Raw genomic sequence first — 56,775 nt, forward strand, 5'->3', positions numbered from 1 at the left:
CGGTGGGCAGTCGGGGGGGGGGGGGGGGGGGGGCCCCGCGCGCGGCAACCCGCCCCGGGGGGGCGGGCGGGGGGCCCGCCGGGCCCCCGCGCGCCCCGCCGCCCCGGTCGACCGGGCCCGCCATGGCAGGCATCCTGTCGTGCAGCCTGCCGTGGACGAAGCGGAAGGTGCGTCCGCCGGGCCGCGGCCGCTGGACGGCGACCGGCGTCAGTACTCGTGGTGGGGGTCGTGGCTGAACACGCTCGCGGCGGCCCGCCGATCGTGTTCCGCGGTGACGGCGGAGCTGAGGACCCCCCTTGCGGGGCAGCGCCCTTCCCCGCCTGAGGCTCATGCCGCACACCGGCCCGCCCTCGGCCTCCGCCCACGCCGGGGGCGTACGGGCTGCGTCCCGAGTGCGACGACCGCGACGGACAGGAGGGCGACTGGCGGCGCCCCCACGGCGCCGGACTCCACGCCACGGCCAAGGCGGTCGACCCCGGCAGGCTTGTGCCGGTCCCCTCCGGCACAAAACTTCCAGTTGCTGGAAACTTCTAGTAGAAGTATATTCGCTCGCATGCAAGAGTCGCGGCGGGAGCGGAAGAAGCGGGAGACCCGGCAGCGCATTGTGTCGGCGGCCATGGCCCTGTTCGAGGAGCAGGGCTATGAGCAGACCACCGTGACGCAGATCGCCGCGGCGGCGGACGTCGATCCCAAGACGTTCTTCAACTACTTCCGCACCAAGGACGAAGTGCTCTTCGTCGACATGGAGCGGGACTTCGACGTGCTGGTCGGAGCCATCGCGGACCGCCGCCCCGAGGAGGGCCCCGGCGAGGTGCTGGCCAGGGCGGTCGAGCGCTACGCCGCCCACCGCCGGCCCAAGATCCCCGCCAAGGAGGCCGCGGAGCTGTCCGGCGTGACCCGGCTGGCCCTGACCACGCCCGCGCTCCAGGCCAAGGGGCTCTACCTGATGCTCGACCTTCAGCAGCGCGTCGCGGGCGAGCTGCTGAAGGCGTTCCCCGCCCTCGACCCGATCACCGCGGCCGCGATGATCGGGGCCCTGATGGGCGCGATCCAGCAGGCGGGCCTGGCCAGCGTCCAGCTCGGCCGGTCCCAGGAGGAGTTGTGGGAGGCCGGCCGGCACGGCGTCGAGATCGCCATGCGCGGCCTGCGCTCGGTGCCGCCGCCCACCCCGAACCCTTGAGAGACAGGAGCGACGATCATGGGGGAAAGCATCCGGCGGCTGGCCCGCGACATGCGGCGCGCCGTACGGGAAGGCCCGGAGGCGATCACGTGGCGGCGGCGGGCCCGCCTGGCCGAGCTGGTGGCCCATGCCCGCGCCCGATCGCCTCTCTACCGCGAGCTCTACCACGACCTGCCGGACGGGATCGACGACCCGCAGCTGCTCCCGGTCACCGACAAGAAGACGCTGATGGCCCGCTTCGACGACTGGGCCACCGACCGCGAGGTGACCCGTGAGCGGGTCGAGGCGTTCGTGGCCGATCCCGGTCTCGTGGGCCACCGGTTCCTCGGCCGTTACCTGGTCACCACGACCACCGGCACCAGCGGGCAGCGCGGCCTGTTCGTGCAGGACGACCGGTGCCTGGCCGTGCACACCGCCACCGGGTTGCGCACCGGCGCCGGACTGTCGGCCCGCGACGTCCTGCGCACCCTCGCCCGCGCCGGCCGCACCGCCATCGTCACGGCGCCCCGGGGCCACTTCGCCACCCTCGCCGGGCCGGCACGGGCGGCCCTGGAACGGCCGTGGCTCGGCCGGTTGATGCGGGTCATCCCGACCGACCAGTCGACGGAGGAGATGGTCGACGAGCTCAACCGGTTCGATCCGGCCAGCGTCGCCGGTTTCGTCGGGCTGCTCACGCTGCTGGCAGGTGAGCAGGAGGCCGGCCGGTTGCGCATCCGCCCGGCGCTCGTCATCCCCGGCGGCGAGACGCTGAGCCCGCAGACCCGGGAACGCCTGGCGGCCGCGTTCGGGGCGAAGGTCCGCGCCGCCTACGCCTGTGGCGAGTGCGGCTTCCTCACCGCCGGCTGCCGGGAGGGCTGGTACCACGTCAACAGCGACTGGGTCGTCCTGGAGCCGGTCGACGCCGACCATCGGCCGGTGCCGCCCGGGCGGCTCTCGCACACCGTCCTGATCAGCAACCTCGCCAACCGGGTCCAGCCGATCCTGCGCTACGACCTCGGCGACAGCGTCCTGATGCGTCCCGGCCCCTGCCCGTGCGGCAACCCGCTCCCGGCCGTCCAGGTGCAGGGGCGCGCGGCCGACCTGCTCACCTTTCCCACCGAGCGCGGCGAGCGCGTCGGCATCTCGCCCATGTCCTTCAGCACCGCGCTGGCCGTTCCCGGCATGGAACAGTTCCAGCTCGTCCAGACCGCGCCCACCGTCCTGCGGGTACGCCTGCGGGCCGCCGGCGGCGCCGACCCGGACCGCGTCTGGCAGGCCGCCCGCGACCGGATCGTCCACCTGCTCACCGAGCACAAGGCCGGTCACGTGACGGTCGAGCGCGCGCAGGAGCCGCCGGAGCAGTCGGCCGGCGGGAAGTACCGCAAGATCATCCCGCTGCCGCAGCCCTGACGAGCTCCGGCCTCTCCGCCCAACCGGACGGACAGCTGTCGGCGACCGGCCGCCGGACCTCGACAGCGGACGGGCGGGTCAGATCCAGCCCTTGCGGGCCGCGTACAGGGCGAGCTGGAAGCGGGTGACGGTCCCCGCGCGCTGGTTGAGCTGCTCCAGATTGCGAGACAGGGTGCGGCGGCTGATGCCCAGCAGCTGTGCGATGGTGTCGTCGGTGACGCCGGTTCCAAGCAGCTCCAGGATCCGTATCTGGAGCGGCCGCAATGCGGCCGGAACGCGGGCGCTCAGGTGCATCGGGAACGCCGAGCGCCATGAGGTCTCGAAGAGCCCGGCCAGCGCGGACAGCAGGCTGGAGGGGCGTACCACCAGCAGCGAGTCGTTGACCTCCGCCTCGACGAACGACATCGAGACGATCGCCAGCCGCCGGTCGAACACGGTGAGCTTGACCGGGACGGTCGGCAGCACGCGGGCCTGCTCGCCCGCCGCGATGCAGGGCCGGATGTTGGCGGCGTAGTAGAGGCCGTTCTCCACGGCGGACCTGGCATAGACGACCCTGTACTCCACGCCGCGCTCCAGGTTGCGCACCTCGGTGGGGTTGGCCCCCACGCGGACGTGGTACGGCGGCGAGTCGAAGCGCAGCACCTGCGACTCCACGGCGCCTTCGATGTGGTGGATCCGCTCGACGATGCCAGGCCCGGTCACCACCTCGACGAGGTCGTCGGTGGCCTGCGGGCGCACCGAACGCCGGTAGTCCCGGTAGGCGTTGACCGCCGAGGTGTGGGCCTGCCACAGCTCGGCCGACCTGGCGTGGGACAGGTGGTCCAGCGCGATGGTGGGCTCCACCGGCGTGGCCTCCAGCCGTCCAGGTCCGCCGGCGGCGGCCAGGCCCAGGTCGACAAGGCGGCCGAGGGCGCACTCGGCCTCGCCGGGCTTCCAGCCGAGATGGTCGGCCAGGTCCGCGGCGCTGGTACGGCCGGTGTGCAGCATGGCCAGGTAGACCTCGGCCTCCGGCTGCGCCAACCCTAGACGGCGCAGGTGCGTCGGCAGGTCGTCGTCGCTCATGAGGGTCCCTTCACGTCCGGTTGACGTGGCCGGACAAATCCTGTCATGCGGGGGTTCGATGACGCAGGACCCACTTATTCCCGGCGGCGGCCGGCCCCCGGGGGACGAGCGCGCCCATTCCGGCCACTGGCGACAGGTCGCCACCATCCGGCTCCGAACGGGAGTACACCGGACACGACCCGCCCCCCACTACTCACCGGAGCCGTCATGCATCCTCGTGCCCGCCTGCCCGTCCTGGCCGCCCTGGCGGCGGTCGCGCTCCACGTCCTCCCGGCGCCGCCCGCGTACGCGGCCGATCCGGAACCACCCGCCCGCGTTCGCGCCATGCCGGATGCCATCACCGGCCAGTACATCGTGGTCCTCAAGAACACGGCCCCCTCCGTACGAGAGGAGGCCGGTCAGGTCGCCCGGGACCACGGTGCCGGGATCCGGCGCGTCTACCACACGGTTCTCCAGGGCTACGCCGCCGAGATGTCTGCCGACCAGGCCGCCCGCACCGCCCGCGACCCGCGCGTGGCCTACGTCGAGCAGGACGCCGAGCACCACGGCTCCGACACCCAGACCGACCCCCCATCATGGGGCCTGGACCGCGTCGACCAGCGCAACCTCCCCCTCGACCACGGCTACACCTACACCACTCTGGCGAGCGGCGTCACCGTCTACGTCCTCGACAGCGGCCTGCGTACCACCCACACCCAGTTCCAGGGCCGCGCGAGCATCGGTGTGGACGAGGTCGGCGACGGCCGTGCCGGGCAGGACTGCCTCGGCCACGGCACCCACGTCGCCGGGACGGTCGGCGGCAAGGACTACGGCGTGGCCAAAGGCGTCCGGCTCGTCGCCGTACGTGTACTTGACTGCGACGACTCGGCCGCCACCTCGTCCATCATCGCCGCGGCGGACTGGATCACCGGGCACGCCGTCAGGCCCGCCGTGGTCAACATGAGCATCAACGGCCCGGTGAGCCGGAGCGAAGACACCGCGATCAACAGATCCATCGCCGCAGGCGTCACCTGGGTCGTCTCGTCCGGCAACAAGAACGCCGACGCCTGCGGCAACTCCCCTGGTGACATCGCCGCCGCGATCGTGGTGAACAACTCCGACTCCACCGACACCCGCCGCTCCGACTCCAACTACGGCTCCTGCACCGACCTGTTCGCCCCCGGCACCGGCATAACGTCGGCCTGGAAGAGCGGCGACACAGCCACCAACACGATCACCGGGACCTCGATGGCGGCCCCGCACGTCACCGGCGCCGCGGCCCTGTGGCTCTCGGCCCATTCCACCGCCTCTCCCGCCGATGTGCAGGCCGCGCTCGTCGCCGCCGCCACCTCCGGCAAGATCCGGAAGCCGGGCCGCAACACCCCCAACCTCCTCCTCCACACCCTCGCCCAGCCCTGACCCCCAACCCCACAAGGAGGTCCTACGATGCACCCCCGCATCGGCGTCCTGGCCCGCGTGCCGGCTCTGGCGCTCCTGGCCGCGCTCACGCTCACCGCCCCACCGTCAGCGGACGCCGCCATGAGCTCCGCCTCGGCCACCACTGCGACCGTCCCGCAGTTCGACCATGTGGTCGTCGTCATGTTCGAGAACAAGAACTACTCGACCATCAAGGGCGGCTCCTCCGCCCCCTACCTCAACTCCCTGGCCTCGCAGGGAACGTTGTTCACCAGCTCGTTCGGGATCACCCATCCCAGCCAGCCGAACTACATCGCCCTGTTCTCCGGTTCCCAGCAGGGCGTCACCAACGACGACTGCCCCAAGTCGCTGAGCGGCGGCAACCTCGGGCAGCAGCTGCTGAACGCCGGCCGTACGTTCAAGGCCTACTCCGAGGGCCTGCCCAGCGCCGGATACATCGGCTGCAGCAGCGGCAAGTACCGGCGCAAGCACGCCCCCTGGGCGGACTTCCCCACGGTGAGCGGCTCGGCGTACCACGTGGCGTACTCCGCCTTCCCCACCGACTACAGCAAGCTGCCGACGGTCTCGTTCGTCATCCCCGACATGTGCAACGACATGCATGACTGCTCGGTCGGCACCGGCGACTCCTGGACCAAGGACAAGCTCGACGGGTACGCGCAGTGGGCCAAGACACACAACAGCCTGCTCATCGCCACCTTCGACGAGGACAACTTCACCTCCGTCAACCAGATCTACACCGTCTTCGCCGGCGCCCACGTCAAGGCCGGCTACCAGTCCGGCACCCAGATCAACCACTACAACGTGCTGCGCACCATCGAGGACATGTACGGCCTGCCCGCGCTCGGCAACGCGGCCGGCAAGTCCCCGATCACCGACGCCTGGACCACCTCCACCCCCGGGACCACGGTCTTCTCCGACGACTTCGAGTCAGACAAGGGCTGGCAGGTCGACGCGTCCGGAACGGACACGGCGACCGCGGGACAGTTCGAGCGCGGCGTGCCACAGCAGACCACGTCCACCTACAGCGACCAGGTCAAGCAGCTGACCGCGGCCTCCGGCTCCCACGCCCTGACCACGGGCGCGGCAGCCGGCGCCGCCTACGGCGACAACGACCTGGACGGCGGCACCACCACCGTTGCCTCCCCGCAGATCACCCTGCCCACCACCGGCCCGCTGACCCTGCGCCTGTCCTACAACCTGGCCCACGGTGACAATTCCGGTGCCGACGACCACCTGCGGATCGGCATCGCGGGCGGTCCCACCCTGGTCGACCGGACCGGCGCCGCCAGCGAGGCGGCGGGGGCATGGCAGGGCGCCACCGCCGACCTGTCCGCATACGCCGGCACCACGGTCCGGCTGTCGCTGGAGGCCGCCGACGCCGGCACCGCCAGCCTCTTCGAAGCCGAGATCGACGACCTGTCCATCACTCAGGGCTAGTCCGAGCAGGCCCCCGCCGCCCGCCCGGCGGGGGCCTTTCCCCACCGCCACCGAGGAGGCGAACCAGGCCGTGTACCTGTCCACCATCGACCGGCCACCCCGGGGCCGCGCGGGCCGGGGCCTGCGCGGCACCATCGGCGCGGTCGGCACCAACGTCCTTGCGCTCGGAACCGTGAGCCTGCTCACCGACGTCTCCACCGAGATGGTCACCGCCGTCCTCCCGCTCTACTTCGTACTCACCCTGCACCTCAGCCCCGCCGCCTATGGCCTGATGGACGGCCTCCACACCGGCGCAACCGCCCTGCTGCGACTGGCCGGCGGCTACATCGCCGACCGTCTACGCAAGCGCAAGGCCGTCGCCGCCGCCGGATACGGCATCTCCGCGCTGGCCAAGCTGGGCCTGCTGGCCGCAGGCGCCTCGATGCCCGCGCTCGGCGCCGTCATCGTCGCCGACCGGGCGGGAAAGGGACTGCGAACCGCGCCGCGCGACGCGCTCATCAGCCTGTCGGTTCCCGAGCCGCTGCTCGGCCGGGCCTTCGGCATCCACCGGGCGATGGACAGCATGGGCGCGTTCGCGGGGCCGCTGGCCGCGCTCGGCGTCCTGGCGGCCGTCGGGGCGGCCACCCCGGCCGCGTTCGACGCGTTGTTCCTGACCAGCTTCTACGTCGCCGTCGCCGGATTGCTGGTACTGGCCGCCTTCGCCCGCGACCGCCGTGACAGGCGGCCCGCAGCCTTCCCCGTTACCCTCCGCGCCGCCGGCGGCCTGCTGCGGGCCGCCGGGGTCCGCAGGCTGCTCTACGCCGCCGGCCTGCTGGGACTGGCCACCATCGGCGACGGCTTCGTCTACCTGCTCCTGATGGGACGCCAGTCCATGCCGACCGGCTGGTTCCCGCTCCTGGCGGTGGGCACCAACCTCGTCTACCTGCTCCTGGCCGCGCCCTTCGGCGCCCTGGCCGACCGGTACGGCCGCCGCACGGTCCTGCTGACCGGGTACACCGCGCTCCTGGCCGTCTATCTGCTGCTGTGCAGCGCCCTGCCGGCCACCCTCGTGACCGTGGCCGCGCTCTGCTGTTACGGCGCCTTCTACGCCGCGACCGACGGCGTGCTGATGGCGCTGGCCGGTCCGCTCCTGCCCGCGGACCTGCGTACCACCGGCCTGGCCTGCGTACAGACCGTGCAGGCCCTGGCCTACCTCGCCTCCTCCCTGGCCTTCGGGCTCGCCTGGACGAGCTGGGGAAGCACCGCGGCGATCGGGGCCGCGGCGGTCGCCGTCGCCGTGGCCGCCGCCGTCACGGCGGCTCTCCTGGCGGGGCGCGCGCGAGCGGGGGCGGCGGCGTGACCGGCCGGGGTCTGCGCCTGGTGTCCGGACTCGCCGGACTCGTCCTTCTGGCGGCCATGTCCATCGTGATCGCGAGAGTCGCCGGGTCGTCCGCGGGGGCGGCGACGGCCGGCGAACTCTCGCTGGTTCCGGGGCCACGGCTGGTGGCGCGCAGCACAGCCGACGACAGCGCCGGGCGGCTGGTGTCCGTCACGGCGGACGACCCCGGCGGTGCGCGCGTGGTCTCGCCGGTGTCGTGCACAAGGGTGTACGCGTCCGGCGGCACCGGGCTGTGCCTGCGCCTCGACCCCGGGCTGACGACGTACCAGCTCGCGGTCCTGGACCCACGGCTCCGGACGGTCAGGGAGATCCCCCTGGTCGGCGTGCCCAACCGGGCCAGGGTCTCGCCCAGCGGCCGGCTGGTGACCTGGACGGTCTTCGTCACCGGCGACTCCTACAACGGCGGCCGTTTCTCCACCCGCGTCGGCATCCTCGACACCCGTACCCAGGAGCTGATCCCCACCCTGGAGGACTGGCCGGTCACCGTGGACGGAAGGCCGTACCGGGCCAGGGACCTCAACTTCTGGGGCGTCACCTTCACCTCCGACGACCGCCGCTTCTACGCGACCATGTCCACCGCCGGACACCGCTACCTGGTGCTCGGCGACCTCGACAGCCACCGCCTGCGGGCCCTGATGGACAACGTCGAGTGCCCCTCGCTCTCCCCCGACGGCACCCGGATCGCCTTCAAGTCCGCGCTCGGCGGCGATCCCGCCCGTGGCTGGCGCCTGTCGGTACTGGACCTGGCCACCGGCCGGATCACCCCGCTCGCCGAATCGCGCAGTGTTGACGACCAAGCCGCCTGGATCGACGAGCGGACCGTCGCCTACGCCGTCTCCAGGGGGCGGGAGCATGCCGACGTCTGGAGGGTTCCCGCCGACGGCACCGGCAGCCCGGGGATTCTCATCCCCGACGCGACCTCTCCCGCCGCCCTCGGCGGCGTCATCGGCCCGGAGGCCCAGTGATCAGCGCGTTCGACCTCTTCAGCACCGGCATCGGCCCCTCCAGCTCGCACGCCCTTGGACCGATGCGCGCCGCCCGCCTCTTCGCCACCGGCCTGGCCGACTCGGGAACGCCGGGCCGAGTCTCCTCCGTGCGGATCGACCCGTTCGGGTCGCCGGCCGCCACCGGGCTCCTCCGCGAGGGCGCCTGAGACCGGCCGGCCCGGCGGCCGGCGTCGCGCCGCCGATCGCGACGTCGCCCTCCCCGGAGCATCAGAAGTCGTCGGAGGCTCGGCGGTGAGTGCCTGCGCCGCGGACGCCGCAAGGTCGAGACGCGTGCGCGGCTTCCGTCGGTCCACTGAGTGGACCGAAGATTGCCCGTCGCCGTTCGTCACCAACAATATGGACCCGTAAAGGGGAGATTACTGTCTGTGACAGACCGAAGGTCGAGCAATCGGACGGCAGGCGCTCCAGCCTTAAGGCCCGGCGTCCGACCGTCGTCGACGCGACACCCAGATCCGGCGGCGGCGATCAGGCCGTTCACGAAGGGAAGACCACGATGAGCATCCGATCGGCGAGTGTCTTGTCACGAGCCCTGATCGCAGCGGTGGTGGCGGGCGCTGTGACGATGGCGCCGGGCCTGACCGGCACGAGCCGTGCCCTGGCCGCGGCCGACCCGACGTGCGGGAGCTGGATCTCCAGTCTCGTCTTCCCCGGTCTGTCGGCCCGAGCCTGCATCTGGGGGACCGGTGCCGCCTGGAAGCAGGCCCAGACGGAGGTCTTCAACGGCACGGGTTTCTCGGTGGAGGTCGAGAACCTCACCGCCCGCCTGGAGTCTCTTCCCGCGGACGCCCGCTGCGTCAACATCAGCCTCCAGAACGGGCAGACGGCGTTCTGCGGCACCCGCAGCGTGCCTGACAACAACCCCTTCCAGTTCGACCGTGCCCTGGGATCCGCCCAGGTCACAGATCTGGTCAGGCGGGAGCAGTTCTCCTTCGAGTCCCCCTTCGTGGGCTGAGCGGGCCCACGATCGGCCGGACGGTCCTGCTGCAGGCGGGTCCACGCCGGGAGGCGTCGTGGACTCGGTGTTCTTCGGTTCCATCACGTGGGCCAGGTTCTGCCACGGCCTCCACGTCGATCTCGATCGTGGCTCGGGCGTGGTGATCGCGGAGCGCTGCAGGAGGCGCGCATCGCCGATGGGGGAGTCGCCTCCTGGTCGTAGCGCGGCCAGGTGGCCGCCACCGTCAAGATGCTCCCAGGACGCTTCAGTGCGGCGAACACGACCAGCTCATCCACGTCCCCGCGCGCAGGCCGAATTCCGAGCCGCCCACGTCAGCGCACGGCATCGACCGTGGATGCGGTCGCGCCCAGGGGAAGCACAGCCTAACCACGGTGATCGAGCACGCCGCGCCATCGGTGGCATGCCGGGACCGTCTCGGTGGTGGTCTCGACGGCGCCCCGCATGCCGTGGTGACACCGGCGATGCGAGTGGTGTGGACGGCCCCCAGGACGGCGGTGCCGATGCCGGCTCCGGCGGAGGCCAAGCCGGTGATCGTTCCGGCGACCATGCCGGCTCGCCGCTTGTCGGTGACGTTCATGGCGACGGCCATGACCGGTGCGCCGGCGATCCCCCAGACAAGCAGAGGGATTGTCAGGAGCCAAGGGGTGACGGTCGGGGTGAACGCCAGTGCCAGCGCGGTGGCGCCCACCGCCTTGCACGCGTAACCGCCCGCGATGACGTAGCCGGGGGGGGAACCGGCTCAGGAGCTTTCCTCCGAGCATGCCCGCCGCCATCTGGGCGAGGAAGACGGGTGTCAGCAGCAGGCCGCTCTGTGTGGGGTTCAGGTGCAACGACCACTGAAAGTACTGCACGAAGTAGACCGTGCCGCCGATGGTCAGAACGCGGGAGACGAAGACCGCCAGGGCGGCGCCGGCGAAGGCGGGCTTGCGGAACAGGGCGACGTCCAGCGTGGGCGCACCGCCCCGGCTCTGGAGAAGAAGGAAGGCCACGAACAGGACGACCGCGATCGCGAGCTGCGTCAGCGTCGCCGCCGATCCCCAGCCCTGGTCCTCTCCACGTAGCAGGGCCAGGTTGATCAGGGCGAGTGAGGTGATCAGCAGTGCGGTGCCCGTCCAGTCGATCCGGCCCTGCCGGGCGGAGGCCGAGCTGTCGGGGGGAAGGGTGCGCAGGCAGAGCACGAAGGCGACCGCACCGATCGGGACGTTGATCAGGAAGATCGCGCGCCAGCCGAGCGTGTCGACGAGTGTGCCGCCCAGCAGGGGGGGCGATCAGGCCGGCCGCGGTCGCCGCGCTTCCCCAGGTGGAGATGGCCAGGTTGCGCCTCGTGTTCGGGGACACGCCCGGCGCCTTCATCGGGGCCTACTTCGGGGTGCTGACCCTGCCGAACGTCTCCGGCCTCGACGGCGAGCTCATCATGCACGTCGGCGTCGGCCGTACCGTCGGCGTCTACGGCGCGCGTCACCTCGACGGAGCGCGGGCGTTGTTCCTGTTCCGGAGCGCGTACGAGCTGGACTGCCATCACCACGACGTGCACCGTCAGAAGAAGCTGCTGCGCGGGGCGTTCGACGGCATGCACCCGGCCGTGGACCGCTGGCTGGACGAGCTGGACCGCAGCGCGGCGTTCTACTTCGACTCGATCAGCCAGCTCCGCATGGACTCCTGGTCGCGGGGGAGGGTGACGCTCGTGGGCGACGCGGGTTACAGCCCCGGCCCGGCCGTCGGCGGCAGTACCAGCTTGGCCGTGGTCGGCGCGTACGTCCTGGCGGGGGAGCTGGCGCGGGCGGGCGGCGACCACGAGCGCGCCTTCCCCGCCTACGAGCGGGCGATGGCCGAGCACGTGCGCGGCAGCCGCGAGGCCGCGCTCAGCGCGGCGAAGACTCTGATCCCCACCTCACGACTCGGGGTGGCGGGACTGGCGCAGGGAGCTCGGCTGATCTCCGGCCTGCCGTCCGGGATCGGCCGCGCCCTCCTCCGCCTCGCCACGAAGAGCGCGCGCCTCCACAACTCCATGACCGTCGAGGACTACCCGTGCCCTCCATCACGGGCCCCGCTCGGGTAACCGCTGTTCGTCGGCGAACCGGGGAATTCGCCCAGCGGGAGGGCGTACGAAAGCGCATATGACGCGGTTACCGTGACGAGCGGACCAGCCGCGTCGCGTCCGAGGCCGGAGTCCGTGGAGCCGCTACGTCCCAGTCGACGAACACCACCACGCGTGACCCCGGCGACATGGAATGAGCAGCATGACGACCTCTCCCGGGCCACGCTCGTCGGCCGAGATTCGCGCCCACCTCAAAGACCATCTCAACCAGGCGCTTCGCCGGCCCGGCATGTTCGGCGGCGAGACAGCCCTGCGCCTCCTGTTCGATCACCTGGCCTACGCCGAGCACCAGGAGACGGAGTGGGCGCGGGCATTGCAGTCCCTGAAAGCGCGGGGCGCCTTCAACGGCCTCGGTGTGACCGGAGCGCTCGCCACCGTCCTGCCTGCCCTGACCTCGGCCTCAAGGCTCTCTAGGGGCACAGCGCAGAGGTCAGCAGGGTCATGGCCGCCTGATGAGGGTCGCCGGAGAACGGGGTGATCGACAATGTGACCTGTCGCGAACCGTCGGCTGAGTTGAACGCCACCGTGAGATAGCCCGGGGCACCGCCGCCGTGGCCGAACGCAGTGCCGCACGGCAGAGGCGCCAGCTCCAGCCCCAGCCCATACCCGCCGGTCGTGCCGGGATCCTTCATCTCCTTCAGCAGACCGGAGCGGAGCAGCTTGCCCTGGAACAGGCCGCGGTAGAACCGGTTGATGTCCCCGGTGGTGGAGATGATCTCGCCCGCCGCACCGGCCATCGTGGGATCGAACCGTGTGACGTCAACGGGGACGACCTTGCCGCCCCTGGTGACCGGCACATATGCGTGGGCGTGCGGGCCGTACACCTCCGGTGAGGCTCCCGGCACGCGGGTGTGCCGCAGGCCGAGCGGCCGCAGGATCCGCTCCCTGATCTCTGTCGCGTACGGCCTGCCGGTGACCCTCTCGATCAGCATGCCGAGCACGATGTAGTTGGTGTTGGAGTACCTGTACTCAGACCCGGGTGGGAAGTCACGCGGGAGTTTCTCGGCTCTTTCCACCAGCTCTCGTGCCGACCAGGTGCGGTAGCGCTCCTTGGGGATGCCCGCCTCGTCCATCATGCCTGTCGAGTACTCGGGAAGGCCGCTGGTGTTCTGGAGGAGGTGCCTGATCGTGATGTCGGCGCCCCTGTCCACGAGCGCCGGCAGCCACTGCTCCACACTGTCGGACAGGTGCAGCCTTCCCTCTCCCGCCAGTTGAAGCACCGCGGTCGCCGTGAACGACTTGGTCACGCTCCCGGCCCGGAAGCGCCCGTCCACCGGGGCCGGCCGGGCATTGTTCATCTTCGCCTTGCCGCTGGCGGCTCGCCAGGTCTTGTCCCCGTCGCGAACCTCGGCGATCGCGGCGACCGCACCGCCTGCGACGACCTTGTCCAGCATCGCCTGCAAACTCGGCCGACCGCTCGGGCTCGCGTCTGCCGCCGCGGTGGCGGTCACGGCAGGCGTCGCCGGCAACGACACGGCCAAGCACGCCACGACGGCCGCGCTGATGCGTCTTCCCCTCACGTTGCTCCTCCGATTCACGGAGTCCGGCTCTCGGCCTCCGCCGTATCAAGATCTGACACGAGAGGGCGGTACGGCGTCGGAGTCCTCCCCTACGGAAACCCTGATTCCACACCGACGATCTCCGACTTGGGAAGGACGCCTGTACTGGCCTTCAGGCCAACCTCGGCCATTGACGAGTAGGCGGCCCCCAGTTCTCCGGCGTGCGTCCATGACTGCTCGGTCGCAGATGGCTGGCCCCCAGGCGCTCTCGATCATCGTGAAGCCGCGCGGGCCGGACCGTCAGCTTCGAAGGAGCTCAGAGGACACGCCGCGGGTCGGCCGGCGCGATGACCGGACGGCCCTTCGCCTGGAGCCGGGCGATTACGCCAGTCATGATCACCTGCCGTGCGTCCGAGCTCAGAAGCGTGTCGCGCGACCTAGAAGGCTTGCCAGAGCGCCAGGCCGCTGAACGGCCGACACTGGCGGGCCTCCATCAATGACGAGTGCAGGCACGCCTCGGATCCCCTCTGGGCGGCGCGGCGTTCATCGGCTCGAACTTCACCGGTGAACGCGTCGCCGCTCAAGAGTTCACCCACCTGGACGAGATCAAGTCCGGCCTCGACGCCGAGCGCTTGGAGAACGTAGCCATCCCGCCCGCATCCCGCTTCTGCGTCGGCCCAGCAGGATCGCTCTCATCGACAACGGCTGTCCACCGGTTCCTCGGCCTCACTCGAAGGCGATGAACGCCAGGGCAGGCTGGTCGCCGTGCACGCTGGTGAGGCGTAGCTGACTCCGGTCAGGCGTTCGGACAGTTGCCACAGGTGAGCGGCCGTATCGGTGTCGCGGATGGCGCGTTCGCGGGTGCGGCGTATGGGCTCGCCGCGCAGTTGCAGCGGCCCGTCGGGAACGATGTAGCTGCCGCCGGACAGGCCCGGTACCGTCGCCGCGTACAGCGAGGTCTTCGCCCCTTCCGGCGTCGGGCGGAAGGCTGCGCGCACCAGCAGGCGCGCGAGAGTCGCGTACAGTCGTCCTCTGCCGCTGTTGGCGCCGCCGGTGAGCACGTTGGTGCGGGTGAGCCCGGGGGCGACGGCCATGCTGCGCAGCCGCAGCCCGGCAGCGTCGGCCCGGCGCTGCAACTCCATGGCGAAGTAGAGGTTGGCCCGCTTGGACTGCACGTAGGCGAACGCCGTGCGATATCTGCGCTCGGCGTTGAGGTTGTGCAGGTCGAAGCGGGCGAAGCGCTGGCCTTCACTGCTGACGGTGATCACCCGCGGGTCGGGCGCGGCGAGCAGGTGCGGCAGCAGCAGGCCGGTCAGGGCGAAGGTGCCCAGGTGGTTGATGCCGAACTGCGACTCGAACCCGTCGGCGGTCCGGGCGTACGGCACCATCGCCACCCCGGCGTTGTTCACCAGCAGATCGAGCCGCCCACGGTCCCACCCGGCGGCGAACTCGCGGACGGAGGCCAGGCTGCCCAGGTCCACCCGGCGCAGTTCCAGGCGGGCGCCAGGCGCCTCGCCTTGCATGCGGGTCAGCGCCCGCCGGCCCCGTTCGGGGTCGCGGCAGGCCAGGACGACCTGCGCGCCACGGCGGGCCAGTTCGCGGGCGGTGATGTAGCCGATGCCGCTGTTGGCTCCGGTCACCACCACGACACGGCCGGTCTGGTCGGGGATGTCGTGGAAGGTCCAGGCGGGAGGGTTGTGCATGATGTGCCACCTCGGAGGAGTGGGGACCAACACATCGCAACTTTGAGTTGCGATAGATTGATCCTGTCATTCGCCCCGAAATATCGCAACTTGGAGTTGCAATGCGGTCTGGTCAACCCCCTGCCCGGCCGGTCGGCCGCGGCGCCAAAGTGCGCGCCGCCGTCCACGCCGCCACCCTCGCCGAGCTCCTCGACAAGGGCTACGCCGCGCTGACCGTCGAGAACGTCGCCCAGCGCGCCGGGGTGCACAAGACAACGGTGTATCGCCGGTGGAAAGATCGCGAGAGTCTGCTCATCGACGCCCTGGCCGAACACATGGCGACGGACATCCCCGTGCCCGACACCGGCGCGATCGAGAGCGACCTGCGGGCGCTGGCGCGCTCGATCGTCCAGGTGTTCACCAGCCCGGCCGGGCAGGCCATCCTGGCCGCCATGTTCACGGGGGCGGCCCACCTTCCGGAGATCGCCGCGGCCCGCCGGCAGGTGTTCGACGACCGGCTCGCCAGAGCTGAGCCGATGCTGAGGCGCGCCATCGAGCGCGGCCAGCTTCCCGGGGACACCGATCCCGCCGAGGTGCTCAAGACCCTGGCCGCGCCGATCTACCTGCGCCTGCTCATCACCGCCGAACCCGTCGACGAGAGGATCGCCGACCAGGCGGTGCGCGTCACGCTCGCTGCCGTGCGCGCGGGCGCCCTACGGCCGGGGCGCGACGATGCGCCGGTCGGCGAGTGAGGACACTGGTCTGGTGCGGCCCGTCGCCCCTCGGCGCGCCGGTCGCGGCTCGTAGCCGCGTGGGACCTCGGGCGCGGGCTTGTCCAGCCCTTCGGGCGAGCCGGTCTCTTCGGCGATCAGGGCTGGATCGGTGCGATGCGCGTGAGTCGGCGCCTAACGCTCGCCCGGAGTGACAACCCCGGATTCGTACGCCAGCACGACCGCCTGGACCCGGTCGCGCAGCCCGAGCTTCGTCAGAATGCGCCCCACGTGGGTCTTGATCGTGGTCTCCGACAGGAACAACTCGACCCCGATCTCGGCGTTGGACGCGCCTGCGGCCAGGCTGAGGAAGACTTCACGCTCACGCTCCGTGAGCACCTTGAGCACGGCGTCCGGGTCGGTGTCGGACTTCGCGACGAGCCGCCCGATGAGCCGGCGGGTCGTGGCGGGCGCGATGATCGAGTCACCCCGGTGCACGTGCCGGATCGCAGCGATGATCTCCTCGCCCGGCGCGTCCTTCAGCATGAACCCGCTCGCACCGGCGCGCAGCGCGGCCAGGGCGTGCTCGTCGAGATCGAACGTGGTCAACACCAGCACCTTCGGCGGGCCGTCCAGCCGCTGGATCTCCCTGGTGGCGATGACACCGTCCATTCGGGGCATACGGATGTCCATCACCACCACGTCGACGTGCCGCGACTCCAGCGCCGACAGGGCCGCCAGGCCGTCGGCGGCCTCGGCGACCACCTCCATGTCGGGCTGGGACCTGACGACCATGGTCAGGCCGTTGCGCAGCAGCTCCTGATCGTCGACGATCATGATCCGGATGATGGGAGACTCCTCGGCTCATAAGGCAGGGTGGCCGACAGTTCGAAGCCGGCGCCGGGGCGTCTGCCGGCCTCCAGGGTGCCTCCCACCATGCTGAGACGTTCGCGCATCCCGGTCAGCCCGACGCCGGCCTCTCCGGCGGCCGGCCCGGCGTCGTCGTTCGTGATGGTGATGTGCAGTCTGTCCGCGCGCCAGGCCAGCGTCATGTCGGCGGCGGCCGTCGCCCCCGCGTGTTTGATCACGTTGGTCAGCCCCTCCTGGATGACACGATAGGCGGTCAGGTCGACGGCGGGGCGCAGCGGCCGGGCGTCCCCGACCTCCTGTACGGCGAGCCGGACGCCTGTGTCGCGTACCTGGTCGAGCAGGTCGGAGAGCTCGCCGAGGCCCGGTTGCGGAGTGGTGCCGCCGTCGGCGCGCAGCACGCCCAGGAGCCCGCGCATGTCGCGCAGGGCCTCGCGCCCGACCCCGGCGATGGTGGCGAACACATCCGCCCCGGGCGAGCCGGGGGCGGACAGCCTGCCACCTTCCGCCTGGCTGACCATGACGGCGAGCGAGTGGGACACCACGTCGTGCATCTCGCGGCTGATGCGGTCGCGCTCCGCCCGCGCCGCCTCTTGCCGCTCCCGCGCTCGGTCGGCCTCTGCGCGCTCGGCCTTCGCTCTGAGCTCGGACAGGAACAACGTCCGGATCCGGCTGAGGCGGCCCAGCGACCACAGGCATGCCGCCGCGGCGACCAGGCCGACCGACAGCCCGATCCGCCACGCGACCAGCTCGTAGGAGCCCGACGAGCCGCCCCATGAGGCCGGATTCCACAGACGCGCCAGGACCAGGGCCACACCCGTCAGGGCGACACCCAGACAGGCCAGGCTGGGCAGCAGGTCGAGCCGGCCGCAGGCCGTGTAGAGCAGCAGCCCGAAGACCAGCGCGCTCGGCAGCAGCACCGCCGGATAGTAGGCGCCGCCCGGGTCATGCAGGGGCGGTAGTGCCACCAGCAGCAGCATCGCCGCGGCGGCCAGGCCGTACGCCACCAGCGGGCGCAGCCGACGCGGAACGACGCACCCGTGCAGCACCAGCAGGCCGAGACCCGCGAGCAGGCGGAGCGGCGCAGGACTGTCCGAGGCCCGGAGCAGGCTCAACGAGACCAGGCCGAGCGGCAGGAAGAGCAGGACCGCGAGCAGGGCATCGGTGCTCACCTGATGCCGGTCGAGAAACGAGTCCACCGCGGCATCGGAAGACGATGGGGACTCTCGCACGCCCACCATTATGGTCGCCGTGCGTGAACGGGGTGCCGGCGGCGGGAGAGGTACGACAGCGCGGCCACCGCCAGAGCCGTACCCCACAGCGGCCACAACATCTCCGGCAGCCAGGCCCCCAGTTCGGTGTTCGCCCCCGCAGGGCCGACCTGCTCGCCGGTGAGCTTCTTGCGGACGTACATCAGTCCGGCGGAGGTGACGGGGAGGGAGACGGCCAGAGCCGAGCAGACCGGGAGCCTCGCCGGAATCGCCCGCCCGCGCAGGAACGGCACCCAGCGCGGCCAGATCTCGCCCCACGGCCGGACCAGGCCGAAGGTCAGGCCCGCACCGATGAGACCGAGCGTGCTGAGACCGGCGCCGATCGGGGTGATCTCGGCGATGTGGGCCAGGAACCGGTCGCTGATCCCGACAGGCACGCCCAGCAGCCAGCCGAAGCGGGTGACGGCGTAGACGACCGGGACGGCGACCGCGACGGCGGTCGCGTACTGCCCGACCCGTAGCGCGCGGGCGGCGCTGCCGGGCCGTCCGGTCCCTGCGATCAGTGTGCGCGTCCCCAGGAGCATCAGGCTGACGCCGGCCGCCATCAGGACGAGCAGGTTGACGCTCGGCCACGTGAGCATGGTCGCGATCATCGAGAACTCGGCCTGGCCGGCGAGCGCGGCAACCAGCATCACCGGCAGATATCCAGCGGTCATCATGATGCGCACGTCAGGCAGGAGCACCGCCAGGCCGGCGCCGAGCGCGACGGCCACGACGGCGGGGGCCCGGTTGAGCGGACCTCTCCGGGCGAGCACCGCGACGACGCCGGCCACCAGCGCCGACACCGCGAGCACGGCCCCGCCGGCTGCCGCCGGAAGAGGGTCGAGCAGGGTGCTGCCCGCGCCCGTACGGCCGGCGTCGAAGGGATATGCGGGCCCTCCGAGAGCCCAGAGAAGGCTGAAGGGCAGATAGCTCACCGACCAGACGGCGACGATCAGGGTCGGCACGATCGCGGGACGGTTTCGTGGGGGAGAGGTGTTCACCCGGCCCAATCTGCCGCCGCGGGGGTGCCCCGCACATCGTCGCCGGGTCTCGGCCGGCTCCTCCGGAGGTCGCGACGGCGTCGTCCCGGAGGATGACGCTCGACCGTCCGGTCGGCGCGTGCGGGGCGCCCCAAGCCGCCGTGCTGTGGGTGGCGGGCTTCTCGAAGGGGCGTTCACGAGCGCGCCTGAAGGGCCTTGGAAGATCGATGCCCATCGCACGCGTGATCGTTCCCCGGACATCCGGCCAGGAGCGGATGACTGATGTCAAGGAACGGGAATCCGAAGCCGCCGACGGGGCCGCGTGACGCAGGTCGGAGGGCCCGGTCCGCTCACCTGCCCCTTGCCGCGACCATTCATACAGCAACCGGCCCGGCGGGCATCCTGGCGGGCCGTGCGTCCCGCATGAGGCATCGATGCACGTGGAACCACCGGCCGGAGCGGGCCACGAGCTTGCACGGACGCCGACCGCGACCTCGCCTACGTCGTGGCGGCCCGGACACCGAGGACGACGAGCACCACCGCCGTCACCTTGCCGACCGCCCGCTTGAAGCGGGCCTTGTGCAGAATGTGCGCGCCTCGGCGGACAAGGGCCGTCCAGGTCAGCAGCCACACCGCTATCAGCAGGGCATGGGCGGTGGCCAGGGTGAGGACCTGCCCGTTGAGGGAAGGGCCGGGCACGATGAACTGCGGGACCAGGGTCAGGTAGATGGAGGCCGCCTTGGGGTTGAGTACGTTCGCGAGCAGGGCCTGGGTGTAGACGGAGCCGGTACGTTCCGGCCGGTCCGTCAGCTTGGGAGGCGGGGGCAGGGTGGTGGAGCGCCAGGTCCACAGGCCGAGGCCGATGAGGTAGGCCGCGCCGAGGAGTTTGACGACGGTGAAGGCCTGGCTGGAGTGCATGACCAGGGCCGACAGTCCGGCGATGGCCAGGGTCGCGTGGGCGTACAGGCCGCTGACCGTACCGAGGATGATCGGCAGGGCCTGCCGGTGACCGCCGGCCGTGACGTGCTGGATGAGCAGGGTCAGGCTGGCGCCCGGAGTGGCGATGACGGGCAGGATCGCCAGTAGGAACCCAAGGACCGCGTACGGGTGAGTCATGCCTGGAGCACGACGCGGAAGTGGGTGGTGAGGCGGTGGTCGTCGTCCAGGATGTGGAAGGCGAGGCCGGGCGGTTGGTCGCGGTCGGCGGGCTGGTCGCCCTCCCACGGCAGGCGCAGGGTCCAGGTGACGGCCGGTGCGACGATCAGGGGACGACCGGCGAAGGTGGAGGCGGCCGCGGTGTGAGCGTGGCCGGTGAGCACGGCGACGACCTGCGGATGGGCGTCGAGCAGCGCGGCCAGGTCGCCGGATGCCTCCAGCCGTCCGGAGTCGGGCAACGGGTGGTGGAGCACGACGGGCGGCTGATGGAAGGCGATCAGCGCGGGCGTGTCCGGGGCGAGCCCGTCGAGGGTGGCCTGCATCCAGGCCAGGGTTTCGGCGTCGAGGCGGCCCTCGTCGCGCCCGGGAATGGTGGAGTCGCACATCAGGATGGCGGTGCCGGCGACGTGGTGCACCCGGTTGACGGGGCCGGGCGCGGGTGACCGTCGCAGCAGCGCCTTGCGGTAGGCCGGGCGGACGTCGTGGTTGCCGGGGCAGGTGAGCACCGGGAAGGGGGCGGCCAGGATCTGGGCGGCCTGCTCGTACTCGGACTCCTTGCCGTGGTCGGCGATGTCACCGGTGACCAGCAGGGCGTCGACCGGGCGGGGTAGCGCCCTCAGGTGGTCCATGACCTGGGTGGCGCGCCGGGTCGCCCTGTCGGTGCCGTCGAGGTGCAGGTCGCTGATCTGGGCCAAGAGCAACGTCATCGTGCGGTCCTCCCAAAAGCTGTCTAATGGTTAAATGGGATTTAACGTTAGGGACCCTAGGGGACGGAAGAGGACGTGAGCAACCGGGAGGTTCGAGTGGAGCGCTGGCCGGCACTGGAACTGGCGAGCACGATCCGCCACGACGGCAACGGCGGTGTCGCCGACGACCTGGCGACGGCGCAGAGCGCGACCGGCTGGATCCGGCAGCAGGCCGGGTTGCTGGCCGGCCGCGTCGACGTCGCAGAGCTCACGGTGGGGGAGGAGCTCAGGAGCGAGATCGTCGGGCTCCGCCGGGCCGTGCGGGCGCTGTTCGCGCAGGCGGTCAGCCCGGCGCCCCCGAGCCGGGCCGACGCCCACCGGCTGATGCCGGTCGAGCAGGCGCTGGCGCATCTCAACGCGGCTGCCGCCCGTGAGGCGATCGTCCCGCAACTCGACTGGCCCACGAGCGGAACACCCCGTACGGCGGTGTTGTCGACCGAGCGCGATGCGGGCGTCCAGTTGATCGCGGCCCTGGCGCGGGCCACCATCGATTTCCTGAGCGGTCCGCGGCGGGAGCAGTTGCGGGCCTGCAACGCGCCGCGCTGCGTACGCTACTTCGTCAAGAGCCACGGGCGGCAGGAGTGGTGCAAGCCGTCATGCGGTAACCGCGCGCGGGCCGCACGCCACTACCAGCGCCACAGCGTCACGACCGCCCGAGAGCTGCCCGGGTCCTGACCACCTCGGATCTCCTTGCGAGACCGCCCGGAGGCGCACCAGCCGGCGATCGAGCGGGCGTTCACCGAGCACCGCAGCCTGCTGCACGCTGGCGATCGACCGGCTGCGCAGCGCGCGTGTGCGGCGGGAGTCCAATGTGGGGTCGTGGCCGCCCGAGCCGATTCTGACCGATGCGGATGCCGCCCAGAACGCCCTGCTCAAGGAGTCGGTGTCGACGGCGATGCTGCTGGTGCTGGAGACGCTCTCCCCCGTGGAACGCGCGGTGTTCGTGCTGAGCGAGGCCTTCGGGTACGGCCACCACGAGATGGCGCACTTCATCGGGCGCGAGCGATCGAGGCGATCCATGTGGTCAGCAATCCGGAGAAGCTGACCGGCGTCGCGCTTGCGCCCGTTGGGGGTGCTGCTGGCCGCCGGGACGCTGGGGCTGCTGGCCGGAATCGCCGTGCCGATCCTACGGCTTCCCGTGCGGTAGCCGCGCCTCTCAAAGGCCCAGGCGGGCGGCGATGCCGTCGAGGACGCAGTCGAGGCCGAATTCGAACTGCCATTGGGCGTCATCCTTGCGGGCGGCTGTGTGCAGGTACCGCTGAAAAGTGGGATAACGGCCGGTTCGCATGTGCCACATCATCAACGGGGCGAGGGTGTCGCGCAGTTCGTCCCCGTCGGACAGGTTCTGCTCGGCGATCAGGGTGCTGACGGCACTCTCGTAGTTCATGGAGCCGTGCACATAGGCGTCCACGGTACGGAAGGCGCTCATCATCGCGTCAGCGTCGAGCCCCAGGCCGTCGAGGGCCGCCAGGGCCTTTTCGGCCACGGCCATCCGACGAGGTGTGAGGGAGAGCTTGGCCTGCGGGGGCAACTGGGCCAGCCATCGGTGGTCGAGCATCAGCCGGCGCGTGCGCACGGCAAGCGTTCGCAGGTTCTCGCGCCAGCCGAGGCCGTCGGGCAGGCTCAGGTCGCCGTAGACGTGGTCGACCATCAGCTCCAGCAAGTCGTCCTTGCCGGACACGTGGCGGTAGGGCGCCATGGGGGCGACGCTCAGCTCGGCCGCGAGGCGGCGCATGGTGACCGCCTCCAGGCCCTCGGCGTCGGCGATCGCGACGGCGGCCGTGGCGATGCGCTGCGGCGACAGCACCTGGCGGGGCGTGGGGGCGGGCCGCTCCAGCCGTTCCCACAACGACACGTTCTCATCCGTGGCCACAGTCAGGGCCTCCCTTCCAGGCGTGACCGATACAACGTATCAGTAGTAGACAATGTACACAGTGGTGCGTACATTGTCTCTCACAAATACGTTGTACACATTGGGGAACGACATGCTCAACATCGCCGTCCTTCTCGGCAGTACCCGTGACGGCCGCTTCGGCCCCGCCGTGGCCGGCTGGATCATGGACCATCTGGCCCGGCGGGCGGACATGAACGCCGACCTGATCGACCTGATCGAGACCCCGCTGCCGACCGTCTATCCCGTACTCGGGCAGCCGCCCGCCACGCAGGAGGCCAAGGACCTGCTGGCGGCCGTGTCACCGCGGATGGCGGCGGCCGACGCCTTCGTCATCGTGACGCCCGAGTACAACCACAGCTTCCCGGCGGCGCTGAAGAACGCCATCGACTGGCACAACACCGAGTGGCACGCCAAGCCCGTCGCGTTCGTCTCCTACGGCGCCTTCTCCGCCGGGCTGCGCGCCGTGGAGCAACTGCGGCTCGTCCTGGCCGAACTGCACGCCGTAACCATCCGCGACAGCGTCGGCCTGCAGCATCCCTGGGCGCAGTTCGACGGCGACGGCAAGGCCGTCGACCCGGCCGCCGACGCCGCGGCCAAGGTCATGCTGGACCGGCTCGCCTGGTGGGCGCACTCGCTGCGCGATGCCAGGACCGCCCGCCCCTACGCCGCCTGAACCCCGCCCAGCTCCCGGGCCTCCCCAACAGACGGCGGATGCCGTACGGCTGGCCGTCACCGACGGCCTGCACGTCATGCTCCTCGGAACCGTCATTCTCGGTGCGACCGTCTTCGCCGTTGCCTGTCTGGTCCGCGAAACCCCGCTGCGTTCCGGCGTTCCCGACGCTCCACCCCCGCCGGGGGCGACGGAGCCGTCGGGCCGATCCGCCAGGCAGCGCCCGACGCGGCTGACGCAGGGCGCTACGGGGTCGGAAGCCGCCTGAGCAGGGGCGGCCAGAGCCGGGACCCCACGTTATGTGGACGTTGCACCGACGCCGCCGGGGTGGCGGTCGAGCAGGTCGGCGAAGGCCGCCGCCGCGTTGTCGGCGCGCGCCGGGTCCGCGGCGACCATGCGGTCGAGCGCCAGGCCGTCGAGTGTGGCGAGGATGAGGTCGGCGAGCGGCTCCGCCTCGCCCGCCGCGACACCCAGGGCGAGGAGGCCGCCCCGCAACGGCTCGCGCCACGGCCCGCGCAGTTGTTCGACGGCCGCACTCCAGCGTTCGGGCTCCTTGGCGGCGAGGACGGAAAGGTCGAGATAGAGCCGGGTGGTCTGCGTGCCGCTCGGGTGCGCGAGGCTGGACCACAGATGCCTGACGAGGTCGGCGACGCTGCGCACCGCCTCGCCAGGAGGTTCGGCCGCCGCGGCAAGCCGCTGCTGCGCGAGCGCGAGGGCCGCGCCGACGAGCCGTTCCTTGCTGCCGAAGTGGTAGATCAGCATGCGGTCGCTGGTGTTCAGGGCGGTGGCCAGCGGACGCAGCGACAACCCGACGAGACCGTGTTCGAGCACGTAGTCCAGCACCTGCTCGGCCAGCTCGGCACGACGATCCATGCCTCGACCGTAGCAGTCTCACCCACGGATGTAGCGCATGCTACATTCGTGTGCATGTAGCGCCTGCTACAGGCAAAGGGGTGGCGATGATGGTGAACAGGGTGGCGCCCGTACTCGCACCACTGGTGTGGGGAGCGGTCGCGGGGGTGAGTACGCCGCGCGGCCCGCTGACCCCGGCAGCGGCGCTGACCAGCATCGGGCTCAGCCTGGTCGTGGGCGGGGTCGCCGGATACCTCGCCAGGTCGCGATGGGCGATGATCGCGGCGCCGGCGGTGTTCGCCATGGTCTTCGAGATCGTCCGGATCGGTGCGGAGGGGCCGAGCGTCGACGCGCCGCAGGGTGGGCTGTTCGGAGTGCTCGCGTTCCTCGCCGGGCGGGGCGTGCACGGGCTGCTCGCGTTGCTTCCGATGCTCGTCGGCGCCGCCTGCGGAGCCGGCCTTGCCCGATCAGGACAAGGGGCCGGCCTTGCCCGATCAGAACAAGGGGCCGGCCTTGCCCGATCAAGATCGGGCACAGGGCGCGTCCGGCGTCGGCTCGGCCGGACGCTGATCGGCGTGCTCGCGATGATCGTCGCCGCGCTGGCGATCGGCGTCACGCTGCCCGCGAGCACCGCTCCGATCACCGGTGAGCGTGCCGTCGCCGAGCTGACGGCCATCCCGAGCGGCTCCCACCGGCTCGGGCTGATGATCCGCGGCCGGGACACGGCCAAGCCGGTCCTGTTGTTCCTCCCCGGCGCGCCCGGCGCGGCCGAACGCGGAGCGGTGCGCAGGCACCTGTCCGCGCTGGAGGACCACGTCGTCGTCGCCACCCTCGACCGACGCGGCGGCGGCAGTTCCTACCCGACGCTCGAACCCACCGCCACGCTGACCCCGGCGAGCGAGACAGGCGACATCCTCGCCGCCGCGAACTACCTCAAAACCCGATTCGGCAAGGACCGGATCTACCTCCTGGCACACTCCGGGGGCACCCTGCCCGCGGTGCTCGCCGTGCAACGGCGGCCCGAGCTGTTCCACGCCTACGTCGGCGTCGGTCAGGCAGTGAACACCGGCGCCGCCGACCGCGTCCAGTACGCCGACACCCTCGCCTGGGCGCGCGGCCACCGCGACCGCGACCTCGCCGCCGCACTGGAAGCCGTCGGGCCCCCGCCCTATGCCGGCATGTACGGCTACGAGCCGATGCTGCTCGCCGAGAGCAAGGTCTACGCGACCGGGAACGGACAGGGCGGCCTCGACGAGAGCCTGGCGGCGCCCGAATACTCCTTGCTGGACAAAGTGCACCTCGTCACCGGCTTCCTCGACGCCTACGATCGCTACTACCCACGGGCCCGCGACCTCGACCTGCGGACGCGCGTCCCGCGGCTCGCCGTCCCCGCCTACTTCATCGACGGCGCCGACGAGGTCCCGGTACGCAGCCGGCTGCTGGACGACTGGTACGCCACACTCGTGGCGCCCCGCAAGGAACGCCTCGTCCTGCCCGGCGCGGGGCACCGGTCGCTGTTCGAGCAGCCGGACAGGTTCACCGACGTCCTCGTTGGGCGCGTCCTGGCCACAAGCGTCGGAACCTGAGCACCGCGGCCACGTCCGAGACGGCTGGCTGGTGGGGTCGTCGCACTGCTCCAGGTGGTCGCCGAGAACCACGCCGAACGGCCTTCTTCGGTGAGTTGCAGGACGAAGTGGGCCCGCAGGATCGAGATGGCGCGGGCGGCAGCGCAGCCGGGTCAGGATTTCCAGGTCTTCAAGGTCACAACGGCGCGTCCCCAGTCCCTTCGGACCCCATACTGCCGGCGGGCCACGCGGGAGTGATCACGACGATGTCGCCCGACGGACCGCCAGGGCATCAGCATGCCTGATCCTTCGCGCCGGGCGCGCGGCCGAGCAGTCGCAGGATGTCGTCGGACAGGAGCTCGTCCGGGCCCTTGAGAGCGTCGGCGAGTTTCGTGTCGGTACAGAAGATCATCTCTGCGGCGATGTTGTCCTGCACGATCCGGGCGACGTTGTCCAGGGCGACGGGGATCGGCTTGGTGGGGATCTCGGCCGCGGATATGTCGATCAGGTGGGTGTCGGCCTGTGCCGGGTCCATGAACTTCTTGATGATGATGGAGTTCTGGTTCAGGGAGGATGTGGTCCAGATCGTGAAGACGACGACGTACAGGCCCTTCCAGGCGTCGTCGCCGAGTTGTCCGCGCCAGCGGGTCATGATGTCCGCGACGCCTTCGATCTGCACTTTGGACGCCCAGTACATGGTGGTGCGGATGTTCGGGTACACGCTGCCCGCGTAGTCCTCGAAGGACTTCATGGTGAAGGAGCGGCTTCGTGTGGTGTCCGCGATGAAGTCGCGCGATCCGTCGAGAATGCTTGCGCACGACTGCTGAAGGCCGTCCGGAAGTCTCGCCTCGCCGAGTCGCCGCCGGGCCGTGTCGATCGTGGCGGAGGCGTCCTGGAGCGGCTGGATCCAGCCGTCTCCCGGCCCCTTGGACGCGACCATGTCCAGGTCGTGCGGATCGATCCGAGGGCTCTGGAACGCCGGGACGTGTTTGGGCAGGTATGGGGCGATGATCGTGAAGATGCCCAGCGGGAGGTGGGCGATCGACTTGGCCAGTTCGAAGATCTCGTCGACCGGGTGTAGCGACTCCAGTGGCTGCCCGTTCGAGACGAGGCTGTACAGACCACCCCGATGGTCGTTCTGGACGACGATGACCGGGCTCAGGCGGTTGACGAGGTCGGCTTTCAGGGCGGCGTAGTTCCGCCGCGTGTCGGCGTTGACCGCGCGGATCGCGTCGCGTGCCGGCCGTTGTCCGATCGCATCCGGCGAAGCCGTGCCGGGTGCGGCGGGGAGGAGGTTGCCGCCGAGCAGCGTTGTGGCACCGGCCGCGGTGGCGGTGCCGAGGAATGTTCTGCGTGTGACCACTGTCTGACCTGCCTCCCGAAACCCGCCGTACCTCACGCGGCAAGACCGGCGAGGGCGACCCTCGTGCGTGCGACCCCCGCTCGGCCAAGCCGCCACGCGCCACAGCGACGGCGGAATCGTCCGCCGACGCCAGGCCCTCCGTCACGTCATTCCCACTCCGGCCCGAGCCGTCCTGAGCCGGAGAGTTGACTTAATGTTTGTGTATGGTAACGGTAAGTAGCGGGTCTGTGGGTTTCCGGCCCGGGACAAGTGAGGTCCGGCAACCGTGGCCATCGCGTCGTAGGCAGGAGAGGGAATGTCAATCCTCGAGGGCGTTCCGCCGGTCGTGTCCACCTCACACGGGCCTCGGTTCGCCGGGATGGCGATCGGCGGCCTTGTGCTGCTCGTCGCCATGCTCGTCGCCATGCTCGTCGCCATGTTCGTCCCGGCCGCGACCGGCGCACGTGCCGCGATCGGGTTCACCAAGTGCACCGGTTCCCAGACGGTGACCTACACCCCCGGCCTCACCGACCAGCCCCGGGAGGTCACGGTCAGCGGGAAGGCCCCCTTGATCGAGTGCGTCTCCAGCAGTGACCCCACCATTTTCCAGGCCACGTCGACCTTCTCGGCCACAGGGTCGTTCTCCTGCACCTCCGGCACGAGGACCGGGAGCCGGCGGATCACCTGGAACAACGGCAACACCAGCACGCTGTCCTCCACTTCCACCGTCTCACTCAACGGCGCCGAAAGCCTCGTTCTGATCAAGGGTGTGGTGGTCGACGGCGAGTTCACGGGAGCGCGGTGGACCGGCACGTTCACCATGTTCAGCACGAAGCCTCAGGCCTGTCTCACCGCGCAAGGGCTTGCCGCCGTCTCCGGCCCGCTCACCCTGAGCATCGGCTCACTGTGAACCTGGCCGACTTCGACCGCCGGCGTGTCAGCAGGGCTGGAGGGCGGGCAGGCGGCCCTGGAAGAAGGCGGCCGGGGTGACGCCCATCAACGTACGGAACTCGGCCGTCATGTGGGACTGGTCGTAGTAGCCGGTGGCCGTGGCCAGGTCGGCCCAATGGCCGTCGGCGCGACCGAGGGCGAGGGCTTTGCGGACGCGTTCGATGCGTTCGTAGCGTTTGGGCGAAAGGCCGACGGCGTCGGCGAACAGGCCGCGCAGGTGACGCTCGCTGACGGCGAGGTGACGGGCGAGCGCGGGCAGCGGTTCGCGTCGTGCGCCCGGACGACCGCGCAGCGCCCGGACGGCGGCCTGGACCAGTTCGCGCCTTGCCCCGTCCGTCGAGATCCTGGCCGGCAGCGCCGCCTCCAGATGCCGGAGCACCAGGCCGTGGTCGCCACCCGCGTTCCTCAGGGCGGCGTTCAGCGGATCGCAGGAGGCGCCCCACAGGTCCCCGAGGCGGACCACCCGGTCCACGACCTCGCTCACCGGGACGCCGAGCAACGGCCCGGTGGCGCCGGGACGCAGCCGCAACCGCAGGCAGAACGGCAGGTCCTTGCCGACGTGGTACGAGGCACGGGTACGCGGGCCGGCGGCCGGTGCCGAACACGACGGGCCAGGGCAGGCAGGGGGTCGTCGATCCGCGGGACGTCGCGGAGGTGGCGGTGCGGGCACTGACGTCCGACGAGCACGTGCGGTCCGTCCTCACGCTGACCGGGCCCGAACTGCTCAGCGTCCCGGACATGGCCGAGATGCTGGGGGAGACGCTCGGGCGGCCCGTCGAGACGGTGGACGTGCCGCTGGAGGTCTACCGCACGCAGCTGGTCGCCGCCGGGATGGATGCCGAGTTCGCCGACGTCGCGGTCGACGGCTCCCGGCTGGTGGCGCGGGACGGCAACGCCCGGCTCACCCCTGACGTCGAGCGGGTGCTGGGACGTCCCCCTCGCACGTTCCGCACCTGGGCGGCCGATCATCTCCGGTGACGCCGGCCGCCGGGTCAGGGCGAGTGTGCCGTCACTTGTTCCAGGCCACCAGGAACTCCGCCAGCGAGATGCGCCCGTCCACGTCCCCGTCGTGCTCGTCCGAGGAGTGGAAGATCGAGTCGACTTCGGCCGCGGTGACCTCCTCGCCGCGCGCGTTCATGGCGAGCGCGAACTCCTCGCGGGTGATGTATCCGTCCCGGTCGCGGTCGAACTCCTTGAACGTGGCGGCCGGGTCGTCAAGGTCTGGCATCGGTGACCTCTCCTTCGATGTACTGACAAAGCAACATCGAAGCACAAGCTCGAACCCGGGCGAGGGACGACGGGCCGAAAACCCGTGCCGGTGTGCCCGGGTGCACCGGCGGCGCCGTCGCTCGGCGGTGTCACCTTCACCGCCCGCGGCCTCTGGCACACCGCCGGCACCGCCCAGCAAGGCCAGATCACCGGCCGCGGGACGTCGCCCGTCCCGCGGCCCTGACAGGGTCAGCCGACTGCGTAGGCGCGGGTCACCGTCTGGGTGACGCCGTCGCCGGCGGTGTCCTTGACCGTCGCGCGCAGGGAGACGAACCCCGACGAGCCGGGGTTGGCGACGGACGCCGTCCAGCCGGAGGCGGCGGCCCGGGTCGTGACGGGCTGCCACGTGGCGCCGTCGTCGGTGGAGGACTCCAGCTTGACCGTGCGCACCGCGGCGCCGCGGGCGCCGGGGTTGCGTTCGATCCAGATCGACAGCTGGGTTCGCGACCCGGGTCTGGCCCGGTTCGCGGTGTCGAGGCCCCTGGGCGCGTACCTGACCGCCATCAGCGGCAGGGGCGTGGCCTGCGCCGTACGGGCCGAGCGGAACGTCCAGACGGCGTCGACACCTGTGGACAGGGCGTTCACGGACATGTCCCTGTGCGAGGACACGGCGAGGGTATAGGTGCCGGCGTCCTGCGGCAGCGTCGCGGACAGCGCGCACTGCCCGCTGTCGCCCGGCGCGCACCCGGCGATGTCCCTCGTGGCGATCTGCCTGCCGTCGCGCGAGAGGGTCAGGGTGCCGGTGGCGGTGGCGTCCATGCCGGTCAGCCCCGCGACGCCGTCGCTGTAGAGCCGGCCCGCGAAGAACTGGAGCGTGTCTCCGCTACGGCTGCCGCCGGGCGTGGCGAACGACGGGCCCGCGACCGCCGCGTTCCAGACCTCGGAGAAGGCGCGCTCGCGCACCGGGCTCGTGCCGATCTGACGGGAACCGCCCGTCTGGAACTCCGAGGGCCAGGCAAGCCCGGGGCTCCGGTAGTGCGTCATGGCGGAGGGCAGCGGGATGTCCTTGGTGGGCAGGGTGAGTGCCCCGATGCCGGCGGGGTCCAGCGGTCCCGTCCACATGGTGCCCGTGCCGGCCGCGCCGGAGGCGCGAAACGTCTCGGACGCCTTGACCAGGTCCCTGGTCCGCACGGAATAGGTAGGGTCGTCCGGGATGCCGCCTGTGCGGCGGTCGACGAGGTCGTACCGGTAGGGGCTGGGCGCGGCGTCCTTCTTGTGCCAGACGCTCCAGGACTGGTAGATGAGCCCGGGTTGCCGGACGGGAATGACGTAGTAGCTCTCGTTGGGGTCCTGGCCGGAGGAGTACCAGCCGTACTGCCATGGACCGTTGGCGAGGTAGAGGCCGAACTTCTGGTCGGCCGCGGCGGTGGGGTCGTCCACGGCGAACCGGACCTGCTCGCCCTTGCGCGCGTCGATGGTGATGCGCACGTCGTCGTCATCGACCGTGAGCGGCCGGTGGCCGGTCGTCAGGACGACGGGGTCGAAGTCGTAGATCTCGGTGTAGAGGTTCCAGGCGCCCTTGGGGAGCCGTGCCTTCGCCATCCCGTCGCGGAAGCGGAGGGTCCGCTGGGCACCGCTCGCCTGGTCGTAGACCATTCCGTACGCCACGCCGGCCGGAGCGCCCGACCTGGCGACAGTGGTGACGGTGACGTCGTGGGACTCCGGTTCCACGTACGCGCCCGCCGGCGTACGGAGGATCGTGTCGCCGGAGGTGGCGGTGAGCACGCCCGGGTAGTCGCCGGCGGGCTTGCCGGTGACGTCGACAGTGAGGGTGAGGGACGCCTGCCCGCCCGCCGGGACCTCCAGCTTGTCCTGCGGCAGCTTCAGCACGTCGGTGTCGGTCGTGAGGTTCAGGGTGACGGGGGCGTCCCCGTCGTTGGTGTAGGTGATCGTCCGGGCCGCCTGGTCGCCACCGGTGTGCTGCCACGGGAAGCCGGCCCAGACGGTGGCGGGAGAGGCGATCACCGGCTGCGCCAGCGCGCGGGGCACGTCCACCCGCCCGGCGCCCTGCTCGTAGAGGCCGGTCCCGCTGGTGGGCTTGGCGCTGTCGACCAGCGCGGCCTTGAGCTGCTGCCCGGTCCAGCCGGGGTGTCGCTGGGCGAGGATCGCCGCCGCGCCGCTCACGTGCGGCGCCGCCATGGAGGTCCCGCTGTGCGCCACATGGGGCCCGTCGGCGGTGCCCTCGGCCGCGGCGGCGACGATGTCCACGCCAGGGGCGGTGATCTCGGGCTTGATCGCGTGATCGCCCGCTCTGGGGCCCCTGCTGGAGAAGTCGGCCACCTGGTCCGACCGGTCGACGGCGCCTACGGAGAGCGCGGCGTCCGCGGTGGACGGGCTGGTCACGGACCCTTCCCCGCCCTCGTTGCCGGCCGCCACCACGAAGAGCGTGCCCGTCCGTTCCGACAGGGTGTTCACCGCCTGCTCGACGGGATTGTCGCCGGGTTCGTCCGCCGTGCCGAGGCTCATGTTGACGACCTTGGCGCGGACCTCGGTGGCGGCCCACTCCATGCCTGCCAGCAACGCCGAGTCGGCGATGCCGTCGACGCCGCCCACCTTCCCCACGGCGATGCGGGCCCCCGGCGCGACGCCTCGGTACTTCGTTCCCGCCCCGGCGACGATCGAGGAGACGTGCGTGCCATGGCCGACGTGGTCGGTCATGTCCGGCTCGTCGGAGAAGTTGCGCTCCTGGGTGACGACACCCTTGAGATCGGGATGACCGGCGTCGTAGCCGCTGTCGAGCACGGCCACCGTGACGCCCTGGCCGGTGAACCCCTGCTTCCACGCCTCGGTCGCGCCGATCTGCGCGGTGCTGCGGTCCAGCGTGAAGGACCGGCGCCCGTCGAGCCAGATCTTGCCCTTCCCCGCGGCCCGCGTACGAACCCCGCTCACCAGGTCCCGCCACGTCCGCGCGGCGGTGCTCTTCGGCACCCGCACCGCCGCCACGCCGAGCTCGTCAAGCTTGCGGGTCAGGCGGGTCCCGCTCAGCGTCGGGGCCGGCTTGTCCCCCAGGGTCTGACTGATCAGCGGGATCTCGTCCGTGTCGGCGTCGCCGTACCGCCACGCGAGAAGCTGGGTCACATCGAAGAGCCGATCGTCGAGCAGTCCCTCGCTGACGAGCGGTAACGCGTCCGAGGGGATCACGTAGAGGTGTCCGCCGCGAAATTGCGTCGAGTAGCGGACCTGCCGTCCAGGGGCGCTCTCCACCCGGTGGCCCCGGCCGCTGACCGTCACCTTGTCCCCGGTCAGGAGCGTCACGCTACCGGACACGACCGGGCCGGATCCTCCTTGGGCCGGCTGCGGGGCCGCGGCGAAGGAGGGTTCCTGAGCCGTGACGGCTCCCAGGCAACCGGCCAGTACGGCGGCCACCAATCCTGTTCGCAAAGTTGTGAATGCCACACCCCTACTTGGACGAACCGGCTTGAAGCGTTATGAGGCACGTCGCCGGCGGAAACCCCCCAGCTCGGGCACGCCGGGCTGGGCGGTTTCTGGCCGTTCGTCAGGGTTACTTCAGTCCGTAGGCCTTGTGGATCGTCTGGTCCACGGTGTTGCCCTCCTGGTCGGCGGCCTGGGCGCGGAGGCCGACGGTGCCGTCGGTCCGGGGCAGGGGCGGGTGGGTGATGGTGCCGGTGAAGGCGCGGTCGCCGGAGGCCGACATGGGGACGGGCACCCAGTGGGCGCCGCCGTCGAAGGTGGCCGAGAGCCGGAGCGTGGTCAGCTTGGCGTCGGGCTGCCCGAAGGAGCCGTTGTAGCCGGTGACGGTGATGCGGCGGGCGAGCCCGGCCCTGGTCTGGTTGTCCAGGTCGAGGTCCAGGTCGTAGCTGAGGTTGAGCCGGCGTACCGGCGCGCAGGGAGCCAGGACCTGGGTGACGAGCCAGCCCGCGCACAGGCCGTCGGTGAGGTCCTTCATCCCGGATTCGGGGCGCTTGGAGCGGAAGGTCCAGGCCGTTTCGATGTCCGTCGCGAACCGCTGTCCCGACTGCGGGGTGTGGAAGGTGTCGGTGAGCCGGTATTCGGCCTCTTCGGGCGGAAGGGTGAAGGTCGGCAGCTTGATCGCGACGGGCCCGAGCGCGCCGATCTTCTCCTCCAGGGGCACTTCCCGGCCGTCGCGGTAGAGATGCAGTTCGTCCTTGCCGCCGGCCCACGCCTGGAAGTTGGCACTCCAGGTGAAGGGCTCCTGGTGGTTGGGTTCGGGGCCCATGACGGGCACCGCCGCCGTGAACAGGTCGCCGGTACGGCACGCGAAACAGGTGACCGTGCCCGAGTCGATCACGCGGTCGCTGTCGCGCGGGCCGCCGGGGACTCTGGGCTGCGTGCCCCACCGCTCCGTCCGGCGTCCCGCCTTGGTGAAGACATCGAGCGCGACCGTGCTGTAGCCGGTCCTGGAGGGGTTGCCCTCGTCGTACCGCATGCGGACGTCACGCTGCCACGTCACGTCTGGCGAGACCGGCCCGACGTACTCGGTCACGGTGGTCCGTGCCTGCCAGGCGCCGTCGAGACCCCACGCGGCGAACGGTTCGGAGCCGTTGAGCAGCACGGGGGTCCAGCTCATGCGTACGGTGCCGGGGCGGTCGGAGTGGAAGCGGTCGTCGATCTCCTGGAGGTTCTTCCTGGTCACCCGGTAGTCGAGCCTGGCGGGGATCCGGCCGCGCTCGGGGAAGAACAGCGAGTACATGTACGGCGTGGCCGGGCTGCCCTCGACCCTGACGTCGACCGGCTTGCGGGCCAGCGCCCTGCCCTGGTCGGCGGGCAGGCTCATGGTCGGGATCGGGTAGAAGGCCCAGCTGCCGGTCGGGTCGAGGAAGGCCCGTCCGGACGCGCCGTAGCCGAGCACGCCCACCGCGCCGGCGGCCGCCAGGGCCTCCACGCGGTCGAGCCCGTCGCCGGAGCAGGTCGTGTCCGGGCAGAGGTCGCCGAGGTCGAGCAGGGCGAGCTTGCCCCGTACGTCCAGGCCGGACAGGTCGGTGCCGTGGCCCACGTCCACCAGCGGGAGGGTCCGCCTGCCGGCCAGCTTGGGGATGTCGGGGGTGATGCCCACGTAGCGGGGGGCGAGCGTGCGTCCGGCGGCCTTCATCGTGACGAGCGGCGCGCCCTGCCAGAACTGGCCGGTGAGGTCGAGGGCGCCCTGCTTGACCGGTTCGGTGGGCAACATCCAGTAGTGGTGCAGCCCGTACGCCGGGTAGGAGGAGAGGAAGTCGGCCACGATGCCGTTCGCGGTGGTCCGCCGCAGGGCGTAGTGGGACAGGTAGGTCTCGGTCGCGCGAGGGGTGTCCAGGCGGACCTCGCGGGCCTTGCGCAGGTCGAGGGTGACCGTCGTGTCCCGGTCCACCTTGACCTCGGGCGCGGTCGGCAGTGACTGCTGCCACTCGCCGTTCTCACCCCGCCAGGCGGCGATGGTGTTGACGCTGAAGGTGCCCGGGTAGACGCTCGCCTCGCCCTCGGCCGTCTGATAGAAGGAGTCCAGGTCGTCGCGGTCGTCGGTCCGCAGGAACAGCCACGGGACGGAGACCGCGTCGGTCGCGCCGTCCGGCATGATCAGTTCGGTCTTGAGCTTGACCCTGCGCGGCTCGACGAACGCGCCCACGGCCGTGCGCACGACCACGTCGCCGCCGGTGGCCGCCACCGCACCCTCGTACCAGGTGGCCGGTCCTGACGGGTCGAAGGAGACGGCCACGTCCGCGGCGCCGTGGGCGGGGACGGTCACCGTGTCGCGGTCCAGCTTGAGCGCCCGCTCGGGGGCGGTGCCGCGGTGCGCCGCGATGCTCGCGCGAAGGGTCAGCGTCACCGGCTGGTCGCCGTCGTTGGTGTAGGTGATCGTCCTGGTGGCCGGGCCGCTCTGCGGGGAGCTCAGGAAGCCGAAGTCGAGGTTGCCCGAGCCGCGTACCTGCTGCGTGACCGCCCTGGCCACGTCGATGCGTCCGGCGCCCTGCTGGTAGGCGGTCAGGCCGTCGTCCTTCGCGGTGCCGATGAGCGCCGCCTTGAGCTGCGGGCCCGTCCAGTCGGGGTGCCGGCCGGCGAGGATGGCCGCCGCGCCCGACACGTGCGGGGTCGCCATCGAGGTGCCGGAGGCGGCGGTGTGGAGCTCGTCCACGGGGGAACCCATCGACGTCCCCCGCGCGCGGGCCGCGACGATGCCGACGCCGGGCGCGGCCACGTCGGGCTTGAGCCCGTAGTCGAACGGGGTCGGGCCTCTGCTGGAGAAGGGGGCCAGTTCGTCCTCACGGTCGACCGCGCCGACCGTCAGCGCCGCCGCCGCGGATCCCGGCGAGTTGACGGTACGGCTGCCGCCGTCGTTGCCGGCGGCCACGACGAACAGCGCGCCCGTCTCGGCGCTGAGCGTGTTCACCGCCTGGTTGATGGGGCCGTTCTGGTCCTCGTACTCGCCGCCGATGCTGATCGAGACCACCTTGGCCTGCGCGGCGGCCCACTGCATGCCCGCGATGACCTGCGAGGAGGTGCCCGTGCCCGACGAGCTGAGCACCTTGCCCACCAGGAGCGTGGCCTCGGGCGCCACGCCCGTGTACCGTCCGGAGCCGGCGATCGTGGAGGCGACGTGGGTCCCGTGGCCGTGGCCGTCGCAGGCGTCGGGATCGTCGGTGAAGTTGGCCATCGCCCCGATCCGGCCGGCCAGGTCGGGGTGGTCGGGATCGACGCCGGTGTCGAGCACGGCGACCTTGACGCCCTTGCCCTTGTAGCCGGCGGCCCAGGCCTGCGGCGCGCCGATCTGCGGCACGCTCTTGTCGAGCACGGCCTTCATCTTGCGGTCGAGCCAGATCGCCTTCGGCGCGGTCGCGCGCGCGGAGGGGGACGAGGCGGCCGCGGCCCAGAACTCCCGCGCCGCCTTCTTGTCCACCTTGACGGCGGCGCCTCCCACGCTGGCCAGGGCGACGGGCGAGGCGGTCGCCGGGAGCGCGTCGGCCCGCGCCGACAGCGTCGCGGCGGCCTGCTCGGCGGTGCCGTACTGGACGATGACCGGCAGGGTCGGGCGTTCGGCGTCGGTGTAGCCGTTGGCGGCCAGGTACGCCACGTCGAACAGGCCCTTGTCCACCTGGCCCGAGGCCACCGGGGCCATCGCGTCGGAGGGGAAGACGTAGAAGGAGTCGTCCTTTCGCAGGGTCACGAAGGACACCGGCGCTCCTGCGGCGCGCCTGGCCGGTTTCACGTCGGCGCGCGGGGTGCCGTCGGCGGCCTTGCCGTACGTCACCACGTCGCCGGTGATCAGGGTGAGCTGGGTGGCGGCGGGTAAGGCGCCCGGGGCGGGGGCCGGGATGTCGGCGGACTCGGGTGAAGGGGAGGGCGTGGCCATCCCCATGGACAGGACCAACCCCAACGCGGTCAGCCCGGCGAGCGGGCGGCGAGCCATGGTTCTCCTCGGAGTAGGACATGATCGAGCACACAAAACCTCCCATCACGCGCCATATCCGGAAAGATGACCTTTCGTCCTCTTCACGCCGTTGGCGGGAAGAGGACACGATGGGCGCATGCTCGAATCACTGGGCCTGTCGACGGCCGAAGAGGCGCTGTACCAGACGCTGATCGAGGTCTCGCCGATCACGGCCGCCGACCTCGAACGGCTCGCCGGCCCGCAGGCCGCGCTCTGCGCGCGGCTTCAGGAACTCGGCCTGGTCACCCGGCTGCCGGAGGACCCGCCCAGGTACGCCGCGGTCGCCCCGAGCATGGGTCTCGACGTGCTGATCAGCGCCAGGTCCAGGGCGCTGACCGCCGCCCGGGGCCGCATCGCCAGGCTCAGCGCCGCCTTCCACCGGGCGGGCACCGAGCGCGACGCCGCCGGGCTGGTCGAGGTGGTGATCGGCAGGCAGGCGGTGAACGACCGTTTCGAGCAGCTCCAGCGGGAGACGCACCGCTCGATCCGGGTGTTCGACGCGCCGCCGTACGCCGGGGTGATCGGGGCGAACACGCGTGAGTTCGACCTGCTGGCAAGGGGCGTGAACTACCGCGTCCTGTACGACAGGAAGGCGATGGAGCTGCCCGGGGCGCTGACGGTGGTCACCGACTACATCACCGCCGGCGAGCAGGCCAGGGTCGGCGAGGTGCCGATGAAGCTCGTCCTGAACGACCGGCCGACGGCCATCGTGCCGCTGCGGCACGACCTGCATCTGGTCGAATCCGCGCTGGTGGTGCACGACCCGACGCTGCTGGCGGCGCTCGGCGCGCTGTTCGAGATGAACTGGCAGCGCGCCGTCCCGCTGGGCGTGCGGCAGGGGCAGGCCCGGCTGCCCGAGGAGCGCAGCCCCGCCGACGCGCACGAGGACCTGCTGCCGCTGCTCATCTCGGGGCTGACCGACGCGGCCATCGGGGCGCAGCTCGGCTGGAGCGTGCGCACGGTGCGCAGGCGGGTGCAGGCGATGATGGTCCAGCTCGACGCGCAGACCCGGTTCCAGGCCGGCTACCAGGCCGTCCTGCGCGGCTGGCTGCGGTGACGCTCGAAGCGCTCGGGCTGAGCCCGGCCGAGGAGGAGCTCTACGAGCTGCTCGTCGAGTGCTCGCCGGCCACCCTCGACCGGCTCGCCGCGGGCTTCGCCGGCCCCGGCCTGCCCGCGCTGCTGACCGGGCTGGAGAACAAGGGCCTGGTCAACCGGCTGCCGGACGAACCGGCGCGGTACGTCGCCGTCGCCCCCGACGTCGCGCTCGACGCGCTGCTCACCGTCGCCGAAGAGGGGCTCGCGCGTGCCAGGGAGCGCGCCGCCGACCTGGACGACGCCTTCCAGCAGCGCGCCTGCGGGCAGCAGCCGCCGCTGGTCGTGGAGGTGATCACCGGCGCCGCCGCGGTACGGCAACGCCTCCTCCAGCTCCAGCGCGCGGCCCGCCACCAGGTACGGACCTTCTCCCAGCCGCCGTACTTCGACCGGCACACCAGCGTGGCCGCCCACCGCGAGCTGCTGGACCGCGGCATCACCAGCCGGGTCATCTACGAGCGCGACTTCATCGACCGGCCGGGCGCGCTGCGGCTGATCGAGGAGATGATCGGCGCGGGCCAGCTGGCGAGGGTGCTGCCCAGCCTGCCGATGAAGCTCTACCTGGTCGACGACCGGTTCGCGCTGCTGGTGCTGCGCTACGAGTCGCCCGACTCCGCGGCGCTCCTGGTGCACCCCTCCGGACTGCTGGAGGCGCTGAGCAGGCTGTTCGAGGGGACCTGGGAGCGGGCGCTGCCGATGCGGCTGACCGGTTCACGCGAGGCGCCGCAGGACGACGAACGGTTGATCGCCCTCCTGCTGACCGGCCTGACCGACGAGGCCATCGCCCGCCAGCTCGGCATCGGCTACCGCACCGCCCAGCGGCGCATCGCCGAGCTCATGGCCAGACTCGGCGCCCACACCCGCTTCCAGGCCGGCGTGCAGGCCGCCCGATCCCAGGCCAGGAGCACCCCGCAGGACCCGCGCACCCTCCTCGCTGCTCCCACGCACAGCCGAGCCAAAGCCGATCCATAGCGCTGCGTTCTACGGTGTGCCGCATGCGACCTACGACGGCAATGCGCCGTGCATTCAGTATCGGGCTCGTAGCAGTCAGCGGATTCATCGCTGTCCCTGCGGGGTCGGCCTCCGCCACTACCGTCCGAATCGCCTCTGACCTGAGCTGCTACAAACAGGTTCTCACTGTCCGTGGTGGAGGTATCAGAGGGTTCTCCGTCAACTGCACGGGCCCGACCAGCAAGATCAGGTCCTTCACCGTCTGGGGGTGGCGCCAGAACGCCGGCACGCTGACGAGCAGCGGGATGAGCGTCTACGGATCCGAAAGCGGATGGGTGTCGCTGCCGACGCTGTCGAGCGGCACCTACGAATGGATCGACGTCAAGTGAACGGCAGAACGCTCTGACGCCACTTCGGGGCTGGGACCTCTCCGGGGAGCAGAGAGCCTCCAGGCGTCTGCCGGCATGGGGCTCAGGTGGAGGCGACGGCCGGCGGAGACAGCCCTCGCTATCGTGATCACATGGGGGCAGACGACGTACGGTTCAACATCCTGGGCCGGCTCGAAGCGACGGTCGGCGACCGGCCGGTGCGGCTGGGCGGTCCGCGGGCCCGGGCGGTGCTGGCCATGCTGGTGGTCGGCCACGGCAAGGTGCTCAGCATCGACCGGCTGGCCACCGCCTGGGGGCAGAACCCGCCCGCAACCGTACGCAACCAGGTCATGATCGCGGTGGCGGCCTTACGTAAGGGATTACGCGAGGCGGGCGCCGAGTCGGAGATCATCAAGACCGAAGGGTCGGGCTATCGGCTGGCCGGCGGCCTGGTGGACACCCAGCACGCGGAACAGTGCATCGAACGGGGCCGGCAGGCGGCTCAGGCGGGACGGCAGGCCGAGGCCGCCGGCCTCCTGGGCCAGGCCCTGGCTCTGTGGCGCGGCCCGGTGCTCGGCGACCTGGAACTGGAGGAGCCGGCGGCCTTCGCCGGGCGATGGGAGGAGCTGCGCCTGGCCGTCCTGGAAGAGCGGGCCGAACTCGACCTCGCCCTCGGCCGCCACCGCAACGTGGTCGGCGAGCTGTCGGAGCTGCTCGCCGAACATCCGCTGAGAGAGCGCCTGCGGGGGCTGCTCATGACGGCGTTGCACGGCTCCGGGCGGCGGTCCGACGCGCTTGAGGTGTACCGGCAGGGGCGAGCCCTGCTGGCGGACGAACTCGGCCTCGACCCCGGCCCCGAGCTGCGCCGGCTGGAGGCGGCCATCCTCGCCGACGCCCCCGACCTGGAGCCCGTCCACGGAGGCGGCGGGACGAGGCAGGTGCCCGCCGAACTGCCCGCCGACGTGACCGCCTTCGTGGGGCGCGAACGCGATCTGGCCCTGCTGCGCCGGTACGCCCTGTCCGAGGGAGTGCCCTCCGTCACCACCGTCACCGGCCCGGCCGGGGCGGGCAAGACCGCCCTGGCCGTACGGTTCGGCCATCTCGTGGCCGAGGAGTTCCCCGACGGCCGGCTCTACGTGAACCTGCGCGGGCACGCGCCCCGACCGCCCATGTCGCCGCTGGAGGCACTCGTACGGATGCTCGGTTCGCTCGGGACACCCCCGGAGCGGATCCCTGAAGAGGAGGAGGCCGCGGCGGGCCTGTACCGCTCGCGCCTGGCGGGCCGGCGGATGCTGGTGCTGCTCGACGACGCGCGCACGGCCGAGCAGGTACGCCCTTTGTTACCGGGCGCTCCCGGTTGCCTGGTCCTCGTCACCAGCCGCAACGCGCTCGCCGGGCTGGCCGTCTCCCACGGCGCCCGGAACCTGTCGCTCGGCGTGCTCGACCGTCGCGAGAGCATGCGGCTGCTGGCCTCCGTGGTCGGGGATCAGCGGATGTCCGCCGAGCCGGACGCGGCCGAGCAGATCGTCCGGCTGTGCGGCCGGCTCCCGCTGGCCCTGCGCGTGGCCGCCGCCACACTGGCGACGCGTCCGCGCAGGTCGCTGAGCGAGTACGCCGCCGCGCTGTCCGCGCGCGGGCTGGACCTGCTGCGGATCGACGGCGACGTGGCGGTGCGGGCGGCGTTCGAGCTGTCGTACGCGGGACTGCCGGAGGCGGAGCGGCGCCTGTTCAGGCTGCTGGGGCTGGTCCGGGGGCCCGACATCACCGCGCCGGCCGTCGCCGCCCTGGCCGGCGTCGAGACAGCCGAGGCCGAACAGCTCCTGGACCGCCTCGCCGCCGCCCATCTGATCGAGGAGCATCGGCCGTACCGGTACACCTGCCACGACCTGCTCCGCCAGTACGCCGGAGAGCTCACGCTCCGCGACGACGCCCCGGCGGCCGGCGTCCAGGCCCTCGAACGCCTCGGCGACTGGTATCTGGCCGAGGCCGTCGCGGCGGCCGAGAGCGCCTATCCCTCGATCACCCGTCTGCCGCTCCCCGTCACGTCCGGGCGCAGGCCCCGTGCCGAGGCGATGGCCTGGCTCAGCGCGGAGCAGGCCAACCTGGTCGCCTTCGCCCTGCACGCCGCCGACGCCGCCTTCGCCGCGCCCGCCGCCCGCCGGCCGCCGATCAGCGGACCCAGGCGACATGCCTGGCTGATCGCCGACGCCCTGCGTGGCCACTTCGTCCACCACACCGCCACCAGCCTGGCCGACATCGTGGCGGTCTCCGACGCCGCGGCGCACGCGGCCACCGTCGAGGACGACCCGCTCGGCCTGGCGGCGGCGCACCTCTGTGCGGGCACGGCCGCTCTGTGCCGCGCCGCCTATTCCGCCGCCCGCCTCGCCTGCGACCTGGCCGTCCGGCACAGCGAGCGCGCGGGTTGGTCCGCCGGGGCCGCCGCCGCGCACAACAACGCCGCCGCCGCCTGCCACGACCAGGGCGAGCTGGGCCGGGCCATCGACCATCTCGTCAGGTCCGTGGAGCTCAACCGTGAGATCGGCGACACCTACGGCGAGGCCCGCGCCACGGGCAATCTGGGCGCCGTACACCTGGAATGCGGCGACCTGGAGGCAGCGGAACGACACCTGCGCGACGCCATCGCCCTCCACCGCCACCTGCGCAACAGCGAGCTGAGCCACTCCCTCAACGAGCTCGCGACCGTCCGGCGCCTCGGCGGAGACCTGGACGAGGCACTGGCCCTCGCCACCGAGGCGCTCCGTCACGACCGCGCGAGCGGCCTGCACGTGCCCGAGTCCAAGAGCCTCACCACGCTGGCGGAGATCCACCGTGACCGCGGCCGTCTCGATCTCGCCCTTGAGGCCGCGGTCCTGGCCGGTGAGCGGGCGGAAGGCGCGCGCCACGTCTACGCCATGTGCAGCGCCACGCACGTACTCGGCACCGTCCGGGCGATGACCGGACATCACAGCGAGGCCCTCGACGCCCACCGGCGAGCACTCACCTACGCCGTCACGGCAGGCATGCGGGGTCTGCAGGTGAGGCCGCTGCTCGGCCTCGCCCGTGCGCACGCCGACCTGGGCACGCACGACCGCGCGCTCCAGTACGCCCGTCAAGCGCTGGACCAGGCGTCCTCGACCGGCTACCGCCTGCTGGAAGACCTGGCGCTGTCGCTCCTGGCCGACCTCGAAGGGCGGCCACGTCCGGCACGTCACGAGGGGGACGGGCACCGTACTCGGCGGTGATGCGGCACAGGCGCGCGGAGGCGTGCCCCGAGCCTGAGCTCCGGCCCTACCGGGAAGCAACGCCCACTCCCCAGGCCCCTCAGGCTCTCAGCGGCTCGTCGGGTTCTCGGTGAGCAGTGGCTCGAGGGCGCCGAGGGCCGCGCCGACGCAGATGTCGCGTAGCTGATCGCGCGTGCAGGTCTCGCGGGTGAGCCAGTCGACGCAGAGGATCTGGACGAAGACCAACCAGCTCTTCAGGACCCCGGAGACGGCCTCGCGAACGTCGTCGCCCGCGAGCGGAAGGACCGCCAGCAGCCTGGCCCGGAGCGCGTCCAGCTCGTTCGACATGATCGTCTGGATCACCGGATCGCCCGTGAGGACGCGGTTCGCGGCGAGGACGGCGTTGCGGTTGGCCACGAAGTAGTCGAGATGGACGTCCATGCCCTGCACGAGCTGCTCACGCAGTGAGTGGGCGGGGTCGAGCCGCGTCTCGGCCAGCAACCGGTCCGCGGCCTGCTGGTAGACGGCGGCGAAGAGGGCCTGCTTGCTCGGGAAGTGCCGGTAGAGCAGAGCTCGTGACACGCCGGCCTGCTCGGCGACCTCTTCCATCAGCACGTCGGCGTAGGGGAGCGCGGCGAAGAGCCGGGCGCCGACGGCGAGGAGCTGGGCGTGGCGCCCGTCAGGAGTGAGTCGCTGGCGTGGAGGCATGGGCCAATCCTAGTTGACACACGTCTACTAGCGCGGCACCGTAGTAGACACACGTCAACTACGGTGGGAGAAGTCATGGTCAAGGCGCTCCGGACGCTCGCTCAGCTGATGGGGTGGGCCTGCGTGCTGATCGGCCTGCTCCACGTGGCGCTCGGCAACGCGGCGATCCCCGGCGCCGTTTCCGCGGGGCCGACGATCGACAGCTGGGGCCGGTTCATGGGAGCCGCCTTCGTCGGCTACGGGTTGGCGTGGGTGTGGGCGGCGCGGCAGCGCCCGATCCCGGCCACGGTGGTGCGGTGGCTGGCCGCCGTCTTCCTGCTGGGCGGCGTGGGTCGGCTGCTCTCGCTCGCCGTGTCCGGTTGGCCGCACGGGTTCCAGGTCGTGCTGGCGGTCATCGAACTCGTTCTGCCGCCGGTCTTCTTCTGGCTTGCCGACAAGGAGGAGCGCATCCACTCGGCCTGAGCGGCACGGCGGAGGCACTCGCGGGCGCGACCTCACCGTGCCGGACGCCACCCGCGGGGGAGTGCGGTACCCCTTCGAGATCGCGGAGCACCGCGACCGGCGGGCTCAGCTCCAGGTCGCCCGCTCGAGAATCGTGCCGAGCCGGCCGTTGCTCCACTGGTCGAAGATGAGGATCTTCGACTTGGGCAGGTGCCAGATCCGCTCCTGATAGGAGACGCCGGTCCGCCTGGCCGACTGCGTCGCGCAGCCGACGCGCCAGACGCGGTAGGTGGCCTTGTGTCCCGCACCCACCGGGCGGAGACCACGGGCGACGAGCTTGCCGGGGAAGTCCGCCACGTAGCGCTTGTCGGGTACGCAGGCCGCGAGCCCGTTGCCCGGGTGGTACGGCTCCGCGGGGTCGTAGGGGTTGCCGTGGCGGGCCAGGGAGATGCCCTCCGGCCCGACGAGGTAGAACCCGCGGCACTCGACGGCGAGCCGGTCGCAGCCGCCGGTCTTGACGTGGATGCCCCACATGTCTTCTTTCCCGACTTTCCAGGTCCTGGGGATCTGGAGCGTCATGCCGCGGAAGGTCAGCGGCTTGGTCGCCGTGCTCTGCGCGGGTGCGCCGGTGAACAGGAGGGAGGCGGTCACAACCAGGGTCGTCAACATGATCCCGAGGCTAGGGAAGCCCGCTTGTGGCTCGGCTGCAACGCTCTTGGAGCACGCGCGAACGGCCACGCCGGACTCCCGGCACCGTTCCTTCCGGCGGCTCGCTGCCCGGCCCCTTCCCAAGGCCTCCCGCCTGCGTTCCAAGTGACCACAAGCGGTTTCGAAGGAGGGGGACGGAGACTGCCGCTCCATGCGTGTTCCTGTCGTACTCCAGCACAGCATGGTCGAATGCGGCGCCGCATGCCTGGCGATGGTCCTCGGCGCGTACGGACACCGCGTCTCGTTGCCCGCGCTGGCGGCCGAGATGGGCGTGGGCCGGGACGGTGTCAGCGCGCTCGCGCTGGTGCGCGTCGCCCGCGCGCACGGCCTGGACACCCATGCGCTCTCGGTGCCCGCCGCCCAGGTGCCGGAGCTGCCGTTCCCCGCCATCGTCCACTGGCGGGCCAGGCATTTCGTGGTCGTGGAGCGCGTGGCCGGGGACGTGGTGACGATCGTCGATCCGGGCGTCGGGCGGTTCAGGATCGACAGAGCGGAGTTCGCCCGCGACTACAGCGGCGTGGTGCTCACGTTCGCTCCTGGGGCCGGATTCCAGCGCGGGCGCTTCGGGGATCGGCGGCCCTGGTGGGCGCGTTATGTCCGGTTCAGCGTCCTGGACCATCGGGCTCTCGTGGCTGCCTCGGTGCTGCTCAGCCTTGTCCTTCAGGGGCTCGGTCTGGCCCTGCCCGTCGTCACGGAGAACGTGGTCGACCGGGTGCTCGGGCGCGCTGAAGTGGATCTGCTGCCCCTGCTGGGGGCGGCCGCGGCCGGGGCGGCGCTCGCCTTTCTGGCGGCGAGCGGGATGCGGGCCTGGGCGCTGGCCGTGCTGCGGTCGCGGGCCGACACGGTGCTGTTCGACGATCTGGCCGGACGGCTGCTCGCCCTGCCGTTCCGGTTCTTCGCCCACCGGGGCTCGGCCGACCTGGTCTCGCGGATCAACGCGGCCGGCGTGCTGCGGGAGGTCCTCACGGGTCAGGTGCTGTCGGCCCTGCTCGACGCGCCGCTCGCGGCCGGTTATCTGATCGCGGTCACGGTACGGTCGCCGCTGCTCGGCGGCGTACTCCTGGTCCTGGCGGCGGCACAGATCCTGGTGCTGCTCCTCACCGGGCAGCGCCTCCGCGACTTGGCGCGCCGCGAGCAGGAGGCCCGCAACGACGCGCAAGGACTGCTGGTCGAGGCCGTCAGAGGCATCGAGACGGTCAAGTCGGCCGGGGCGGAGACCCAGATCCTGGACCGCTGGGGGAAACTACTGACCGTCCAGTCCCGGTGGGTGCGGCGCAGTGCGGCGGCGCAGGGAGCGCAGGACAGCCTGCTCGCGGCGCTGGGGTTCGCCGCGCCGCTGGCACTGCTGTGGGCCGGTGCGTGGCAGGCGGCGGACGGTGTGCTCACGCCGGGCGCGCTGCTGGGGGTGCTGGCCTTGGCCGCCGCCGCCCTGGCGCCGCTGGCCTCGCTGACCAGAAGCCTGCGCGGGCTTCAGACCGCCCGTGCCCAGGCGGACCGGCTGGCCGACATCTGGGAGGCCGAACCGGAGACCCTGGCGCCGCCCCTGCCCGCGACCGGCACGCCGCGGACCTGGATCGAGCTGCGGGGAGTCGGCTTCCGGTACGCGCCCGAGAGCCCCTGGATCGTCCGAGGGGTCGACCTGCGCATCGCCCCCGGGCAGAAGGTCGCGCTCGTGGGCCGGTCCGGATCCGGCAAGACCACGCTGGCGCGGCTGCTGCTCGGGCTGGTCCCGCCGGTCGAAGGCCGGATCCGGTACGACGGCGCATCGCTGTCGCGCAGGCCGCGGCCCCGGTTCGGAGTGGTTACGCAGGAGCCGGCGCTGTTCACCGGAACGATCGGGGACAACATCTCGCTGGGCAGCCCCGACGCCGATCCACGCGAGGTGGCGGAGGCGGCGAGGCTGGCCTGCGTCCACGACGACATCCTGGCCATGCCCCTCGGCTACCACACCCCGCTCACCGAGGGCGGGGGCCTGTCCGGCGGCCAGCGCCAGCGCATCGCCCTGGCCAGGGCCCTCCTCGCCCGGCCCGAGATCCTGCTGCTGGACGAGGCCACCAGCCATCTCGACGCCCACACCGAGGCGGCGCTGAGCGCCAATCTGGACGCACTTCCGCAGACCCGGATCGTGATCGCGCACCGCCTGAGCACGATCCGGGACGCCGACCTGATCCTGGTGCTCGACCGGGGCCGGATCGTCGAGGGCGGCACACACGAGCGGCTGGTGGCGGCCGGCGGCCTGTACGCGTCCCTCGTCCGTTCACAACTCTCCGGGATGCCCCTTCAAGCAGGCACAAGCTGATGCCAAGGGCTGATCGGCAATCTCTTTCGCGGCAACCGACAAGAGAGGAGGACCTCCATGGCCATCAAGCCGCGCACCGAACTCGGGGACATCACCCCGATCGGCGCCGAACTGGACGAGAGCGCGCTCAGCACCCTCAACGGCGGCATGTATGACGACGAGCAGTGCAAGCGCCTGTCGTGGTACGACCCGCCGGGCATCTGCACGCACGACTACTGATCGACCCGATCGGCTCAGGGCCGCCACTCCGCGTCATCCGCGGGGCGGCGGCCGCGACGCCGCCGACCCTAAGGAGACTTCCGTGAACGCCAAGCCGCATACCCGACTCGGGGACATCGCCGCGATCGGCGCCGAACTGGACGAGAGCGCGCTCAGCATCCTCAACGGCGGGCAGGACCCCGTCTGGGGTGACGTCATGATGTGCTACTTCGACCCGCCCGGCTGGTGCGGGATGGACTGATCTCTGATCGACCCGCGGCCGCCGTCCCTCCCGTCCCAGGAAGGCGGCGGCCACCCTTCCGAGAAGCCCGGCCTCGCCCAAGGAGTTTCCGTGTCCTCCCCGCATGTCCTCGTCCTCACCTGTGACGGCGACGTCCACGCCGACCGCGTCAGGGAGCTGCTGGTCCGGCGCGGCGTCCGCACCACCGTCTTCGACAACGGGGACTATCCCGCGCGGGCGCACGTCGAGCTGGCCTACGACGGCCGGGGGCTCACCCGGCGGCTGCTGCACACCGAGTCGGACACGCTCGACCTGGACTCGGTGACCACCGTGTGGTGGCGGCGCCCGAGGCCGCCGGCGGCGCATCCGGCCGTCCTCGACCCCGCAGTGGCCGCCTACACCGCCCAGGAGGCCACCGCCGTGCTCTCCGGCCTCTGGGAGTCCCTGCCGTGCCGTCCGGTGCCCGGCCGGGAGTCGGCGCTCACGCGCGCCAGGCACAAGCCGTCCCAGCTCACGCTGGCCGCCGAGCTGGGGTTCGAGATCCCGGAGACGCTGGTCACGAGCCGGGCGGACGCCCTGTGGGACTTCCACAACCGGCATGACGGGCACATCATCACCAAGGCGATCGGCCGGCCGTGGGTGGAGGATCTGGCCGGGGGGCACTCGGTGCTTCGCAAGTGCGAGTTCGTCTCGGGCCGCGACCTGGCGTACGCGGAGGGGCTGCGGTTCTGCCCCGTCATCGCGCAGCCGTACGTCCGCAAGCGGATGGAGCTGCGGGTCACGGTGGTCGGGCGGCGGACGTTCACGGCCGAGATCCACTCCCAGGTCAGCAACCGGGCCAGCGTGGACTGGCGGAGCTACGACCTCGGCGCCACCCCGCATACCGTCCACTCGCTGCCGGACGAGATCGCCGAGCGGTGCGTGGCGCTGACCGAACGCCTCGGCCTCGTCTACGGCGCCATCGACCTGATCCTCACGCCGGACGGCCGGTACGTGTTCCTGGAGATCAACCCCAACGGCCAGTGGCTGTGGATCGAGGACCTGACCGGCCTGCCGATCAGCGAGGCGCTGTGCGACCTGCTTGCCGAGCCGTGATCTGCGCATGGCCGAACGAAAGGATCTGATGTGAACCTGCTGCCCGACCGGTCGGAGAAGCCGGCCGGACTGTCGCCCGGCCTGCTCGGCGACGCGCTGGAATGGCTGCGCGGCCTCGACGGCGTACCGCCGGAGAACGCCCGCGAACAGCTGACGGCCCTGCGCGCCCGCCATCCGGAGACACCGATGCGGCTGCTCTGGCAGAGCGAGGCCGCGACCGGCGACCACCACTACGACCTGCTGTTCCCCACGCCAGGGGCGACCGTGTCGCTGGCCGTGGCGCCGGACCGCGCCATCCCCTGGCCCCTTCGCGGAGGTCAGCGTTCCGGCGGCAATCTCCTGCTGCGCGTCAATGGCACCGACGTGACCTGGGAGAAGGCCGTCTCGGTGCTCGACGTGCTGTGGGAGGACGCCGACCTGGCCCGCCGGCTGGTCAACTCCGCCCTCGTCGAGCAGGCTCTGGCCACCCGGAACACGGAGCCGGACCCGGACCGGCTCCAGCAGGCGATGGACGCGTTCCGCCGGGCCCGGGGCCTGCTGACCGCGGAGGCGACGCGGCGCTGGATGGTCGAGCGCGGGCTGACCCACGCCCGTCTGGAGGAGATCGTGGCCGGCGAGGCAGCGGTGGCGGAGCTGCGTCGCGAGGTGCTCGGCGGGCGCGTGGAGGAGTGTTTCGCCGCCCGTCGCGCGGACTTCGACCTGCTGCGCGTGGTCAGGCTGCGGTACGCCGACGCAACCCGCGTCGCGACCGCCGCCGCGACGCTGCGGGGCGGGGAGGCCGACCCGGTCGCGCTGGCCGCGGAGGAGGTCCTGGCCGGGGTGGCCACGTGCCGCATGGAGGCGAACGACCGGAGCTCGCTGGTCGGGCTCTTCGGCCCCGAGGCCGAGAAGGCCGCCGCCGGTGACGTGCTCGGGCCCGGACGGCTACCGGACGGCGGCCTCTGCGTCGCGCACGTGCTGGCGGTGGAGCCGGCGGTGCTCGACGGGATCCGCCGCGGGCTCATCGAGCGGCACCTGTTCGAGGAGTGGCTGACGGAGCAGCGGCGGACCGCCCACCTGGAGTGGTTCTGGGGCAGCCGGGCCCGCACGGACGCGGCCGACGCCAAGCTACGCGCCTCCTGAGCCCCCGACGGCTCAGTCCCCACCGCCGCCCAGGAGTGTGGTCACGCCGAGCACGTGCACGAACCAGGTGCGGGCCTCACCACGAAGAAGTCACAGGCCGGAACTGAACCGGTCGCCGGGGAGAGCAAGGAGGGCAGGGCACTGCAGCAACATCGCGGGATTCACGGTGATGACTACCGAGCCCCCAGGACCCTCGCCTACCAGGCGTGGTGAACCCTTGAAGACCTCACCCGGGCCGGGCAACGATGGAATCGTCGCACTCAGCCCGGGGACGGGGGACGATGAGAGACACGCTGCTCGCCGAGGCGCGGGACCGGATCAGGCGGTACGGCGAGTCGAGGCACCCGCAGTGGCTGCTGGACCGCGGAGCCGGCCAGGTGGTCCGGCGGCTGGAGCGGCTCGACGGGGTCCTGCGCGATGCCGACGTCCTCACCGTCCTGGCCGAGTTCGGCGTCCTGAGGTCGAGCGTGCTGAAGGGCGGCAGGAAGGCTGACGCCGAGTGGCGCAGGGCCATGCAGTGGTACGCGGCGCTGTTCCTGGTCGATCATCGCCGCGTTCCGGAACCCCTGTGGCCCGACCTGACGGCCGCGACGGGCTTCGACCCGCGCGACGATCCACGGACCCGGGCGCTGCTCGACGTACAAGCCCTGGTCGATCGGTTCGACACCACGGGCGATGGCGAAGCCGAGACGGCGTCCTCCGGCCGGATGGACGCCCTGATCGAGGCCACCCAGGTGCTCCGCCAGGCCGTCGACGCGGAGACTGACCAGACCGGCCGCGCCGCCCACCAGAGCACGCTGGCGCGCGTGACCCGGCTACGGCTGGAGTGGGAGGAACCGGACGGCCCGGCGGAGACGCCACCGGAGGCCGGGCCTGCGGCCGTCGAGCCTTCGGCGCCCGGCCCGGACGGCACCGCGCAGGCCCAGGCTGACGCCGTCGTCGCGACCGCGGTGGACCTGGTCAACAGGGTGATCAGCGAGGAGCGCGCCCTGGCGCGGGCTTCGGACATCGGACGGGGGGTGACCGAGCATGCGGTGATCGCCCTCATCGACGCGGCGCACCGGCTGCTGAGCGACGGGGACAGCCGGGTCGCCCTGCCGATCGTCCGGCTCACGCTGGAGGCGGCCGGCGTGAGGTGGGGCGCGCGACGCGGGACCTGGTGGTGGACGCTGGCGGACCTGTACGTCGAGACATCGCGCTTCTTCCTCGGACAGTTCCCCGACGGTACGCGGTTCCGATCGGCGTGCACGATCGTCGATGACCAGATCGCCAAGCTACGTGCGGAATCACCCCGGGACGACGAAGAACTGGCGCTCACCCTGTACGCCTCGGCGCTGCTGCGCTCCACCCCGTACCTGGAGCACATGACCGCGATCGCCGCCGAAGACGCCCAGCAGTCGTGGCGGGAACGGCTCAGACGGGCCAGGTTCCGCCTCGGCGACGGCCTGGCGGAGATGCCGCCACCGGCCGGGCCGCTACAGGTCGCCCTGACACATCTGCGGGAGGCGGAGACCCTGACCACCGGGCACACCAAGGGCCGCATCCTGGTGGCCCAGGCACGTGTCCTCCCCGCCCTCGGCCTGCTTTCGGGCGAATCGGACGGCCGACAGCAACTCAGGGCGGTTCGCGAGGCGTTCGACCTGCTCGACCCCCGGCGGGATCCCATCGGGCGGATCCATCTGTTACGCCTGATGGCCCACTTCGGCGAGGTCGAACTCCCGGCGAGCGCCGACCGGCTGTGCGCGGAACCGCTGCACCTGCTGGGGGAACGGCTCGGACGCAGAGACGCCGAAACCCTGCACGCCGACGCGCTGGCCCTGGCCGCCGAGACGGCCCGTCCGGATCTGCAACGGCAGATCTGGCGAGCCCGGGACCTCCCCTCCACCACCTCGCCCGACAGCCGGCGTCGGCGCTGGGACACCGAGGTACACGCGCTGCCCGGCAACCGCGTCGCCTGCGCACAGGCGAAGGGCGCGGCAGAGGCGGTCCGGTCACGGGCGCTTACCGAGGGGTGGCCCGCGCCCGAGCTGGCGGTGACCCTGCTGCACCTGGCGATCCACACCGACGGCGCCGAAGCCGGCCAGGGGGAGGAGCTCATCGAGGAGGCCGCGCGAATCTGGCCGGACCTCACCGCACAGTACCCCGGCCTACGCTGGTACCACAGCGCCCGGCTGGCCGAACAGGCCGCCAAGTCCAAGCTGGACGACGGGGATCCGATCGGCGCGGCGACGGCGGCCGGTTCCGCGATCCGCCAGTACGGCTTCGCAGCCGACCCGGCCGCGGCGGCCGATGCCATCGACCTCGCCATGGCAGTCGTCCTCGCCACCGGCGAAGCCCGCATCGATCACGTCGTCGGCTTGCTCGTGCCGGGCATCGCCTGTCTTCACGCCGTCACAGCGGAGATCGGGTTCAAGATCCACGAACTCTGCCTGTTGATGTCCCTGCGCCTCGGCTCGCGCCGAAGTGTCGCCTACGACGTCGTGTTCCTGCTGCACCAGGCCGCCAAGGGCGTCGACACGACCGTCGCGCAACTCGACAGCGGCCCTCTGACCCTGTCGCCGGGGCTGGAGCGCCACCTCCTGCGGGCGGGCGCCGTCGAGCGCACCGGCCCGGCACGGCCGTGGCCGGACGAGACGTTCGACATGCTCGCCTACGCGGGGGCGGGGGAGGCCGAGCCCGAAGCGGCCGACGCCGAGCGGCTCAACCGGCTGCGCCTGGCAGATGAGTGGATCACCGGCGAGCTGACGACCTCGCGCCGGCCTGGCGGTGTTCCGCTGCTCTTCCTGGACCAGGTCCAGCCGTTCGTACCCGGCGACACGGTGATCCTGTCGATCTACCTGGGAGCCACGGACGCCGCCGAGGACGGGCAGACGCCACGTGCGTCACTCAGTTGCCTGGCGATCAGCCGCGACTGGGCCGAACTCCACACCATCCGGATCTCCGACGTGGCAGCCGGCATCATCCGGGCGAGTCAGGATCAGCACGTCGTCATGTTCCATCCGGTCGCGTCGGAGGTGTCCGATATTCGCGCCGGCATCCAGGACGACCCCCTCCATCGTCCGGTGAGCCGCGCCGCGCGGCGGTTGCTGACCGAGGTCGGCGACACCTACCTCGGGCGCTTCGGGCAGCGGATGGGCGAATGGAGCCGGCAGGGGAAGACCCACCTGTGCGTCTGGCCGCACGGCCCGTTGCACTATCTGCCGTTCCACCTGTTCGAGACGGAGGGAGAGCCCATCGCGGACGGCTGGACCATCACCCAGATCTGCGGGCTGAGCCCGCTCCGCCGCTCCCTCGGCGGTCCGATCGCCCGAACGACGCCGCCCGCGCGAACACGGCGCCTGGTGGTGTTCGGCTCGGCCGAGGGTGGTGCCCGCCACGGGCTGCAGGCGGAGCCTGGCCTGGAGGCCCACGCGGCCGAGGTGGGGCGGGCACTGACGGGGGAGGTGCTGATCGGAGCCGCCGCGACCCCGGGCGCCTTCCTGACCCTCGCGCCCACGGCCCGGTACGTGCACGTCGCGGCGCACGGAAGCCACAACGCGGCGGCGCCGTGGTTCCAGTGCCTGTTCCTCACGCCGGGCCCTGATGACGACGGGCGGCTGCTCGCGCACGACCTCCTGCGGGCCGACCTCCGCAACGTCGAGCTGGTCACGTTGAGCTCGTGCGAGTCCGCGCTCGGCCGCTTCGACATCAACGACAACCTGCGCGGCCTGCCGGCGGCGCTGTTCGCGGCGGGCGTCTCGGCGATCGTGGGGTGCCTGTGGCCGGTACGGCCCGAGGCCGCGACGTTCTTCTTCGCGACGCTCTACCGGTGCCTGGCCGAACACGACGACAGGCGGGCGGCCTTCCGCACCGCGCAGCTCGCGACCCGCCGCCGATGTCCGGCCTATCAGGACTGGGGAGCGTTCGGTTTCATGGGAGACTGGCGAACCTCGAACGCCCCCGGGGAGGCCACGAGATGACCGGACTCGACCAGCCGGACGCCACCGATGTCTTCGACGTCGATCTCGTCCTGGACCGGCGACTGGGGGGAATCGCGGCGGACCCCCGGCTGGCCGGCCGGGTGTCGATCGGAGCCCCCTACGTTCGCAAGCTCACCGCCGACACACCGGAACTCGACTCCGCCGCCCGGGCCTTCATCGCCGAACACCAGGATCGATACGACTTCCACTGGCTCGCCATCGTCTGCACCTTCCGCGAGGGCACAGCCGGCGCCCCGTTCACCAAAGCGGCCGTCGGCATGCGGTTCGAGTCCCCGGACGCCGCCCCGGCCGAGCAGCCCATCGCCTGGTCCCTCGCCCCCAAACTCCAGGCGTACCCCCGCCGCGCCCGCGACTGGCGCGTCACGCTCACCGCCAACCTGTCCTTCGTGGAATCGAGCGTCGAGTACGCCCCCGGCCCTCCTCCACAGGACGTCTTCCTCGCCGGCTACGGCGAACGCGACCCCGACCCCGAATGGCGCCTGGAGGCCGTGGCCGGCCAGCCCCTCGCCGGCGACCAGCCCCTTACCGTGACGATCCGCGCCGCGGCCGGCCGACCGGTGACGGCCGACATCCGGGTCACCGCGACGATCCGCCACCACAGGCTCGGCCTCATCCCCTACCGGGCGGAGCTGCCCGCGGCCCTGGAGACCATCCCGATCTCCACCTGACCGACGTGTCACTCTGACGGTCATGCCGCCGGGACGTCGCCGCGGTGGAGGTGGTGAGTGCAGGTGAGCGCTTCCCGGCCAGAGCAGGTGGACCCAGCTGAGAACCCCGGCTCAGTCAGTCGGTGGGGTGAACCCTGAGGGGAAGCGCTCCCCTCCGCCCTCACGGTCAGTCGGTCACCGTGAGGACAAGCTTGCCGCGGGTGCGGCCGGCCTTGAGACGGGCGTGGGCCGTGCCGGCCTGCTCCAGCGGGAAGGTCTCCGCCACCTCGACGGCGACCTCGCCGGCGTCGATCAGGCCGGCGATCGTGGTCAGCGCCGCGCCGTCCGGCTCGACCAGGTACGGAGTGACGCGTACGCCGGCCGCCTCGGCGGCCTGGGCCAGCTCCGGGGATACACCGGCCACGAAGGCGACCAGCAGGCCTCCGGGACGCAGGACCTTGAGGGATCGGGTGCTGGTCCGGTCATGGGCGTCGCCCACCAGATCGATGACGACGTCGACGTCGGTGGCGGCGTCCTCGAAGCGGGTGGTGGTGTAGTCGATGGTCTCGTCGGCGCCGAGCTCCTTGAGCCAGGGATGGCGTGCGGCGCGGGCGGTGGCGATCACGTGGGCGCCCAGGTGCCGGGCGAACTGGACCGCGAAGTGACCGACCCCGCCGGCGGCGGCCGTGATCAGGACGCGCCGGCCGGCCTGCACGTGGGCGGTGTCGACCAAGGCCTGCCAGGCGGTCAGCGCCGCCAGCGGCACGGCGGCCGCGTGCACGTGGTCGAGGGTGGACGGCTTGCGGGCCCACTGGCGGGCCGGTGCGGTCACGTACTCGGCGTAGCCGCCGGCGGCGCGCGGGAACCACGGCATGGCGTACACCTCGTCGCCGGGCGCGAGCGTGGTGACGCCGAAGCCGACCTCTTCGACGACACCGGAGACGTCCCAGCCCAGGATCAGCGGGAACGTCTGCAGCCCCGCCAGGCCATGACCCTCGCGGGTCTTCCAGTCCACCGGGTTGACGCCGGCGGCGTGCACCCGCACCAGCACCTCGGTCGGCAGCGGCTCAGGGCGCGCGACCTCCTCGACGGTCAGCACCTCCGGCCTGCCGAACTCCCGTCTGGACCACGGGGCGGCGGTGGCTCTCGTCCGCCGCACGGCACTGCGTGGTGGCGCCGTGGCACGAAGGCGGGCAGGCGCAGTTCATCGAGCACCCGGTTCCGCCGGACACCGACCGTTCCACCTCGGCGACCCGGCAGTGGGCGCTGGACCGGCTGGCCGAGCCGGTCACCCTGGAGGACATGGCCCGGCACGCGCACATGAGCGTGCGCACCTTCACCCGGCGGTTCCGCAGCGAGGTGGGCAGCAGCCCGCAGAAGTGGCTGGCCCAGCGTCGGCTGGCGCACGCGCGCCTGCTGCTGGAGTCCACAGATATGAGCGTTGCGCGGGTCGCCACCGCCTGCGGCTTCGGCGACCCCGTCGCCCTGCGCAAGCACTTCAACACGTACCTGGGCCTGTCACCCCTGGCCTACCGTCGCGCCCACAACGCACCAGAACCGATGACGGCACGGTGAGCACCCGCCCGCGATCGCCAGGGGCACAGGCGCGCTCGCTCACTCTTGGGGACGCGCTGCAAGAGGTCACTCGTCCCGGACATGACGAAGGGCGGTGAGCGCCCCTTCACCTTCCAAGTGGTGCACGGTCATGCCAGGCAGAGTGGGCAGGTACGCCCAGTGGGTGACGGGTTCGGCACAGGGGCGGCCGTAGGGCAGACGGATGATCCGGTCGGAGTCGATGAAGCACTCCCGGTACTCGGTCCCGTCCTCGCCGATGTGGAGGGTGGTGAAGTACATGGGCATCACCAGCCAGAAGTCCGGTCCGGACGCGGCTCCGGGCGCTGCCCCGCCTCCGGCTGGGTAACGGCCCGTAATCGCCGCCGCTACAGGCATGCCGTCCCTCGGCAGTCTCTCGCGCGCGTTCACCCACTCCACCACTGCGTCCATGTCCACTCCCAGCTCACGTCCCCTGCCGGCGATGCCATTCTGGCGCTCGCCGACGCCGTCGTCGCCCGCGAGCGCGCCGTGCCCCCCGAACAGCGGGTGCAAGATCGCCTTTCTCGAAGGGCGGCAGACGCCCTCAGCGCCCCGGCGGCCCTCGACGGTCAACACTGTGATCACTGTGTGTTGACAGTCTGCATGGCGTCTCTTGCCGGGCGGCCGGGCGACCTGCTTCACCATCGGCCGCCCAGCCCGCGGGAAGGAGGGTCAGCGCAGCGGGGTGGCTGCATCGACCCGGTTGAGGTGCACGATCACGTCGAAGGCCGCTCCCAGGGCCAGCGGCCGGTTGAACTGCTCGGGCACGTACGTGGCCGGGATGGTGAAGGTCGGACGGGCGGTGTCCAGCCACGCTCGGGTGGACGGGGTACGTCCGGCGCGGCGCAGGTCCACGTAGTAGTCGCGGTGGCGCACCCGGTCCAGGACGGCCTCGCTGCTGGCCGGGACAGGGGCGCCGGTGTCGAAGACTGCGACCTGGCCGGTCTTGGGGTCGGTGGCGCGGAAGCGGCCGCTGTGGATGGTGGTGCCGATGGCCACATAGGAGGTGCCGGCCAGGGAGCGCAGGACGGCGCCCTGGGTGACCGGGTACAGGTCGGGCCAGGCCGAGACGTAGCCGATGTGCCCGTTGTGCGCGGCCGCCACCGTCTTGGTGCCGGTGTCGCGCTGCCACCACATGGTGTTCTCGGCCATGGCCCGGTCACGGTGACGGTGCAGCGCCGACCCGTCCAGTGCGTACATGGTGGTCATCTGGACGATGACGCGGGCCTCCTGCAGGACCCGCGGGCTCGCCTTGCCGCTCTTGTCCAGCAGGCGGTAGGCGGCCTGAGCGTCGCCGGCCAGGGCGGTGCGCCGCTCGGCCGGCAGTGCGGCCAGGGTGTTCATCCGTTCCTCCACACCGCCGGGCAGGGCGA

51 protein-coding genes (1 of these 51 only partly in view) are annotated in these 56,775 nt (G+C 71.6%); 30 read left to right on the forward strand and 21 right to left on the reverse strand.

Features of this window, described 5'->3' with window-relative positions; translation table 11 throughout:
* The first annotated feature begins 553 nt into the window (after positions 1-553).
* Both ABZ444_RS18075 and ABZ444_RS18080 read left to right on the forward strand, forming a co-directional pair.
* Entirely contained in the window at positions 554-1,180 is a 627-nt protein-coding gene (locus tag ABZ444_RS18075) for a TetR/AcrR family transcriptional regulator (RefSeq protein ID WP_357997643.1), read from the forward strand.
* Positions 1,181-1,198: 18 nt separating this feature from the next.
* Positions 1,199-2,569: a hypothetical protein gene (locus ABZ444_RS18080; RefSeq protein WP_357997646.1), complete on the forward strand. Its 1,371-nt coding sequence runs from the start codon at positions 1,199-1,201 to the stop codon at positions 2,567-2,569.
* 78 nt (positions 2,570-2,647) lie between these two features.
* Here the strand turns inward: ABZ444_RS18080 and ABZ444_RS18085 are convergent, their stop codons facing one another.
* Positions 2,648-3,631 carry a hypothetical protein gene (locus ABZ444_RS18085; RefSeq protein WP_357997649.1) on the reverse strand — a complete coding sequence of 328 codons (984 nt, stop codon included), beginning with the start codon at positions 3,629-3,631 and terminating at the stop codon, positions 2,648-2,650.
* 207 nt (positions 3,632-3,838) lie between these two features.
* Here ABZ444_RS18085 and ABZ444_RS18090 point away from each other — a divergent pair, with 207 nt between their 5' ends.
* From ABZ444_RS18090 to ABZ444_RS18115, 6 genes are all read left to right on the forward strand, one after another.
* Positions 3,839-5,029: a S8 family peptidase gene (locus tag ABZ444_RS18090; RefSeq protein ID WP_357997652.1), complete on the forward strand. Its 1,191-nt coding sequence runs from the start codon at positions 3,839-3,841 to the stop codon at positions 5,027-5,029.
* A gap of 27 nt (positions 5,030-5,056) precedes the next feature.
* Entirely contained in the window at positions 5,057-6,484 is a 1,428-nt protein-coding gene (locus ABZ444_RS18095) for an alkaline phosphatase family protein (protein ID WP_357997655.1), read from the forward strand.
* Positions 6,485-6,554: 70 nt separating this feature from the next.
* Complete coding sequence (locus ABZ444_RS18100) at positions 6,555-7,823, forward strand: MFS transporter (protein ID WP_357997658.1); 1,269 nt, start codon at positions 6,555-6,557, stop codon at positions 7,821-7,823.
* The gene (locus tag ABZ444_RS18105; RefSeq protein WP_357997661.1) at positions 7,820-8,827 is read left to right on the forward strand and encodes a hypothetical protein; all 1,008 of its coding nucleotides are present in this window, start codon (positions 7,820-7,822) and stop codon (positions 8,825-8,827) included. Before ABZ444_RS18100 ends, ABZ444_RS18105 begins: the two co-directional genes overlap by 4 nt.
* The gene (locus tag ABZ444_RS18110; protein ID WP_357997665.1) at positions 8,824-9,015 is read left to right on the forward strand and encodes a serine dehydratase beta chain; all 192 of its coding nucleotides are present in this window, start codon (positions 8,824-8,826) and stop codon (positions 9,013-9,015) included. The genes ABZ444_RS18105 and ABZ444_RS18110 overlap by 4 nt, the downstream gene beginning before the upstream one ends.
* A 410-nt stretch (positions 9,016-9,425) precedes the next feature.
* Complete coding sequence (locus ABZ444_RS18115; RefSeq protein ID WP_357997669.1) at positions 9,426-9,821, forward strand: hypothetical protein; 396 nt, start codon at positions 9,426-9,428, stop codon at positions 9,819-9,821.
* A 365-nt stretch (positions 9,822-10,186) separates the two neighbouring features.
* Here ABZ444_RS18115 and ABZ444_RS18120 read toward each other — a convergent pair whose 3' ends face one another.
* A complete protein-coding gene (locus tag ABZ444_RS18120) occupies positions 10,187-11,083 on the reverse strand; it encodes an MFS transporter (RefSeq protein WP_357998112.1) in 897 nt (298 codons plus the stop codon).
* A gap of 47 nt (positions 11,084-11,130) precedes the next feature.
* Between ABZ444_RS18120 and ABZ444_RS18125 the strand changes: the two genes are divergently transcribed.
* Positions 11,131-11,883, forward strand: a complete 753-nt coding sequence (locus ABZ444_RS18125; protein ID WP_357997672.1) for a hypothetical protein — start codon at positions 11,131-11,133, stop codon at positions 11,881-11,883.
* Between the two features lie 449 nt (positions 11,884-12,332).
* On the opposite strand, the gene ABZ444_RS18130 is transcribed toward ABZ444_RS18125, so the two are convergent.
* Together ABZ444_RS18130 and ABZ444_RS18135 are read right to left on the reverse strand one after the other, a co-directional pair.
* Positions 12,333-13,316: a serine hydrolase domain-containing protein gene (locus tag ABZ444_RS18130; protein WP_357997675.1), complete on the reverse strand. Its 984-nt coding sequence runs from the start codon at positions 13,314-13,316 to the stop codon at positions 12,333-12,335.
* A 797-nt stretch (positions 13,317-14,113) separates the two neighbouring features.
* Positions 14,114-15,124, reverse strand: a complete 1,011-nt coding sequence (locus tag ABZ444_RS18135; protein ID WP_357997678.1) for an oxidoreductase — start codon at positions 15,122-15,124, stop codon at positions 14,114-14,116.
* A 101-nt stretch (positions 15,125-15,225) separates the two neighbouring features.
* On the opposite strand from ABZ444_RS18135, the gene ABZ444_RS18140 reads away from it, so the two are divergent.
* On the forward strand, positions 15,226-15,855 hold the full coding sequence (locus tag ABZ444_RS18140) for a TetR/AcrR family transcriptional regulator (protein WP_357997680.1): 630 nt from the start codon (positions 15,226-15,228) through the stop codon (positions 15,853-15,855).
* Positions 15,856-16,008: 153 nt separating this feature from the next.
* Here ABZ444_RS18140 and ABZ444_RS18145 read toward each other — a convergent pair whose 3' ends face one another.
* From ABZ444_RS18145 to ABZ444_RS18155, 3 genes are read right to left on the reverse strand one after another with little or no spacing between them, the layout of a single operon-like run.
* Positions 16,009-16,650: a response regulator transcription factor gene (locus ABZ444_RS18145; protein ID WP_357997683.1), complete on the reverse strand. Its 642-nt coding sequence runs from the start codon at positions 16,648-16,650 to the stop codon at positions 16,009-16,011.
* Entirely contained in the window at positions 16,647-17,879 is a 1,233-nt protein-coding gene (locus tag ABZ444_RS18150) for a histidine kinase (protein WP_357997686.1), read from the reverse strand. Before ABZ444_RS18150 ends, ABZ444_RS18145 begins: the two co-directional genes overlap by 4 nt.
* Before the next feature lie 41 nt (positions 17,880-17,920).
* Positions 17,921-18,898 (reverse strand): hypothetical protein, encoded by a 978-nt coding sequence (locus ABZ444_RS18155; RefSeq protein ID WP_357997688.1) that lies wholly within the window; start codon positions 18,896-18,898, stop codon positions 17,921-17,923.
* 128 nt (positions 18,899-19,026) lie between these two features.
* Here ABZ444_RS18155 and ABZ444_RS18160 point away from each other — a divergent pair, with 128 nt between their 5' ends.
* Positions 19,027-19,239: a hypothetical protein gene (locus ABZ444_RS18160; protein WP_357997691.1), complete on the forward strand. Its 213-nt coding sequence runs from the start codon at positions 19,027-19,029 to the stop codon at positions 19,237-19,239.
* Positions 19,240-19,411: 172 nt separating this feature from the next.
* Here ABZ444_RS18160 and ABZ444_RS18165 read toward each other — a convergent pair whose 3' ends face one another.
* Entirely contained in the window at positions 19,412-20,029 is a 618-nt protein-coding gene (locus ABZ444_RS18165) for a LysE family translocator (RefSeq protein WP_357997694.1), read from the reverse strand.
* Positions 20,026-20,775 carry a metallophosphoesterase gene (locus ABZ444_RS18170; RefSeq protein ID WP_357997697.1) on the reverse strand — a complete coding sequence of 250 codons (750 nt, stop codon included), beginning with the start codon at positions 20,773-20,775 and terminating at the stop codon, positions 20,026-20,028. Before ABZ444_RS18170 ends, ABZ444_RS18165 begins: the two co-directional genes overlap by 4 nt.
* 75 nt (positions 20,776-20,850) lie before the next feature.
* Here ABZ444_RS18170 and ABZ444_RS18175 point away from each other — a divergent pair, with 75 nt between their 5' ends.
* Together ABZ444_RS18175 and ABZ444_RS18180 are read left to right on the forward strand one after the other, a co-directional pair.
* A complete protein-coding gene (locus ABZ444_RS18175; protein WP_357997700.1) occupies positions 20,851-21,489 on the forward strand; it encodes a CGNR zinc finger domain-containing protein in 639 nt (212 codons plus the stop codon).
* A 136-nt stretch (positions 21,490-21,625) separates the two neighbouring features.
* Complete coding sequence (locus tag ABZ444_RS18180) at positions 21,626-21,859, forward strand: hypothetical protein (RefSeq protein WP_357997703.1); 234 nt, start codon at positions 21,626-21,628, stop codon at positions 21,857-21,859.
* Positions 21,860-21,970: 111 nt separating this feature from the next.
* Here ABZ444_RS18180 and ABZ444_RS18185 read toward each other — a convergent pair whose 3' ends face one another.
* A complete protein-coding gene (locus tag ABZ444_RS18185) occupies positions 21,971-22,687 on the reverse strand; it encodes a TetR/AcrR family transcriptional regulator C-terminal domain-containing protein (protein ID WP_357997705.1) in 717 nt (238 codons plus the stop codon).
* A gap of 100 nt (positions 22,688-22,787) precedes the next feature.
* Between ABZ444_RS18185 and ABZ444_RS18190 the strand changes: the two genes are divergently transcribed.
* Positions 22,788-23,381 (forward strand): NAD(P)H-dependent oxidoreductase, encoded by a 594-nt coding sequence (locus ABZ444_RS18190; RefSeq protein ID WP_357997708.1) that lies wholly within the window; start codon positions 22,788-22,790, stop codon positions 23,379-23,381.
* A gap of 294 nt (positions 23,382-23,675) precedes the next feature.
* On the opposite strand, the gene ABZ444_RS18195 is transcribed toward ABZ444_RS18190, so the two are convergent.
* Complete coding sequence (locus ABZ444_RS18195; RefSeq protein WP_357997711.1) at positions 23,676-24,251, reverse strand: TetR/AcrR family transcriptional regulator; 576 nt, start codon at positions 24,249-24,251, stop codon at positions 23,676-23,678.
* An 86-nt stretch (positions 24,252-24,337) separates the two neighbouring features.
* Here ABZ444_RS18195 and ABZ444_RS18200 point away from each other — a divergent pair, with 86 nt between their 5' ends.
* Positions 24,338-25,816 (forward strand): alpha/beta hydrolase, encoded by a 1,479-nt coding sequence (locus ABZ444_RS18200; protein WP_357997713.1) that lies wholly within the window; start codon positions 24,338-24,340, stop codon positions 25,814-25,816.
* A 271-nt stretch (positions 25,817-26,087) separates the two neighbouring features.
* Here ABZ444_RS18200 and ABZ444_RS18205 read toward each other — a convergent pair whose 3' ends face one another.
* Positions 26,088-27,158, reverse strand: coding sequence for a twin-arginine translocation signal domain-containing protein (locus ABZ444_RS18205; protein ID WP_357997716.1), 1,071 nt, complete (start codon positions 27,156-27,158; stop codon positions 26,088-26,090).
* A 358-nt stretch (positions 27,159-27,516) separates the two neighbouring features.
* Between ABZ444_RS18205 and ABZ444_RS18210 the strand changes: the two genes are divergently transcribed.
* Complete coding sequence (locus ABZ444_RS18210; RefSeq protein WP_357997719.1) at positions 27,517-28,047, forward strand: hypothetical protein; 531 nt, start codon at positions 27,517-27,519, stop codon at positions 28,045-28,047.
* 27 nt (positions 28,048-28,074) lie between these two features.
* Here the strand turns inward: ABZ444_RS18210 and ABZ444_RS18215 are convergent, their stop codons facing one another.
* Complete coding sequence (locus ABZ444_RS18215) at positions 28,075-28,617, reverse strand: helix-turn-helix transcriptional regulator (protein ID WP_357997722.1); 543 nt, start codon at positions 28,615-28,617, stop codon at positions 28,075-28,077.
* Positions 28,618-28,682: 65 nt separating this feature from the next.
* Between ABZ444_RS18215 and ABZ444_RS18220 the strand changes: the two genes are divergently transcribed.
* Positions 28,683-29,066 (forward strand): hypothetical protein, encoded by a 384-nt coding sequence (locus tag ABZ444_RS18220; RefSeq protein ID WP_357997725.1) that lies wholly within the window; start codon positions 28,683-28,685, stop codon positions 29,064-29,066.
* 31 nt (positions 29,067-29,097) lie between these two features.
* Here the strand turns inward: ABZ444_RS18220 and ABZ444_RS18225 are convergent, their stop codons facing one another.
* The 3 genes from ABZ444_RS18225 to ABZ444_RS18235 all read right to left on the reverse strand — a co-directional run bounded on the left by ABZ444_RS18225 (position 29,098) and on the right by ABZ444_RS18235 (position 36,717).
* Complete coding sequence (locus ABZ444_RS18225) at positions 29,098-29,316, reverse strand: EF-hand domain-containing protein (RefSeq protein ID WP_357997728.1); 219 nt, start codon at positions 29,314-29,316, stop codon at positions 29,098-29,100.
* A gap of 230 nt (positions 29,317-29,546) precedes the next feature.
* Positions 29,547-32,624 carry a S8 family serine peptidase gene (locus ABZ444_RS18230; protein ID WP_357997731.1) on the reverse strand — a complete coding sequence of 1,026 codons (3,078 nt, stop codon included), beginning with the start codon at positions 32,622-32,624 and terminating at the stop codon, positions 29,547-29,549.
* 235 nt (positions 32,625-32,859) lie between these two features.
* Entirely contained in the window at positions 32,860-36,717 is a 3,858-nt protein-coding gene (locus ABZ444_RS18235) for a S8 family serine peptidase (RefSeq protein ID WP_357997734.1), read from the reverse strand.
* A 118-nt stretch (positions 36,718-36,835) separates the two neighbouring features.
* Here ABZ444_RS18235 and ABZ444_RS18240 point away from each other — a divergent pair, with 118 nt between their 5' ends.
* The 4 genes from ABZ444_RS18240 to ABZ444_RS18255 all read left to right on the forward strand — a co-directional run bounded on the left by ABZ444_RS18240 (position 36,836) and on the right by ABZ444_RS18255 (position 42,391).
* On the forward strand, positions 36,836-37,795 hold the full coding sequence (locus tag ABZ444_RS18240; RefSeq protein WP_357997737.1) for a transcriptional regulator: 960 nt from the start codon (positions 36,836-36,838) through the stop codon (positions 37,793-37,795).
* Positions 37,792-38,802, forward strand: a complete 1,011-nt coding sequence (locus ABZ444_RS18245; protein ID WP_357997740.1) for a helix-turn-helix domain-containing protein — start codon at positions 37,792-37,794, stop codon at positions 38,800-38,802. The genes ABZ444_RS18240 and ABZ444_RS18245 overlap by 4 nt, the downstream gene beginning before the upstream one ends.
* Positions 38,803-38,825: 23 nt before the next feature.
* Positions 38,826-39,170 carry a hypothetical protein gene (locus tag ABZ444_RS18250; RefSeq protein WP_357997743.1) on the forward strand — a complete coding sequence of 115 codons (345 nt, stop codon included), beginning with the start codon at positions 38,826-38,828 and terminating at the stop codon, positions 39,168-39,170.
* Between the two features lie 131 nt (positions 39,171-39,301).
* Positions 39,302-42,391: a BTAD domain-containing putative transcriptional regulator gene (locus ABZ444_RS18255; RefSeq protein ID WP_357997748.1), complete on the forward strand. Its 3,090-nt coding sequence runs from the start codon at positions 39,302-39,304 to the stop codon at positions 42,389-42,391.
* A gap of 87 nt (positions 42,392-42,478) precedes the next feature.
* Here the strand turns inward: ABZ444_RS18255 and ABZ444_RS18260 are convergent, their stop codons facing one another.
* The gene (locus tag ABZ444_RS18260) at positions 42,479-43,078 is read right to left on the reverse strand and encodes a helix-turn-helix domain-containing protein (RefSeq protein WP_357997751.1); all 600 of its coding nucleotides are present in this window, start codon (positions 43,076-43,078) and stop codon (positions 42,479-42,481) included.
* Between the two features lie 75 nt (positions 43,079-43,153).
* Here ABZ444_RS18260 and ABZ444_RS18265 point away from each other — a divergent pair, with 75 nt between their 5' ends.
* Complete coding sequence (locus ABZ444_RS18265; RefSeq protein WP_357997754.1) at positions 43,154-43,540, forward strand: DUF4345 domain-containing protein; 387 nt, start codon at positions 43,154-43,156, stop codon at positions 43,538-43,540.
* 105 nt (positions 43,541-43,645) lie between these two features.
* Here ABZ444_RS18265 and ABZ444_RS18270 read toward each other — a convergent pair whose 3' ends face one another.
* The gene (locus tag ABZ444_RS18270) at positions 43,646-44,188 is read right to left on the reverse strand and encodes a hypothetical protein (RefSeq protein WP_357997757.1); all 543 of its coding nucleotides are present in this window, start codon (positions 44,186-44,188) and stop codon (positions 43,646-43,648) included.
* A 190-nt stretch (positions 44,189-44,378) separates the two neighbouring features.
* On the opposite strand from ABZ444_RS18270, the gene ABZ444_RS18275 reads away from it, so the two are divergent.
* The 7 genes from ABZ444_RS18275 to ABZ444_RS18305 all read left to right on the forward strand — a co-directional run bounded on the left by ABZ444_RS18275 (position 44,379) and on the right by ABZ444_RS18305 (position 53,830).
* Positions 44,379-46,526, forward strand: a complete 2,148-nt coding sequence (locus tag ABZ444_RS18275; RefSeq protein ID WP_357997760.1) for a peptidase domain-containing ABC transporter — start codon at positions 44,379-44,381, stop codon at positions 46,524-46,526.
* Positions 46,527-46,583: 57 nt separating this feature from the next.
* Positions 46,584-46,745 (forward strand): hypothetical protein, encoded by a 162-nt coding sequence (locus tag ABZ444_RS18280; protein ID WP_357997763.1) that lies wholly within the window; start codon positions 46,584-46,586, stop codon positions 46,743-46,745.
* Between the two features lie 82 nt (positions 46,746-46,827).
* Positions 46,828-46,986, forward strand: a complete 159-nt coding sequence (locus ABZ444_RS18285; protein WP_357997766.1) for a hypothetical protein — start codon at positions 46,828-46,830, stop codon at positions 46,984-46,986.
* A 90-nt stretch (positions 46,987-47,076) separates the two neighbouring features.
* Positions 47,077-48,060: an MvdC/MvdD family ATP grasp protein gene (locus ABZ444_RS18290; RefSeq protein WP_357997769.1), complete on the forward strand. Its 984-nt coding sequence runs from the start codon at positions 47,077-47,079 to the stop codon at positions 48,058-48,060.
* Positions 48,061-48,090: 30 nt separating this feature from the next.
* Positions 48,091-49,182, forward strand: coding sequence for a TIGR04500 family putative peptide maturation system protein (locus ABZ444_RS18295; protein ID WP_357997772.1), 1,092 nt, complete (start codon positions 48,091-48,093; stop codon positions 49,180-49,182).
* A 281-nt stretch (positions 49,183-49,463) separates the two neighbouring features.
* A complete protein-coding gene (locus ABZ444_RS18300; RefSeq protein ID WP_357997775.1) occupies positions 49,464-53,141 on the forward strand; it encodes a CHAT domain-containing protein in 3,678 nt (1,225 codons plus the stop codon).
* A complete protein-coding gene (locus tag ABZ444_RS18305) occupies positions 53,138-53,830 on the forward strand; it encodes a hypothetical protein (protein WP_357997778.1) in 693 nt (230 codons plus the stop codon). The genes ABZ444_RS18300 and ABZ444_RS18305 overlap by 4 nt, the downstream gene beginning before the upstream one ends.
* 166 nt (positions 53,831-53,996) lie before the next feature.
* On the opposite strand, the gene ABZ444_RS18310 is transcribed toward ABZ444_RS18305, so the two are convergent.
* A complete protein-coding gene (locus tag ABZ444_RS18310; RefSeq protein ID WP_357997781.1) occupies positions 53,997-54,968 on the reverse strand; it encodes an NADP-dependent oxidoreductase in 972 nt (323 codons plus the stop codon).
* Positions 54,969-54,976: 8 nt separating this feature from the next.
* Between ABZ444_RS18310 and ABZ444_RS18315 the strand changes: the two genes are divergently transcribed.
* Positions 54,977-55,384 (forward strand): helix-turn-helix domain-containing protein, encoded by a 408-nt coding sequence (locus ABZ444_RS18315; RefSeq protein ID WP_357997784.1) that lies wholly within the window; start codon positions 54,977-54,979, stop codon positions 55,382-55,384.
* 66 nt (positions 55,385-55,450) lie between these two features.
* Here ABZ444_RS18315 and ABZ444_RS18320 read toward each other — a convergent pair whose 3' ends face one another.
* Both ABZ444_RS18320 and ABZ444_RS18325 read right to left on the reverse strand, forming a co-directional pair.
* Positions 55,451-55,978 carry an AQJ64_40280 family protein gene (locus ABZ444_RS18320; RefSeq protein WP_357997786.1) on the reverse strand — a complete coding sequence of 176 codons (528 nt, stop codon included), beginning with the start codon at positions 55,976-55,978 and terminating at the stop codon, positions 55,451-55,453.
* Between the two features lie 96 nt (positions 55,979-56,074).
* On the reverse strand, positions 56,075-56,775 hold the 3' portion of the coding sequence (locus ABZ444_RS18325; protein ID WP_357997789.1) for an erythromycin esterase family protein. The gene runs 658 nt beyond the window's last position; 701 of the gene's 1,359 nt are visible here — the last part of the coding sequence; its start codon lies beyond the right edge, outside the window — the gene reads right to left on this strand; its stop codon occupies positions 56,075-56,077.

The organism is Nonomuraea sp. NPDC005730, assembly GCF_040630865.1.
GTDB lineage: Bacteria > Actinomycetota > Actinomycetes > Streptosporangiales > Streptosporangiaceae > Nonomuraea.

Bases quoted from the DNA above. Each gene is read 5' to 3' on its own strand.
- ABZ444_RS18075 (WP_357997643.1), top strand. From the start codon at position 554: ATGCAAGAGTCGCGGCGGGAGCGGAAGAAGCGGGAGACCCGGCAGCGC.
- ABZ444_RS18080 (WP_357997646.1), top strand. From the start codon at position 1,199: ATGGGGGAAAGCATCCGGCGGCTGGCCCGCGACATGCGGCGCGCCGTA.
- ABZ444_RS18085 (WP_357997649.1), bottom strand. From the start codon at position 3,631: ATGAGCGACGACGACCTGCCGACGCACCTGCGCCGTCTAGGGTTGGCG.
- ABZ444_RS18090 (WP_357997652.1), top strand. From the start codon at position 3,839: ATGCATCCTCGTGCCCGCCTGCCCGTCCTGGCCGCCCTGGCGGCGGTC.
- ABZ444_RS18095 (WP_357997655.1), top strand. From the start codon at position 5,057: ATGCACCCCCGCATCGGCGTCCTGGCCCGCGTGCCGGCTCTGGCGCTC.
- ABZ444_RS18125 (WP_357997672.1), top strand. From the start codon at position 11,131: ATGGCCAGGTTGCGCCTCGTGTTCGGGGACACGCCCGGCGCCTTCATC.
- ABZ444_RS18130 (WP_357997675.1), bottom strand. From the start codon at position 13,316: ATGCTGGACAAGGTCGTCGCAGGCGGTGCGGTCGCCGCGATCGCCGAG.
- ABZ444_RS18135 (WP_357997678.1), bottom strand. From the start codon at position 15,124: ATGCACAACCCTCCCGCCTGGACCTTCCACGACATCCCCGACCAGACC.
- ABZ444_RS18140 (WP_357997680.1), top strand. From the start codon at position 15,226: ATGCGGTCTGGTCAACCCCCTGCCCGGCCGGTCGGCCGCGGCGCCAAA.
- ABZ444_RS18145 (WP_357997683.1), bottom strand. From the start codon at position 16,650: ATGATCGTCGACGATCAGGAGCTGCTGCGCAACGGCCTGACCATGGTC.
- ABZ444_RS18160 (WP_357997691.1), top strand. From the start codon at position 19,027: ATGACGCTCGACCGTCCGGTCGGCGCGTGCGGGGCGCCCCAAGCCGCC.
- ABZ444_RS18165 (WP_357997694.1), bottom strand. From the start codon at position 20,029: ATGACTCACCCGTACGCGGTCCTTGGGTTCCTACTGGCGATCCTGCCC.
- ABZ444_RS18170 (WP_357997697.1), bottom strand. From the start codon at position 20,775: ATGACGTTGCTCTTGGCCCAGATCAGCGACCTGCACCTCGACGGCACC.
- ABZ444_RS18195 (WP_357997711.1), bottom strand. From the start codon at position 24,251: ATGGATCGTCGTGCCGAGCTGGCCGAGCAGGTGCTGGACTACGTGCTC.
- ABZ444_RS18200 (WP_357997713.1), top strand. From the start codon at position 24,338: ATGATGGTGAACAGGGTGGCGCCCGTACTCGCACCACTGGTGTGGGGA.
- ABZ444_RS18210 (WP_357997719.1), top strand. From the start codon at position 27,517: ATGGCGATCGGCGGCCTTGTGCTGCTCGTCGCCATGCTCGTCGCCATG.
- ABZ444_RS18225 (WP_357997728.1), bottom strand. From the start codon at position 29,316: ATGCCAGACCTTGACGACCCGGCCGCCACGTTCAAGGAGTTCGACCGC.
- ABZ444_RS18235 (WP_357997734.1), bottom strand. From the start codon at position 36,717: ATGGCTCGCCGCCCGCTCGCCGGGCTGACCGCGTTGGGGTTGGTCCTG.
- ABZ444_RS18240 (WP_357997737.1), top strand. From the start codon at position 36,836: ATGCTCGAATCACTGGGCCTGTCGACGGCCGAAGAGGCGCTGTACCAG.
- ABZ444_RS18250 (WP_357997743.1), top strand. From the start codon at position 38,826: ATGCGACCTACGACGGCAATGCGCCGTGCATTCAGTATCGGGCTCGTA.
- ABZ444_RS18255 (WP_357997748.1), top strand. From the start codon at position 39,302: ATGGGGGCAGACGACGTACGGTTCAACATCCTGGGCCGGCTCGAAGCG.
- ABZ444_RS18260 (WP_357997751.1), bottom strand. From the start codon at position 43,078: ATGCCTCCACGCCAGCGACTCACTCCTGACGGGCGCCACGCCCAGCTC.
- ABZ444_RS18265 (WP_357997754.1), top strand. From the start codon at position 43,154: ATGGTCAAGGCGCTCCGGACGCTCGCTCAGCTGATGGGGTGGGCCTGC.
- ABZ444_RS18270 (WP_357997757.1), bottom strand. From the start codon at position 44,188: ATGTTGACGACCCTGGTTGTGACCGCCTCCCTCCTGTTCACCGGCGCA.
- ABZ444_RS18275 (WP_357997760.1), top strand. From the start codon at position 44,379: ATGCGTGTTCCTGTCGTACTCCAGCACAGCATGGTCGAATGCGGCGCC.
- ABZ444_RS18280 (WP_357997763.1), top strand. From the start codon at position 46,584: ATGGCCATCAAGCCGCGCACCGAACTCGGGGACATCACCCCGATCGGC.
- ABZ444_RS18300 (WP_357997775.1), top strand. From the start codon at position 49,464: ATGAGAGACACGCTGCTCGCCGAGGCGCGGGACCGGATCAGGCGGTAC.
- ABZ444_RS18305 (WP_357997778.1), top strand. From the start codon at position 53,138: ATGACCGGACTCGACCAGCCGGACGCCACCGATGTCTTCGACGTCGAT.